59 protein-coding genes, 1 tRNA gene and 1 rRNA gene (1 of these 61 cut by a window edge) are annotated in these 56053 nt (G+C 57.8%); 31 read left to right on the top strand and 30 right to left on the bottom strand.

Features of this window, described 5'->3' with window-relative positions; genetic code table 11:
• From BM131_RS14525 to folK, 10 genes are all read right to left on the bottom strand, one after another.
• Positions 1-126, bottom strand: the 5' portion of a protein-coding gene (locus tag BM131_RS14525) for a DUF1491 family protein (protein ID WP_090190636.1). 210 nt of this gene lie to the left of the window's left edge; only the first 126 of its 336 coding nucleotides appear in the window; its start codon is at positions 124-126; its stop codon lies off the left edge, out of view.
• Positions 119-1033 (bottom strand): GTPase Era, encoded by a 915-nt coding sequence (gene era / locus BM131_RS14520; RefSeq protein WP_090190634.1) that lies wholly within the window; start codon positions 1031-1033, stop codon positions 119-121. Before era ends, BM131_RS14525 begins: the two co-directional genes overlap by 8 nt.
• A complete protein-coding gene (gene rnc / locus BM131_RS14515; RefSeq protein ID WP_090190633.1) occupies positions 1030-1710 on the bottom strand; it encodes a ribonuclease III in 681 nt (226 codons plus the stop codon). Before rnc ends, era begins: the two co-directional genes overlap by 4 nt.
• Positions 1707-2543, bottom strand: coding sequence for a signal peptidase I (gene lepB / locus BM131_RS14510; RefSeq protein WP_175499357.1), 837 nt, complete (start codon positions 2541-2543; stop codon positions 1707-1709). The genes rnc and lepB overlap by 4 nt, the downstream gene beginning before the upstream one ends.
• 108 nt (positions 2544-2651) lie before the next feature.
• Positions 2652-3056 (bottom strand): holo-ACP synthase, encoded by a 405-nt coding sequence (gene acpS / locus BM131_RS14505; RefSeq protein ID WP_090190631.1) that lies wholly within the window; start codon positions 3054-3056, stop codon positions 2652-2654.
• The gene (locus BM131_RS14500) at positions 3053-3796 is read right to left on the bottom strand and encodes a pyridoxine 5'-phosphate synthase (RefSeq protein WP_090190630.1); all 744 of its coding nucleotides are present in this window, start codon (positions 3794-3796) and stop codon (positions 3053-3055) included. Before BM131_RS14500 ends, acpS begins: the two co-directional genes overlap by 4 nt.
• A 26-nt stretch (positions 3797-3822) precedes the next feature.
• The gene (locus BM131_RS14495) at positions 3823-4470 is read right to left on the bottom strand and encodes a DUF2062 domain-containing protein (RefSeq protein ID WP_090190628.1); all 648 of its coding nucleotides are present in this window, start codon (positions 4468-4470) and stop codon (positions 3823-3825) included.
• A gap of 20 nt (positions 4471-4490) precedes the next feature.
• Positions 4491-6626, bottom strand: a complete 2136-nt coding sequence (locus BM131_RS14490) for a RelA/SpoT family protein (protein WP_090190627.1) — start codon at positions 6624-6626, stop codon at positions 4491-4493.
• A 40-nt stretch (positions 6627-6666) separates the two neighbouring features.
• Positions 6667-7020, bottom strand: coding sequence for a DNA-directed RNA polymerase subunit omega (gene rpoZ, locus BM131_RS14485; protein WP_090190625.1), 354 nt, complete (start codon positions 7018-7020; stop codon positions 6667-6669).
• A 118-nt stretch (positions 7021-7138) separates the two neighbouring features.
• Positions 7139-7744 (bottom strand): 2-amino-4-hydroxy-6-hydroxymethyldihydropteridine diphosphokinase, encoded by a 606-nt coding sequence (gene folK, locus BM131_RS14480; RefSeq protein ID WP_245754261.1) that lies wholly within the window; start codon positions 7742-7744, stop codon positions 7139-7141.
• An 89-nt stretch (positions 7745-7833) separates the two neighbouring features.
• On the opposite strand from folK, the gene BM131_RS14475 reads away from it, so the two are divergent.
• From BM131_RS14475 to BM131_RS14450, 6 genes are all read left to right on the top strand, one after another.
• On the top strand, positions 7834-8394 hold the full coding sequence (locus BM131_RS14475) for a LabA-like NYN domain-containing protein (RefSeq protein ID WP_090190624.1): 561 nt from the start codon (positions 7834-7836) through the stop codon (positions 8392-8394).
• A gap of 121 nt (positions 8395-8515) precedes the next feature.
• Entirely contained in the window at positions 8516-9466 is a 951-nt protein-coding gene (ispH, locus tag BM131_RS14470) for a 4-hydroxy-3-methylbut-2-enyl diphosphate reductase (RefSeq protein ID WP_090190622.1), read from the top strand.
• A gap of 89 nt (positions 9467-9555) precedes the next feature.
• Positions 9556-10002: a DUF3429 domain-containing protein gene (locus BM131_RS14465; protein ID WP_090190620.1), complete on the top strand. Its 447-nt coding sequence runs from the start codon at positions 9556-9558 to the stop codon at positions 10000-10002.
• Positions 9999-10595 carry a class I SAM-dependent DNA methyltransferase gene (locus tag BM131_RS14460; protein ID WP_090190619.1) on the top strand — a complete coding sequence of 199 codons (597 nt, stop codon included), beginning with the start codon at positions 9999-10001 and terminating at the stop codon, positions 10593-10595. Before BM131_RS14465 ends, BM131_RS14460 begins: the two co-directional genes overlap by 4 nt.
• Positions 10588-11040, top strand: coding sequence for a ribonuclease HI (gene rnhA / locus BM131_RS14455; RefSeq protein WP_090190617.1), 453 nt, complete (start codon positions 10588-10590; stop codon positions 11038-11040). The genes BM131_RS14460 and rnhA overlap by 8 nt, the downstream gene beginning before the upstream one ends.
• A 45-nt stretch (positions 11041-11085) precedes the next feature.
• Positions 11086-11709 carry a trimeric intracellular cation channel family protein gene (locus BM131_RS14450; protein ID WP_090190616.1) on the top strand — a complete coding sequence of 208 codons (624 nt, stop codon included), beginning with the start codon at positions 11086-11088 and terminating at the stop codon, positions 11707-11709.
• Between the two features lie 66 nt (positions 11710-11775).
• Here BM131_RS14450 and BM131_RS14445 read toward each other — a convergent pair whose 3' ends face one another.
• Together BM131_RS14445 and BM131_RS14440 are read right to left on the bottom strand one after the other, a co-directional pair.
• Positions 11776-12744 (bottom strand): NAD(P)H-quinone oxidoreductase, encoded by a 969-nt coding sequence (locus tag BM131_RS14445; protein ID WP_090190614.1) that lies wholly within the window; start codon positions 12742-12744, stop codon positions 11776-11778.
• A complete protein-coding gene (locus BM131_RS14440) occupies positions 12741-13445 on the bottom strand; it encodes a COQ9 family protein (protein WP_090190612.1) in 705 nt (234 codons plus the stop codon). Before BM131_RS14440 ends, BM131_RS14445 begins: the two co-directional genes overlap by 4 nt.
• A gap of 103 nt (positions 13446-13548) precedes the next feature.
• Here BM131_RS14440 and rpsU point away from each other — a divergent pair, with 103 nt between their 5' ends.
• Both rpsU and BM131_RS14430 read left to right on the top strand, forming a co-directional pair.
• On the top strand, positions 13549-13755 hold the full coding sequence (gene rpsU / locus BM131_RS14435; protein ID WP_072857096.1) for a 30S ribosomal protein S21: 207 nt from the start codon (positions 13549-13551) through the stop codon (positions 13753-13755).
• A 141-nt stretch (positions 13756-13896) separates the two neighbouring features.
• Positions 13897-14667 (top strand): EAL domain-containing protein, encoded by a 771-nt coding sequence (locus BM131_RS14430; RefSeq protein WP_090190611.1) that lies wholly within the window; start codon positions 13897-13899, stop codon positions 14665-14667.
• 7 nt (positions 14668-14674) lie between these two features.
• Here the strand turns inward: BM131_RS14430 and BM131_RS14425 are convergent, their stop codons facing one another.
• Positions 14675-15910 (bottom strand): DUF2254 domain-containing protein, encoded by a 1236-nt coding sequence (locus BM131_RS14425; protein ID WP_090190609.1) that lies wholly within the window; start codon positions 15908-15910, stop codon positions 14675-14677.
• Positions 15911-16269: 359 nt separating this feature from the next.
• Here BM131_RS14425 and BM131_RS14420 point away from each other — a divergent pair, with 359 nt between their 5' ends.
• On the top strand, positions 16270-16485 hold the full coding sequence (locus BM131_RS14420; protein WP_090190608.1) for a hypervirulence associated TUDOR domain-containing protein: 216 nt from the start codon (positions 16270-16272) through the stop codon (positions 16483-16485).
• Entirely contained in the window at positions 16485-17492 is a 1008-nt protein-coding gene (locus BM131_RS14415; protein WP_090190606.1) for a DNA topoisomerase IB, read from the top strand. The genes BM131_RS14420 and BM131_RS14415 overlap by 1 nt, the downstream gene beginning before the upstream one ends.
• Here BM131_RS14415 and BM131_RS14410 read toward each other — a convergent pair whose 3' ends face one another.
• On the bottom strand, positions 17493-18221 hold the full coding sequence (locus BM131_RS14410) for a Crp/Fnr family transcriptional regulator (RefSeq protein WP_090190604.1): 729 nt from the start codon (positions 18219-18221) through the stop codon (positions 17493-17495).
• Between the two features lie 114 nt (positions 18222-18335).
• Positions 18336-19151, bottom strand: coding sequence for a response regulator (locus BM131_RS14405; RefSeq protein ID WP_090190603.1), 816 nt, complete (start codon positions 19149-19151; stop codon positions 18336-18338).
• 103 nt (positions 19152-19254) lie between these two features.
• Between BM131_RS14405 and BM131_RS20000 the strand changes: the two genes are divergently transcribed.
• The 3 genes from BM131_RS20000 to BM131_RS14395 are packed head-to-tail and all read left to right on the top strand — an operon-like array spanning position 19255 to position 21703.
• Entirely contained in the window at positions 19255-19416 is a 162-nt protein-coding gene (locus tag BM131_RS20000) for a NepR family anti-sigma factor (protein ID WP_139222640.1), read from the top strand.
• On the top strand, positions 19413-19967 hold the full coding sequence (locus tag BM131_RS14400; RefSeq protein ID WP_090190602.1) for an RNA polymerase sigma factor: 555 nt from the start codon (positions 19413-19415) through the stop codon (positions 19965-19967). The genes BM131_RS20000 and BM131_RS14400 overlap by 4 nt, the downstream gene beginning before the upstream one ends.
• Complete coding sequence (locus BM131_RS14395; protein WP_090190600.1) at positions 19967-21703, top strand: sensor histidine kinase; 1737 nt, start codon at positions 19967-19969, stop codon at positions 21701-21703. Before BM131_RS14400 ends, BM131_RS14395 begins: the two co-directional genes overlap by 1 nt.
• A gap of 319 nt (positions 21704-22022) precedes the next feature.
• On the opposite strand, the gene mscL is transcribed toward BM131_RS14395, so the two are convergent.
• From mscL to BM131_RS14365, 6 genes are all read right to left on the bottom strand, one after another.
• Positions 22023-22451: a large conductance mechanosensitive channel protein MscL gene (mscL, locus tag BM131_RS14390; protein ID WP_090190598.1), complete on the bottom strand. Its 429-nt coding sequence runs from the start codon at positions 22449-22451 to the stop codon at positions 22023-22025.
• Positions 22452-22610: 159 nt separating this feature from the next.
• Positions 22611-25007 (bottom strand): phenylalanine--tRNA ligase subunit beta, encoded by a 2397-nt coding sequence (pheT, locus tag BM131_RS14385; RefSeq protein ID WP_090190597.1) that lies wholly within the window; start codon positions 25005-25007, stop codon positions 22611-22613.
• A gap of 132 nt (positions 25008-25139) precedes the next feature.
• A complete protein-coding gene (locus BM131_RS14380; protein ID WP_090190595.1) occupies positions 25140-26420 on the bottom strand; it encodes a TRAP transporter large permease in 1281 nt (426 codons plus the stop codon).
• A 2-nt stretch (positions 26421-26422) separates the two neighbouring features.
• The gene (locus BM131_RS14375; protein ID WP_245754260.1) at positions 26423-26953 is read right to left on the bottom strand and encodes a TRAP transporter small permease; all 531 of its coding nucleotides are present in this window, start codon (positions 26951-26953) and stop codon (positions 26423-26425) included.
• 79 nt (positions 26954-27032) lie between these two features.
• Entirely contained in the window at positions 27033-28025 is a 993-nt protein-coding gene (locus BM131_RS14370) for a TRAP transporter substrate-binding protein (RefSeq protein ID WP_090190594.1), read from the bottom strand.
• Between the two features lie 239 nt (positions 28026-28264).
• Positions 28265-28954, bottom strand: a complete 690-nt coding sequence (locus BM131_RS14365; protein WP_090190592.1) for a GntR family transcriptional regulator — start codon at positions 28952-28954, stop codon at positions 28265-28267.
• A gap of 213 nt (positions 28955-29167) precedes the next feature.
• On the opposite strand from BM131_RS14365, the gene BM131_RS14360 reads away from it, so the two are divergent.
• Positions 29168-29902, top strand: coding sequence for a ribonuclease activity regulator RraA (locus tag BM131_RS14360; RefSeq protein WP_090190591.1), 735 nt, complete (start codon positions 29168-29170; stop codon positions 29900-29902).
• Here the strand turns inward: BM131_RS14360 and BM131_RS14355 are convergent.
• The gene (locus tag BM131_RS14355; protein ID WP_090190589.1) at positions 29899-30498 is read right to left on the bottom strand and encodes a TetR/AcrR family transcriptional regulator; all 600 of its coding nucleotides are present in this window, start codon (positions 30496-30498) and stop codon (positions 29899-29901) included. The two genes, BM131_RS14360 and BM131_RS14355, sit on opposite strands and share 4 nt — an antisense overlap.
• A gap of 148 nt (positions 30499-30646) precedes the next feature.
• Between BM131_RS14355 and BM131_RS14350 the strand changes: the two genes are divergently transcribed.
• Positions 30647-31210, top strand: coding sequence for a carboxymuconolactone decarboxylase family protein (locus tag BM131_RS14350; RefSeq protein WP_090190587.1), 564 nt, complete (start codon positions 30647-30649; stop codon positions 31208-31210).
• A 40-nt stretch (positions 31211-31250) separates the two neighbouring features.
• Here the strand turns inward: BM131_RS14350 and BM131_RS14345 are convergent, their stop codons facing one another.
• From BM131_RS14345 to BM131_RS14325, 5 genes are all read right to left on the bottom strand, one after another.
• Entirely contained in the window at positions 31251-32381 is a 1131-nt protein-coding gene (locus BM131_RS14345; protein ID WP_090190586.1) for a patatin-like phospholipase family protein, read from the bottom strand.
• A 54-nt stretch (positions 32382-32435) separates the two neighbouring features.
• Positions 32436-32699: a hypothetical protein gene (locus tag BM131_RS14340; RefSeq protein ID WP_090190584.1), complete on the bottom strand. Its 264-nt coding sequence runs from the start codon at positions 32697-32699 to the stop codon at positions 32436-32438.
• 170 nt (positions 32700-32869) lie between these two features.
• Complete coding sequence (locus BM131_RS14335; RefSeq protein WP_090190583.1) at positions 32870-33544, bottom strand: response regulator; 675 nt, start codon at positions 33542-33544, stop codon at positions 32870-32872.
• Positions 33541-34986 (bottom strand): ATP-binding protein, encoded by a 1446-nt coding sequence (locus tag BM131_RS14330; RefSeq protein ID WP_175499355.1) that lies wholly within the window; start codon positions 34984-34986, stop codon positions 33541-33543. The genes BM131_RS14335 and BM131_RS14330 overlap by 4 nt, the downstream gene beginning before the upstream one ends.
• Before the next feature lie 95 nt (positions 34987-35081).
• Entirely contained in the window at positions 35082-36449 is a 1368-nt protein-coding gene (locus BM131_RS14325; protein ID WP_090190580.1) for an MATE family efflux transporter, read from the bottom strand.
• Between the two features lie 347 nt (positions 36450-36796).
• Between BM131_RS14325 and BM131_RS14320 the strand changes: the two genes are divergently transcribed.
• From BM131_RS14320 to BM131_RS14295, 6 genes are all read left to right on the top strand, one after another.
• On the top strand, positions 36797-37900 hold the full coding sequence (locus tag BM131_RS14320; RefSeq protein WP_090190678.1) for an ABC transporter ATP-binding protein: 1104 nt from the start codon (positions 36797-36799) through the stop codon (positions 37898-37900).
• A complete protein-coding gene (locus BM131_RS14315; protein WP_090190578.1) occupies positions 37897-38892 on the top strand; it encodes an ABC transporter permease in 996 nt (331 codons plus the stop codon). Before BM131_RS14320 ends, BM131_RS14315 begins: the two co-directional genes overlap by 4 nt.
• 12 nt (positions 38893-38904) lie before the next feature.
• Positions 38905-39786, top strand: a complete 882-nt coding sequence (locus BM131_RS14310; protein WP_090190576.1) for a carbohydrate ABC transporter permease — start codon at positions 38905-38907, stop codon at positions 39784-39786.
• 29 nt (positions 39787-39815) lie between these two features.
• Positions 39816-41381, top strand: a complete 1566-nt coding sequence (locus BM131_RS14305) for a type 2 periplasmic-binding domain-containing protein (RefSeq protein WP_245754259.1) — start codon at positions 39816-39818, stop codon at positions 41379-41381.
• Positions 41382-41461: 80 nt separating this feature from the next.
• Positions 41462-43795 (top strand): DUF4962 domain-containing protein, encoded by a 2334-nt coding sequence (locus BM131_RS14300; RefSeq protein ID WP_090190574.1) that lies wholly within the window; start codon positions 41462-41464, stop codon positions 43793-43795.
• A gap of 24 nt (positions 43796-43819) precedes the next feature.
• Positions 43820-44563 carry an SDR family NAD(P)-dependent oxidoreductase gene (locus BM131_RS14295; protein ID WP_090190573.1) on the top strand — a complete coding sequence of 248 codons (744 nt, stop codon included), beginning with the start codon at positions 43820-43822 and terminating at the stop codon, positions 44561-44563.
• A gap of 51 nt (positions 44564-44614) precedes the next feature.
• Here BM131_RS14295 and BM131_RS14290 read toward each other — a convergent pair whose 3' ends face one another.
• Positions 44615-44926: a cupin domain-containing protein gene (locus tag BM131_RS14290; RefSeq protein WP_090190571.1), complete on the bottom strand. Its 312-nt coding sequence runs from the start codon at positions 44924-44926 to the stop codon at positions 44615-44617.
• Positions 44927-45087: 161 nt separating this feature from the next.
• Between BM131_RS14290 and BM131_RS14285 the strand changes: the two genes are divergently transcribed.
• From BM131_RS14285 to BM131_RS14240, 10 genes are all read left to right on the top strand, one after another.
• Positions 45088-46032 carry a sugar kinase gene (locus BM131_RS14285; RefSeq protein WP_090190570.1) on the top strand — a complete coding sequence of 315 codons (945 nt, stop codon included), beginning with the start codon at positions 45088-45090 and terminating at the stop codon, positions 46030-46032.
• A 972-nt stretch (positions 46033-47004) separates the two neighbouring features.
• Positions 47005-47301 (top strand): hypothetical protein, encoded by a 297-nt coding sequence (locus tag BM131_RS14280; protein ID WP_090190568.1) that lies wholly within the window; start codon positions 47005-47007, stop codon positions 47299-47301.
• The gene (locus tag BM131_RS14275) at positions 47298-47879 is read left to right on the top strand and encodes a hypothetical protein (protein WP_090190567.1); all 582 of its coding nucleotides are present in this window, start codon (positions 47298-47300) and stop codon (positions 47877-47879) included. The genes BM131_RS14280 and BM131_RS14275 overlap by 4 nt, the downstream gene beginning before the upstream one ends.
• Positions 47880-48584: 705 nt before the next feature.
• Positions 48585-49772 (top strand): tyrosine-type recombinase/integrase, encoded by a 1188-nt coding sequence (locus BM131_RS14270; RefSeq protein WP_090190565.1) that lies wholly within the window; start codon positions 48585-48587, stop codon positions 49770-49772.
• On the top strand, positions 49744-50541 hold the full coding sequence (locus BM131_RS14265) for a hypothetical protein (RefSeq protein WP_090190564.1): 798 nt from the start codon (positions 49744-49746) through the stop codon (positions 50539-50541). The genes BM131_RS14270 and BM131_RS14265 overlap by 29 nt, the downstream gene beginning before the upstream one ends.
• A 136-nt stretch (positions 50542-50677) precedes the next feature.
• Complete coding sequence (locus BM131_RS14260) at positions 50678-50881, top strand: helix-turn-helix domain-containing protein (RefSeq protein WP_090190562.1); 204 nt, start codon at positions 50678-50680, stop codon at positions 50879-50881.
• Positions 50878-51189, top strand: a complete 312-nt coding sequence (locus BM131_RS14255; protein ID WP_217646870.1) for a hypothetical protein — start codon at positions 50878-50880, stop codon at positions 51187-51189. Before BM131_RS14260 ends, BM131_RS14255 begins: the two co-directional genes overlap by 4 nt.
• Positions 51189-53237 carry a hypothetical protein gene (locus BM131_RS20540; protein ID WP_090190561.1) on the top strand — a complete coding sequence of 683 codons (2049 nt, stop codon included), beginning with the start codon at positions 51189-51191 and terminating at the stop codon, positions 53235-53237. Before BM131_RS14255 ends, BM131_RS20540 begins: the two co-directional genes overlap by 1 nt.
• Before the next feature lie 238 nt (positions 53238-53475).
• A complete protein-coding gene (locus BM131_RS14245; protein WP_139222639.1) occupies positions 53476-54354 on the top strand; it encodes a retron St85 family effector protein in 879 nt (292 codons plus the stop codon).
• A gap of 174 nt (positions 54355-54528) precedes the next feature.
• Complete coding sequence (locus BM131_RS14240; protein WP_090190557.1) at positions 54529-55461, top strand: retron St85 family RNA-directed DNA polymerase; 933 nt, start codon at positions 54529-54531, stop codon at positions 55459-55461.
• A 265-nt stretch (positions 55462-55726) separates the two neighbouring features.
• On the opposite strand, the gene BM131_RS14235 is transcribed toward BM131_RS14240, so the two are convergent.
• A tRNA-Met gene (locus tag BM131_RS14235) sits at positions 55727-55803 on the bottom strand.
• 84 nt (positions 55804-55887) lie between these two features.
• Positions 55888-56002: ribosomal RNA gene (rrf, locus tag BM131_RS14230) — 5S ribosomal RNA — on the bottom strand.
• Positions 56003-56053 lie beyond the last annotated feature (51 nt).

Genomic DNA, 56053 nt, shown 5'->3' with positions numbered 1-56053 from the left:
CTTGACCAGCACCGCCCCCGCCGTGGAATCACCGCGCGCGACGACAAAGGCTGGAATATCCATCACCCGCAGCCGCGCCAGATAGGCGCTGACCCAGATGTCCGCCGTCAGGCGCGGTTCAGGCATCGCCGTCTTTAAAGTTCAGGCCCATTTCGTCGTAGCGCTCTTTGTCTTCTAGCCAATTAGCGCGGACCTTGACCTGCAAGAACAGGTGGACTTTGCGGCCCAGCAGCTCTTCCATCTCAATGCGGGCGGCCTGGCCGACAGCTTTGATCGTCTCGCCTTTATTGCCCAGCACGATGCCCTTGTGGCCGTCGCGGATCACATAAATCAACTGGTCGATCTTGGCAGATCCATCGGGACGTTCTTCCCAGTTTTCGGTCTCGACCGTTAGCTGATAGGGCAGTTCTTGATGCAGGCGCAGTGTCAGTTTCTCGCGCGTCATTTCGGCTGCAATGTTGCGCAGCGGCGAGTCAGAGATTTCGTCGTCCGGATACAGCCAAGGCCCCGCAGGGACCGCGCCTGCAAGCCAATGCTTCAGCGCGTCGCAACCGTGGCCGCGCTCTGCGCTGATCATAAAGGTTTCTTCAAAAGCATAGGTTTCGTTCATCTGCTGCGACAGCTGCAGCAGCGCTTCGGTTTTGACCCGGTCGATCTTGTTGATCGCCAGTGCGACTTTGGCTTTACCAACGCGGGTGGCAAGCACCTCTAGAATTGCTTTGACGCCCGCCGTCACACCGCGGTTTGCCTCGATCAGCAGCACGACCACATCCGCATCGCCAGCCCCGCCCCAAGCGGCGGCAACCATCGCGCGGTCAAGCCGGCGCTTTGGCGCGAACAGACCGGGCGTGTCGACGAAGACCAACTGGGATGCGCCATCCTGGGCGACCCCGCGAATACGGGCGCGCGTGGTCTGGACCTTGTGGGTCACGATGCTGACCTTCGCGCCGACCATACGGTTCAGCAGCGTCGATTTGCCTGCGTTCGGCTCTCCGATCAAGACTACAAAGCCTGCGCGTGTTTCGTCCGTCATTGTCCGACCCTTTCGAGCAGGGCTTGCGCCGCTGCTTGTTCCGCCTGCCGCTTGGCCCCGGCGGTCGCCTCGGCATGTTCGCCGGACTCTAGTGTAACACGAATTGTGAAAACCGGCTGATGATCCGGTCCTGTGCGCGCAACTTCGGTATAAACCGGCGGCGGCGCACCGCGCCCCTGCGCCCATTCTTGCAGCGCCGTCTTGGCGTCGCGCGCATCTGCGGCAACGCTGCCAACACGCGGCTGCCAGTGCTTTAGGATCACTTTGCGCGCGGCATCATAGCCGGCGTCGTAGTAAACCGCAGCAATCACCGCTTCCATCGCATCAGCCAGCAAAGCTTCTTTGCGGCGCCCGCCGGATTGCATTTCAGACCGGCCCAGCTTTAACACCTCGCCCAGCCCGATTTCCCGCGCTACATCGGCGCAGGTTTCGCGGCGCACCAAGGCGTTGTAGCGCGGAGCAAGCAGCCCTTCGGCAGCGCCCGGATCAGCCTGCAACAATGCTTCGGCAATCACGAGTCCAAGGACTCGGTCACCCAAAAACTCTAGTCGCTGGTTGTCGTCGCGGTGCACGCTCGACATGCTGGAATGCGTTACCGCGCGCACCAAAAGAGCTGGGTCGGCAAAGTCGTGACCCACGCGGGCGGCAAAGCCCGTCAATTGTACTGATAGCTTCACTCGATCCCCTTGAAGAAACGATCGCTGCGCCACGTCCAGAACGCCAGCATCGACGCCCCCGCAGAGGAAAAGATGACGCGATCCGCGCGGCCGACGATATCTTCGCGCGGCACAAAGCCCACGCCATTCAGCGACTGTGGTACGCGGCTGTCGGTCGAATTATCGCGGTTGTCGCCCATGAAAAAGAAGTTGTCTGCAGGCACGGTAAAGATGCCAGTGTTATCCAGCGACCGGTTTCCAATGTTCAAAATGTCATGGCTGACGCCGTTCGGTAACGTCTCGCGGCTGCTTTCCTTAATGCAATCGGCATCAAGACCAACAGGACCGTTGGCACAAGCAGGCATCGATCGTTCTGGCCCCTGCGGCGCATAGGTTTCGACAAAGATGCCGTTATCTTCGACTTTGACAGCCTCGCCATTGATATAAAGCAGGCCGTCTTTCATCTGGATTTTATCGCCCGGCAAACCAATCAGGCGCTTGATGAAATCGCGGCCGGTGACCGGGTGACGGAACACGACAACATCGCCGCGCTCTGGGTCAGAGCCGAACAGACGCTCTGTCTTGCCTTTGAAGGCACCGCAGAAATCATCCGCGCCAATGTCCACATTCAGCGCAGGGATCAGGATCGACGGGCAAGACGCGTAGGAATAACCGTAGGCCATCTTGTTCACGAACAAAAAGTCTCCGATCAGCAGCGTGTCTTTCATGGAACCCGACGGAATCCAAAAGGGCTGGAACAGAATTGTGCGGAACAGACCGGCAATCAGCAGCGCATATACCACTGTTTTGACCGTCTCGATCACCCCGGCCATCACACCCGTCTTTTCGGCCATTGCATTATTCCCATTCACAGCTTTGCACGGCTACATGATCGCACGCACCCCCCCTGTCAAGGTAGGGTGCCGAACCCCTGCCCCAACGGGGTTTTCGGTTAAAAACCGTCACTCCACGACGGGGCGCGCTTCGATCATGACAAAGGCCTGCGCCCAAGGGTGGTCATCTGTCAGGGTGACGTGGATGATTGCCTCGTGCCCCGGCGGCGTCATCTTGTCCAAGCGATCCTTGGCCCAGCCAGTGACCTCCATCACGGGCTGACCGGTATGCAGATTGCTGACGGCCATATCTTTCCACGAAATCCCCATGCGAAGGCCTGTGCCCAGCGCCTTGGAACACGCTTCTTTCGCAGCCCAGCGTTTGGCATAGGTGCCGGGGGTATCCTTGCGCCGCTCGGCCTTCGCCTGCTCGGTCGGCGTAAAGACGCGGTTGCGAAAACGGTCACCGAACCGGTCAAGCGTGCCTGCGATCCGGTCAATATTCGCCAGATCAGTGCCGATACCTAGGATCATCCCCGCGCCGCATCCATGCAGCGCCGCATCTCTGCGATGGCGTCCGGCAGGCCGCGAAAGATCGCCTCGCCAATAATGAAGTGCCCGATGTTTAGCTCTCGCACCTCGCGCAGGGCTGCGATGGGGCCAACGCTATCATAGGTCAGACCGTGGCCCACATGGATCTCAAGACCAAGGGAGTGGCCATAGGCAGCAGCCTCGGTCAGGCGCGCTAGTTCCCGGTCGCGATCATCCCAGCGTCCGGTCGCCCAAGCGTCGGCATAGGCACCCGCATGCAGTTCGATCACCGGCGCGCCAATGCGGTGCGCGGCCTCGACTTGGTCACGGTCGGCAGCAATGAACAGCGACACCCGGCAGCCCGCGTCGCGCAGAGGCGCGATGTAGTCAGCCAGCACATTGGCCTGCCGCGCAACCTCTAGCCCGCCTTCGGTCGTACGCTCTTCGCGCTTTTCCGGCACAAGGCAAACGGCATGCGGCTGGGTCGCCAGCGCAATGCGCTGCATTTCGGCCGTGGCGGCCATTTCAAAGTTCAGCGGCACACGCAGCGCAGCCTTTAGCCCCGCAACGTCATCATCGCGGATATGCCGGCGATCTTCGCGCAGGTGCGCCGTGATTCCGTCGGCACCGGCGTCCTGCGCCATCAGCGCGGCACGCACAGGGTCTGGATTGTCACCCCCGCGCGCATTCCGCACGGTGGCCACATGATCGATGTTCACACCCAGTCGCAGCTTTTCGGTCATCACATCACTCCTTCTTTGCGTCGCATCTAGCGTCCCGCAGGTCCCTTGCCACTGGTATCTTTGGGCTGGCCCAGCGATTCCAACTTGGCACGCAGAATATTCCGTCGCCGTTTCTGATAGGCCTGCAGCACCGGCACCGACAGATAATAGGCAGCGGTTGCCGTGATAATACCCGGCAAAATGCCCCCAATCATATAGGGATAGAAAATATCAAAATAGAAGATCGACAAGCCCTGCCAGTCCATTTGCTCGGGCGTAAAGATCGCAATGACGTTATGCCACAGGTCAGCACCCGCATCGGCAAACTTCTCGCCCAGCGAAATCGGCGGTCCGTGCGGCTTGCTGCCCAGCAACCAATGTCCGGTCTGGAGCGATACCGCGGCAATCGGGACATAGGTCAGCGGATTGCCAAAGAACGTCGCCATCAGGGCGGCCAGTATATTGCCGCGCATCACCCGGGCAATCAGCGCCGCAACGATGAAATGCAGTCCGTAAAACGGGGTAAACGTCGTGAACACGCCAGCCCAAATGCCGCGACCGATCTTTTCCGGCGTATCCGGCAAGCGGCGCACCCGGTGCTTGACGTAGGAAAAGGCCCGGCCCCACCCGCCACGCGGATAGACAGCAGCGGTCACGACCTTCCAGATCGGCCGCCTATCCCTGCGCTTGAACACCGCGTGTCCTTCCTCGAGCCTTAGCCCGCGTGATGTGACCCGGACTGGCCGGGGTCCCGGTGCCGACTGACGCCAGAGACGTTGCTGTCCGCCTCGACCGCCGTCATGACCCGGTGCAGATGTTCTGCGTCACTCAGATCGATATCGACCAAAAGCCGATAGTAATCCGGCTTGCGGTCAATGAATTTCAGGTCAGAGATATTGGCCTTCTGTTCACCGATCAATGTGCAAATCCGGCCCAGAACACCAGCGTCATTGGTGATCGAGATGTCAAAGGTCACCGTATTCACCGCCCGGTGTTGCCCGTCTTGCCAGCGCAGGTCGATCCAGCGATCCGGTTGGTCCTCAAAGTCCGCGAGGGCGGCGCAATCGATTGCATGCACGACAACACCTTGGCCGCGATAAATAATTCCGACGATCCGCTCGCCCGGCACGGGCTGACAGCACCGGGCGCGACGGTGCGATTGATCCACAGCCAAACCGACGACGGCGCGGTTCGCTTCAATTTCATCGCCAGTGGTCTGGGCCAGATCGGGGTAGATCGCACGCACGATATCGCGTGCGCTGATGTCGGCGCTGCCAAGGCTGGCCAACATGTCATCGACACCTTCCAACGCCAGCGCCTTGGCGGCTGTGCGCAGCGCCTTTTCCGTCAGCTTTTTGCCGACGTTTTCAAACGCCACCCGCACCAATTCCCGGCCAAGCCGGATAAAGCGTTCGCGGTCCGCCTCGCGCAGGCTGCGCCGGATTGCGGTTTTCGCCCGGCCCGTGGTCGCGATGTCGACCCAAGTCGCCTGCGGCTTTTGACCTTCGGCGGTGATGATTTCGACGCTTTGGCCATTCTTCAGCCGCGTCCATAGCGGGACGCGGATGCCGTCCACTTTTGCCCCGACACAGGCCATGCCGATGCGCGTATGGATCGCAAAAGCAAAGTCGATGGGCGTAGCCCCGCGCGGCAGCTTGATCACGTCACCCTTGGGCGTAAAGCAGAACACCTGATCAGTGAACATCTCGAGCTTGACCGCTTCAAGGAAGTCATCGTGATCGCCGTCTTCGTCCAGCCGTTCCGTTAGCTTAGAAATCCAGTGCACCGGATCGACGGCAAAGCGGTTTTCGACCCGTTCACCATTACGATAGGACCAATGCGCCGCAACGCCGGTTTCGGCGACTTCGTGCATTTCGCGGGTGCGGATCTGGACCTCGACCCGCTTGCCATCGCGGCCTGACACCGTCGTATGGATCGAACGGTAACCGTTGGTTTTGGGCTGACTGATGTAATCTTTGAACCGCCCCGGCACAGCCCGCCAGCGCTGGTGGATCGCACCCAGCACGCGGTAGCAGTCCGCCTCTGTCGCAGTAATAATGCGGAAACCATAGATGTCGGACAGGCGCGAAAAGCCCATGTCCTTTTCCTGCATCTTGCGCCAAATCGAATAAGGCTTTTTCGCGCGGCCCATGACTTCGGCCTGAATGCCTGCTTTTTCCAGCTCGACCCGCATGTCAGCGGTGATCCGGGCGACGACATCGCCAGCCTCGCGCTGTAGGGTGATAAAGCGGCGAATGATGCTGTTGCGCGCTTCAGGGTTCAGCACGCGAAAGGCCAGATCCTCCAGCTCTTCGCGCATCCATTGCATACCCATGCGGCCTGCCAGCGGCGCGTAGATATCCATCGTCTCATGCGCTTTTTGCGCCTGCTTTTCCGGCTTCATCGACTTGATGGTGCGCATGTTATGCAGGCGGTCAGCAAGCTTGACCAACGTGACCCGCAAATCCTTGCTGGTCGCCATGAACAACTTGCGAAAGTTCTCGGCTTCTTTCGATTCGCGGCTGGTCAGCTGTAGATTCGTTAGCTTCGTGACGCCGTCCACAAGCTCTGCGATTTCGCGGCTAAAGCGGTCATGGACCATTTTGAAAGAGGCAGGGGTGTCTTCGATCGTATCGTGCAGCAAGGCGGTGATGATTGTTGCATCATCCATCTGCATGTCAGCCAAGATCTGGGCGACGGCGATCGGGTGGGTAAAATAGGCCTCGCCAGAATGGCGAAACTGCCCCTCGTGCATCTCTTCGCCAAAGGCAAAGGCGTCGCGCAACAGCGCTTCGTTCGTGCGGGGGTTATATGTGCGGACCAGCGCGATCAGGTCATCTGCTGTGTTCATGCTGGTCCGGCACTTCTTTCACTTGGGCCGGTGTGGGCCCTTAACGCTGTCCTTGCGCTTCCATCAGGGCGCGCAGCAGCTTTTCTTCGCTCATGTCGTCTTCGACAGGCTTGTCAGCCTCTGCGCCCATCAGCAGCGCCATCGAGTCTTCTTCAGGCTCGTCGACTTCAATCTGCGTCTGGTTCGCTTCGATCATACGCTCGCGCAGATCATCGGCTTGCTGTGTTTCTTCTGCGATTTCGCGCAGGGAAACGACGGGGTTCTTGTCGTTGTCGCGGCTAACGGTGACGGGCGAGCCGGCAGCGATTTCACGGGCGCGATGCGCGGCGAGCATGACAAGCTCAAACCGGTTCGGGACCTTGTCGACACAGTCTTCGACGGTAACGCGGGCCATCGGCACACTCCAATTCTGTCCAGGCGTGGATGCAAGCCCTGCACTTAGCCCGGCAAATCTGAAATGACAAGCCAGTTTTGCCATCTGTCAAGTCTGATTTAAGGGCGGCGCGCAGATGTCACCCAGACATCGGCCTGATCGCGGCTACGTCAGACGCAGGCAAGGCATCGCGCATCTGGACAACGCTGCGACCTAGGACGGGATGCACCCAGTCCGGGGCCACCTGCACCAGTGGCACAAGGACGAACGCGCGATCTTGCAGACGGGGGTGTGGAAGGATCAATTCGCCGGGCATTTCTATTTTTTGTCGCTCTGCGGGCAAATCGCGCCAAAGTGTTTGAACTTTGACGTTAGGAAATACTGCGCTACCGAAAGCAACTAAATCCAGATCAAGCGTGCGGGGCCCCCAGCGCACATCGCGCGTCCGGTCCGCCTCTGCCTCAACTTTATGCATCAATCCAAGCAAATCATCTGGCGGCATCGTGGTCCGTATCGCCATGGCAGCATTCACAAAATCAGGCCCGATCCCGGCCGGAAAAGCGGGGGACCCATACAGACCGCTGAATTTATCGGCATCAAGATTCAGCAATTCTATTAGACGCAGCCTGCCATTTAGTACAAAATTCGCAGGTAAAATATCGCGGGATGAGGTATTGCTACCCAACAAAATAAGCGCGATGTCGCCGTCCTTGTTCATTCCGTCAACTTGCATGGTTGTTTTCATAGTAACATACACCAAAAACTCCGTGTCACGATCCATCACCATCGACACGTCACAACTAACACCGACCGACGCGTCGGAAAGGAACTTTCATGTTTTATCGGGACGAGCGCCTGGCGCTCTTCATCGATGGTGCGAACCTTTACGCTGCCGCTAAAGCGCTAGGGTTCGATATCGACTATAAACTGCTGCGCCAAGAATTTATGCGCCGCGGTAAGCTGCTGCGCGCTTTCTACTATACCGCGCTACTCGAAAACGAAGAATATTCACCCATACGCCCACTGGTGGATTGGTTGAATTACAACGGCTTCGCGATGGTGACAAAGCCTGCCAAAGAATACACGGATTCCATGGGCCGCCGTAAGGTCAAAGGGAACATGGACATCGAACTGACCGTCGATGCGATGGAACTGGCCCCGCACGTCGATCACATCGTGCTGTTCTCAGGCGACGGCGACTTTCGCCCGCTGGTGGAATCATTGCAGCGCAAAGGCGTGCGCGTGTCGGTTGTGTCGACCATTCGCAGCCAGCCGCCCATGATCTCGGACGAGCTGCGTCGCCAGTGCGACAACTTCATCGAACTAGATGAATTGCGTGACGTTGTGGGCCGCCCGGCGCGCGAAAACGCCGATCAGGACGAAAACGTCAACTGAACGTGACCAACCCGCAGTCCGCCACGTTGGCGTTCTGCGGGTGTCATGCTTTGTGTACGCCCAGCCTTTACGCTTGCCCCATGCGCGACTACCTATGACCCATCCTAGGAGCGACGCGCAGATGACCCTTCCCCCCCTGACCCTTTATCTTGCAGCCCCTCGCGGTTTTTGCGCAGGCGTGGACCGCGCGATCAAGATCGTTGAAATGGCGCTGGAAAAATGGGGTGCCCCTGTATTTGTCCGGCACGAGATCGTGCACAATAAATTCGTCGTTGACGGGTTGCGCGACAAAGGTGCGGTGTTCGTTGAAACGCTGGATGAATGTCCCGATGATCGCCCGGTGATTTTCTCTGCCCACGGCGTGCCAAAGGCGGTGCCTGCGGCCGCCGCCAAGCGGCAGATGGTCTACGTCGACGCCACCTGCCCCCTTGTCAGCAAAGTTCATATCGAGGCCCAGCGCCACGCTGACAACGGCCTGCAAATGGTGATGATCGGTCACGCGGGCCATCCCGAGACCGTCGGCACCATGGGCCAACTTCCCGATGGCGAAGTGCTACTGGTCGAAACTGTCGCCGATGTGGCCAATGTCACGCCGCGCGACGCGGAACGTCTGGCTTTTGTGACGCAGACAACTTTGTCCGTCGACGATACCATCGACATCGTCACCGCGCTGAAACAGCGTTTTCCAGCGATCATCGGCCCCCACAAAGAAGACATCTGCTACGCAACGACGAACCGCCAGGAAGCAGTCAAAGCCATGGCCCCGAAATGCGACGCAATGCTAGTTGTCGGCGCGCCAAACTCCAGCAACTCCAAACGCTTGGTCGAGGTCGGCACAAAGGCTGGCTGCGGGTATAGCCAACTGGTGCAACGCGCTGCCGACATCGACTGGCGCGCGCTAGAAGGCATTACCTCAATGGGCATCACCGCAGGTGCCTCTGCCCCAGAGGTGCTGATCAACGAGGTAATCGACGCCTTCAAGGACCGTTACGACGTCACAGTCGAGATGGTTGAGACCGCAATCGAGAACGTCGAATTCAAGGTGCCCCGCGTCCTGCGCGAAACGGCCTGACCTCAAGCAGCTTCACCCCCCGCGATTGTTGCGCCGCACCCACGGCGCAGCCTAGACTGCAGCACACTTGCCCCGCCAAAGGACCGCTGATGTTCAAAGCCATCCCTCGCGCCCCCCTACTCCTTGGCCTTGCTGGCTTGCTGCCGTTTTTCTGGGGCCTCGCGACCTACCTGAACCAGCCTTTGGGCGAATGGGCATTGTTGACGCTTGGCGGCCGGTTCACGGCACCTTTTGTGCAACTCTCCTATGGCACTGTCATCTTATCCTTCATGTCCGGCGTGCTCTGGGGCTTTGCCACCAAAGACACAGACTGGACCGGCTACGCGCTATCGACCATCCCCGCGCTTTGGGCGTTCTTCATGGTCGGCGGCGGCCCGGCCTCCGCAGCGTTGAACCTGTGCATCGGCTTTATCGGCCTACTCTTGCTGGATCTTCATTTCTGGCAACGCCGCGCGACACCGCCGTGGTGGATGTCTCTTCGGCTCTTGCTCACTGGACTTGTCGTTCTGTCCCTCTTGCCCCTCGCCTTCGGATGACCGACGCCCGCACGATTGCCGTCTATAATGCGCGCGCTGAAGCTTATGCTGCGATGGGGCCAGACAAGCCACAGCGGGACCTAGCCCAGTTTATCGACGGCTTGCCCGCGCAGGGCAGCGTCTTGGACGTCGGCTGCGGGCCAGGCACTGCCGCGGTGCAAATGGTGGCTGCTGGCCTGCGCGTTGATGCCATCGACGCCTCTGCCGCGATGGTCCAGCTTGCGCAATCCAAAGGCGTTGCAGCCCGCATCGCAACCTTTGACGATATCACTGGGGCTGACATCTATGACGGCGTATGGGCTAGCTTCAGCCTGCTGCACGCCCGGGCTACCGACTTGCCCCGCTATATCGCCGCCATCGCCCGCGCCCTGCGCCCCGGCGGCCTGTTCCACATCGCGATGAAAACAGGCGAAGGAGAGCAGCGCGACAGTATCGATAGGCTTTATAACTTTGTGACCAAGCCGCAGCTGAACGCGCTGCTGACAGACGCGGGCCTTGCGCCTGTTTTCACGCGAACGGGGGTGGACAAGGGCCTCGCGGGCACCGATGACGCCTATCTCGTGATCCAAGCCCGGAAAGACGCCGATGCCTGAACTTTTTGCCTACACCGACGGTGCCTGCTCTGGAAATCCCGGTCCGGGCGGTTGGGGCTGCCTGATGATTGCTCGCGAAGGCGGCAGCGTCATCAAGCAAAAAGACCTCAGCGGCGGCGCGGCCCAGACTACGAACAACCAGATGGAGCTTTTGGCCGCCATCTCGGCCCTCGAAAGCCTGACAAAGCCTAGTAAAATTACGATCATCACCGACTCGGTCTATGTCAAAGATGGTATCACTAGCTGGATCCACGGCTGGAAAAAACGCGGCTGGAAAACTGCCGCCAACAAGCCCGTCAAGAACGAGGAGTTGTGGAAGCGCCTTGATGCCGCGACCAAATCTCATGATGTGACGTGGCAGTGGGTCAAAGGGCACGCCGGCCACCCGGAAAACGAACGCGCCGACGAGCTTGCCCGCGCCGGCATGGCCCCGTTCAAGCCTTAGACCCCTCGCTTTTTCTGAAATACTTCCGCCGGAGGCACCGCCCACATGCCCCTACTCACAGCGCTCGAATATGCCTCCGTCTTTGTTTTCGCACTGACAGGTGCGCTTGTTGCAAGCCGGGCGCAACTTGACCTGATCGGCTTCGTCTTTATCGGCGCGCTGACGGCTGTGGGCGGCGGAACTGTGCGCGATGTCATCCTGAACCGCGACACGGTCTTTTGGGTCGCGAATCCCGGCCTGATCGGCGTCGCTGCTGTCGCGGCAATTTTGGTCTTTTTCACCGCGCACCTTCTCGAAAGCCGCTATCGCGGCATCGTCTGGCTCGACGCGCTTGCGCTGGCCGTCGCCGTCCCTTCTGGCGTGGGCGTTGCCTTGGCGATGGGCATGAGCTGGCCCGTGATCATCATCATGGGCATCACGACAGGCTGCTTTGGCGGCCTGATGCGCGACGTTGTCTGCAACGAGGTGCCGCTGGTCCTGAAACAAGGTGAGCTTTACGTCACCTGCGCCCTTGCCGGGGCGACGACAACCGTCATCGCCCTCGCACTGGGCCTGCCCGAAAATATCGCGCTACTGGCCTGCGCGGGGGCGACATTTGCCTTGCGTTCAGGGTCGATCGCCTTCGGCTGGTGCCTGCCGGTCTACAAAAGCTTTCCGCCGCGCCAGTAACTTGGCCGGGGATGGCGGGCGGGGCGTCGTGGCACCGCCAAAGGCGATGACACGCGCGCCGTTTCGTCAGACCTTTAGGACAATCTTGCCGATGTGATCCCCGGCTTCCATGCGGGCATGGGCTTTTGCGGCATCTTCTAGCGCAAATTCCAAGTCCATCACCGGACTAACACGCCCCGCCGCCAGCAGCGGCCAGACCTTTGCGCGTAGCTGATCCGCAATATGTGCCTTAGCCAGATCGCTTTGCGGGCGCAGCGTGCTGCCCGTCAGGGTCAGGCGCCTCGTCATCATCTGGACCATGTTCAGCTCGGCCTTCATGCCTTGCAGGAACGCGATCTGCACCAACCGGCCATCATCGGCCAGCGCATTGATATTGCGCTGCATATAACTGCCGCCAACCATATCAAGTATCAGATCAGCGCCGCCTTCGGCCTTCACGACCTCGACGAAATCAGCCTGTTTGTAGTTGATCGCGATTTCGGCCCCCAGCTTGCGGCATGCCTCCAGCTTGTCCTCTGACCCGGCGGTCACAAAGACCCGCGCGCCCAAGACATGCGCCAGCTGGATCGCGGTTGTGCCGATCCCGCTTGACCCACCATGCACAAGGAACCTCTCCCCGGCCTGCAACCCGCCGCGCATAAAGACGTTGGACCAGACGGTAAAATAGGTCTCTGGCAAGCAGGCCGCCTGCTTCATATCCATGCCGTCCGGCACTGGCAGACAATGCGCGGCAGGGGTTGCGACGTATTCCGCGTAACCGCCGCCCGGCAACAACGCGCAAACTGCGTCGCCGACTTTCAGATCAGTGACCTGTGATCCAACCGCCGACACCTCTCCCGAACATTCCAGCCCCGGTAGGTCAGAGGCCCCCTTGGGCGGCGCATACATACCTGCCCGCTGCAACGCGTCAGGCCGGTTCACGCCAGCATAGGCGACCTTGATCACGACCTGATCCGGACCCGGCTGCGGCATCGCGCGTTCGCACAGCGTCAGAACCTCTGGCCCGCCCGGCTTGCTGATTTCTACGGCCTTCATTGATCGTCTCCTGTCCGCCACATTCCGGGCACCTTCACATCTTGCATCCGTGTCGGGGCCTTCACCATGCCCAAAAGCTGACCCAGCGGTCCCGTCAGCGGTTTTAGGAAACGGTTGCCGTTGACCTGCGCCTTGATCTTCTCGATCTGCATGACCTCGTCGATCCGGCGATCGATAAAGGCATCGGTATCGGCGTAATCCTCGCTTTGATCGCCCAGCCAATACAGCACCACGGACGCCCAGACCGCCGACAAGGTCGCGCGCTTCGTGTACCAATTCACATCATCCGACGTATCGCCAAGCGCGTTCCAAATCGCATCCGCTGTGCCCCAGATCAGCTTGGCCCCGTCGGCCGCCAAATGCGGCAGCGCAAATAGCGCCGTGCCCCGGCGCACCGCTTCTTTGTCGTCGATCACGTCCAGACGGATGCGAATCGCACGGGCCACACGGTCGCGAAAGCGCAGCTCGCTTAGGTTTTCGCGGCCCAATTGCTGGACCATGGCGCGGTCGCCTTCGGTATGAAACAGCACGGCCATATCCGTCGCGCCGCGCGGGAATAGATGACGCGCACGATCTATACTGATGTCCGTTGCGGCCACCGCTGCGGTAAACGTGGCAGGCGACCAGCCGTCAAACGCAACATTCGGCAAGGCTGCATCAAGCAGCTGCAATTTGGTGAGATCGGGGGCGGAAAGGGGCATAATCGGTCCTTTTGTTCGACACTGGACAACGTAGCGCGATGTTGCTATGTGCCCACTTCCTGCAATTTTTGCAAATTTAACTTAGAGAGGTGGTGAAAACCACATGCAGGTTAGTGTTCGTGATAACAACGTCGATCAGGCGTTGCGTGCTCTGAAGAAGAAACTTCAGCGTGAAGGCGTGTTCCGTGAAATGAAGCTTAAGCAACATTTCGAGAAGCCCTCCGTCCGCAAGGCGCGCGAGAAAGCCGAAGCCATCCGCCGTCAGCGTAAGCTGGCGCGTAAGAAGGCCCAACGCGAAGGTTTGCTGTAAGGCAACCCGCCTCTCTGGCGACGACATGAATGAACCCCCGCACTGGCAACAGGCGGGGGTTTTTTCGTAGCTTTTTTCGGCAGATTTTACGGATCTGAAAGATTCTGGTCGCAAAGTCGGATCAGAGTTGAAGGATTCATCATGCCATATCCACCCCAAAGCCTGCCTGGCGGCGCAAATTTCGACCGTCAAAATTTCGCCAACCGCTTCACCATGGCTTTTCAGCCGATCTATGACCTGCGCACCGGTGCGATCTTCGCACACGAGGCTTTGGCCCGCGGCGGTGTGAACGGTACGGCGGCAGAGGTGATCAAATCGGTCACCGCCCGAACACGCTATAGCTTTGACCGCAAGTGCCGGGTCAAAGCGATCGCAATGGCATCGGCTCTTGGCCTGCAGGCCAAGCTCAGCGTCAACTGCATGCCGAATGCTGTGTTGGACCCCGACACCTGTATCAGCGCCACACTGATGGCCGCTGACCATTATGGGTTCAACGTCGCGAATCTGATCTTTGAATTTACCGAATCGGAATACTTACGTGACCCGCAACACATGCGCGCCATCATCAGCAGCTATCGCAAACGCGGATTGCTGACGGCAATCGATAACTTCGGGGCCTGCTTTGCTGGGCTTGGCGCACTTTGTGACATGCAAACGGACCTGATCAAACTGGATATGCGCATCGTGCGCGGCATCGAAACGGACGAACGGCGGCAACGCATGGTCAGATCGGTCGTCGGCATGTGCAAAGAGCTTGGAACAGGTGTCATCGCCGAAGGTGTTGAAACGCAGGCCGAATTTGACGTGCTACGCGACGCGGGGATTACCCAGTTTCAAGGATTCTACTTGGGCCAGCCCCTGCTAGAAGGGTTGCGCACTGCCTCACTCATTCCCCTCCCCGTGGCAGCATAGCTTTGCATCACAAAGCGCGCTCTCGCGGCCCCGTACGCAAGGCAGGTACCAACGCAGCGATCACATCACGATTTCGCCCTGTGGCGCGAGTCAGCAACTCTTGCGTCAACGCCAGATGACGCGCGCGGCACATCCGATCAGTAACGGTATAAGGCAACGCCGCGCCAAAGCTGACAGCGAACAACGCTGGAAAATCAAGGTGGGGATATCGGACACGCTGAGTTGTCAGCGGCCTCAAACCGCCATTGTGCAACAAGGCATCCTGCAATCCGGCATGTAGCCAGTTCAGACAGTTCATCGCGGTGAACGGATCATTAAACCCCGGCGACAGGGCCCGAGCGATCATCTCGACCAATTGGTCTGCGAAATACGCCGTGGATTGCACCTCTGTCCGGTCATTTCCGGTCGCAAAGGCGCTTTGCAACACCTTGATCTGTTTGTCGGTCAAAGGGGATACGGTCAGAACTGTCAGCACGTCCGTGTGGGGTGTGATGAATTCCCCGGCAGACCGTTCGACCTGAATAACCCAGTCACTGTCACAAGCGCAATTGTGCAAAGCATCCGTATCTAGCTGCTGAATGTAGCCACACGCAGCCAAAGTGACGCCAATCTCTTGGGCCTTCAGGGCGGGCCTCACGTCCTCGACCTCGATCTTTGCCCGCTCTGCGATCAACTCCCTAATGCTGGCACTAAACTGATGTCCCAGATCAGAGCTGATGTTGGACACATTGATCGTCTCTGGCACGTGGTGAATATAATAGATAATCGTAAAGACCGAGATGAGGGCGAGAAACAGCGCCATCGTTAACCCGGCGTAGGGGACGAACTCCGCATCGCCGCCTTGCACCGAACGCAACATCACGATGTTAAAAGCAAAGGTGCCCAGCAGCAGACCAAAGCTGAACTGCGTGCCGCGATCCCGCATGAAGTTGCCGATCAGACGCGGACCAAAGGTATCGGCGGCAAAAGATACCGCAACCAGCGTCATGGAAAACATGACGCCAGCCACCCCAATGACGGCCGTCGCAAGGGTCGAAAGCGTATCGCGCGCACCATCTGGATCGATGGCGGTCAACCAATCTGGCAGAACATCCCGCATCAAACCGGGCTGCGTATCGATCCATTCGACCAGCGCCGCTAAACACAGGGCACCCAGAACGAGCGTCGACGGCCAGAACCAATAGCTTGTACGCACCTGGCGCAAGATTTTGCGGCCAATTGCCCGGGACTTCAAAATCGCCATTCGGTGCCTGTCCTGTCAGATGCCAACATGACTAAGCAACATGATCTGCCCCGCCTATTTTTCAACGTAGACCCGTCCCAACAGGGGCAGTTTTAGTCGCGATCATGGCATTCTGCAGTATCCGGCGAATGACCTAAACTTTTCGTCCTACAGTTCAAAAAGCGTGGAACCAAATCGGCGCAGGTGGCGTTTCTATTGTACAAACGCACTTGTCCCCGTGCTTTGCGCGACTGGCCAGATCCCATGTTTCCCCGGCATTCCAATCGGCCAGTCGCACCCTACCTCCTCAATCCACCGTCATATCGTAAATGGAACCGAACCTGCGGCGGCTGGTTATGCCTGCAAAGCAGGAGGCAGTTATGAGTGACTTTAAAGAAGGCGACAGCGTGAAATGGAACTGGGGCAATGGCACCGGTACAGGCGAAGTCGTGAAACGCTATACGCGCAAGACGACGCTGACGATCAAAGGCAGCGACGTGACCCGAGACGCGTCTGACGACGAGCCCGCGTTTCGCATCAAACAGGATGACGGCGACGAGGTCTTGAAATCCATCACGGAAATCGAGGCGGCCTGATGTCCTTTGCCGATATCGCGCAGATTGCGGGGCTTGTTTACTATCCGGACACTGAACCGGGCATCAAGCGTCGCCGCGCGGGGCGTGGCTTCAGCTATACCGCGCCCGACGGCACACGGATCGATAATAAGGATGAACGCGCCCGCATCGCGGCGATCGCTGTGCCCCCCGCCTACGGCGACGTCTGGATTTCCCCCATGCTGCGCGGGCACCTACAGGCGACGGGTCTGGATGACCGCGAGCGGAAACAATACCGCTATCACGCCGACTGGACAGAGCATCACGCCCAGCTGAAGTTTGAAAAGCTGGTGGCGTTTGCGCAGACTTTGCCAAAGCTGCGTCGCTGGATCGGCACCCATCTGCGCGGCGCGGCGGGCGAGCGTGAAACGGCGATTGCGGCGACCCTTGCGCTGATCGATCGCGCATCGCTGCGGGTCGGACATAGTGTCTATACAGCCGAAAACGGCAGTTATGGGGCCACGACGATGCTGCGTGAACACGGTGATTTTCAAGGCGGCCGCGTGCGACTGTCGTATATCGGCAAGGGCAATGCGCAGATCAACAAAGACTTTTTCGCGCCGCGTTTGTCCGCCGTGCTAGAGGCGTGTCAGGATCTGCCCGGCGCGGAAATCATCACTTGGCAGGGCGACGCAGGCACGCCCCACGCGGTTCGGTCAGAGCAGATCAACGAAACCCTGCATGAGATCTGCGGCGAGTTCGCGACAGCCAAGACGATGCGCACATGGAATGGCACCCTCGCCGCCTTTAACGTTGCCCTCGCCCCCGGTGACCTGACGATCAAAGCGATGACAGAGGCAGCATCAGACACCCTGCACAACACGCCGACTGTCGCGCGAAATAGCTACATTCATCCTGCGGTTATCGAATTGGCAGAACTTCATACCACGCAGCGCGCCGCCATGCTGGACCGTATCCGCGGCGTGCAATCTGAACCGGGGTTGCGGTCAGGCGAGGCACCGCTGACTGCATTCCTGCGCGGCGATTGATCACATCAGCGGGCGCTGCGGGATGGACTCCAGCTCAACCTTCGCAATGACAGCAAGCTTGGCTAAGTCATTAATCGTCAGCTGCCCGTCCGACCAATTAGCCAATTGTCGCTCACGCAGTTTGGACAGCGTTTTGTTAGTATGGACCAGCGATAAGCCCATCGCATCCGCCAAATCCTGCTGCCGAAACGGCAGTTCCATGCTGCGATTATGCACCAACCCCATCTGTTCGCCGCGCAGAAATATCCGCAGCAATGCCCAAGACAGCGCCTCTAGGGCAGAACGACGCCCAACGGCGGTCAGGGCTTCACCAAGGAAATGCTCTTCGACGGCGGCAAGCCATGTGATGTCAAAGCCGCGCTCTGGGTGCGTTTTGTAAAAATTCCAAAACTCTGAGCGGTTGAAGACGCATAGGGTCATTTTGGATGACGCTTCGACCGAATGGGCCATCTCGCCCATCACGCCAGCTTGCAGTCCAATAAAATCACCGGGAAAGATAAAGTTGACGATCTGCCGCCCACCATCCAGCGTCGTTTTATAGCGCAGCCCCATACCGCGCAGCGCTGTGAATAATTGCGGGCTGTTGGATCCCTCAATCAGCAATGGCGTACCAGCCTCAATGATCAGCTCGCCGACCTTGAACTTTTGCATCGCTTTGACGTCCTGTTCGGACATCGGTTTGAAAATGGGGTGACGGCGCAATGGACATTGGCTGCAGGGGGTCGCCATGGGATGTCCTTGTCAGACTAACCTATAAAAAGCCGCGCCCACGTGTGGCGCGCGGCACATCTGTAATTTCACAAAATGGCTGGCGGGACACATATGCCCCGCCGGCCGTTATCGTTAGACGCTTAGCGTTTCTGTCGACGAAAAGAACATTGCCTGCGCCACAGCAGAGCGGACCTGCTCTTCGGTATAAGGCTTGGCGATCAGGAACGCTGGCTCTGGCTTGTTGCCCGTCAGCAGACGTTCTGGAAAGGCGGTGATAAAGATCACCGGCATGTCGCCAAATTCGCCAAGCAGCTCGTTCACGGCATCAATACCAGACGAGTTATCGGCTAACTGAATGTCCGCAAGGATCATGTCAGGACGCTCAGATTTACCCAAAGCGATCGCGCCAGAATGCGTACGTGCAATGCCTGTAACCTTGTGGCCCATATCGGACACCAAGGATTCCAAGTCCATCGCGATGATGGCTTCGTCTTCAATGATCAGGATACGTCCAGCGACGCTATCGGCCATCTCGCGGTGCGCGACGTCGATCAGGTGAACGACTTCGGACTCCTCGATCGACATGATGTCGGCGATTTCCGCATGGCTGAATTCTTCGATCGTGTGCAGCAAAAGCGCCTCGCGCGTGTTCGCGGTCAGCTTTGCCAGATGGCGCTGCGCAGCGCCTTCAATGCCGACAGCGGTCTCGCCAGGGGCAGAGGTGTCTGTGCTGGCCCACAACATGTGCAGGGTCTTGAAAAGTGCGGACTTCGCCGAGATTTGCGTATCGAAAATGCTACGATCTTCTAAGATCGCTTCGAGAGTGGCAGCAGCATATGCATCACCGCTAGACTGCGTTCCGGTCAAGGCCCGCGCGTAGCGACGCAGATACGGCAGGTAAGTGCCGATCGCTGTGGTGATATCCTGCTGTGCGGTGCCGTTTGACATAATGTTTTTCTTCCTGTCTTACCCTTACACGGGAACCAAACGCCGTTATCGGCGTTTAAGTTCCTCAAGGCATCTATAATTTCAGATAACAGCAGGCGGGCGAATGTCCAACGATACTCCAAGTGAAAGGGCGCGCCAGCAGATCGACGCCAACCTTAAACGTGTTTTTCGCGAACAGGAACAGGCCGAGTTGCCTGATCGGCTAAAAGATCTGTTGGCCCAACTTAAGGCCTCTGAACCATCCGAACAGGATGGAAAGTCATGACCGGCGATCCGCGCGACGAGTTGGTTGTCCACCTGCCGGCGCTGCGTGCGTTTGCAATTTCGCTGACGCGCAACGGGTCTGTTGCCGATGACATGGTGCAAGACACCGTCGTCAAGGCGTGGACAAATATCGAAAAGTTCGAGCCCGGCACAAACATGCGGGCTTGGCTCTTTACGATTTTGCGCAACACCTTTTATTCCAGCCGCCGCAAGGCAAAGCGCGAAGTCGCCGACGTTGACGGTATCTTTACCGAAAACATGGCAGAAAAGCCGGCCCATGACGGCCATCTTCAAATGACAGACTTCCGCACAGCCTTTGCAAAACTCCCCGACGAACAGCGCGAGACGCTGATCTTGGTGGGCGCGTCTGGCTTTTCTTATGAAGAGGCCGCCGACATGTGCGGCGTTGCTGTGGGTACGATCAAAAGTCGCGCAAACCGCGGACGCAAGCGGCTGGCCGAACTAATGCATCTTGATGCAGACGGCCCGGTCGAACTGACCGACAAGGTAACCATCGCTGTCGTGGCGAATAACGGTAACTCGGCCTTCTGATGACGTCCGGGTCGGAAGTGCAAGCGGAACGCTGGCCGTTCCTGCAAAGCCTGCCGTTCCGGGTCGTGGCTTTTCTATCGCTTGCGTTGCTGCCCATTGGCCTGCTGGCGATCTGGCAGACCCAAAACCTAGACGAGACACTGCGCGCGCGCACACGCCTGTCACTGGTCGCGCTGACGGAAATCGCCGTATCTGGCGAACGGCAGGTTCTACAACGCGCGGTCGGTGCGGCGTCAGGTCAGGCCGTGACGTATGGCCTAACGGCCGACGATCCCATCGCCTGCAGCGAGTCGTTCAAAGCCTTTCAAGATGCGGATCCAGCAATCAGTTTTGCTGGTTTTTTACCGGAAAGCGGCCGCGTTGATTGTTCTTCCGAGCCCGCACCATTCACCATTGGCCCGGCAGAGCGAGTCGCAGAAATCGCGACCTCGCCGCGGAACGCCCTCATTCCACGACTGCGCGCGGACGCCCCCGGCGGCCGGACCGCCGTGCTAACCCAGCCTGTCGTCCGCGATGAAGAGGTGATCGGCCAAATCGTCCTAACTATTCTGACCGACTCCATGTCCGAAATGCCGGATTTGAACGACCAAAATCAGCCGCTTTCGCTAGCAATCTTCAACCGCGACGGCGCTGTGATCAACGTTCAAGGCGAACGCCCCGTCGCCGAAGAAGAGGCGATGGCAGAGGACATCGTGCGCCGCCTGAGCACCGAACCGACGGCGTTCGCCGGGCAGAATGCGGCCGGTGAACGGCGCATCTTTGTTGTCCTTACGCTTGTGCCAGATCTGGCCTATGCCGTCGCGGGCTGGGCCCCGACGGATGGCGTTCTATCCTCAACCGCGTACACGCTGCCTTCTTTCTTTTTGCCCGCGCTGATGTGGCTGGCCAGCCTGCTGGTTGCTTATTTTGCAGTCCACCGCTTAGTTGTCAGCCCCGTTCAGGATCTGGGCATTCGGATGCGCCGCTTTGCCTCTGACCGTGCCCTGCCGCAGCCTAAGAATACGGAAATGCTGCCGCAGGAACTGTTCGATCTGGAACAGACCTTCATCAACATGGCCTACGACCTAATTGATGACGAGGCGCGGATGGAAAACAGCCTGCGCGAAAAGAATGTGCTGCTGAAAGAAGTCCATCACCGGGTTAAGAATAACCTGCAGATGATTTCGTCGATCATGAACATGCAAATCCGCGCGGCCAAGACCGACGAAAGCCGGCATGCACTGCGCCGTTTGCAAGACCGCGTGCTTGGCCTGGCGACTGTGCATCGCGTTCTATACCAATCCAAAGAGCTCGCCCGCGCCGACGCCGCCCCATTGATGACCGACATTTGCGCCAGCGTTTTCCACGACCTCACAGAGGCGCGTCCCCACGCGGTTCATGCACTAGAAGTCGACAACTTTACCCTCGTTCCGGATCAGGCCGTACCCTTGGCTCTGCTGGTCAGCGAAGTTGGATCGAACGCGATCAAAAACCTGCCGGACACAAAGTCCCCTGCCCCGTTCCTAAACTTTAGCCTGCGGATCGTATCGCCGGGTATGGCGCAATTCCGGTGCCGCAACTCCGGTGGCTCTTTGCCAGAAAAAGTAGCGCCCGATGGCGGCGTTGGTCGGCAGTTAATTCGCGCCTTTGCGATGCAGCTTGGTGGCACGGTAGAGGTGCAGGACCACGACGGCATTCACACGATCAGCGTTGAATTCCCGATCACTGCGGCCATTCCAGACGCGTTAGATTACTAAAGCCGTGCCACACATTGATGTATTTTCCGCACCGCAGCGATGAATCGTCTGCGGCATGGAACCGAAGTCCGTTCGGCTGGTTATCCCGGCAGCGAAGGATGGATCTACTATGACGTTAAGCGTATTTCTAGCGAGCATGACTGCAATCGGCATTGCTGCCCTTGTGATCTATGCTTTGACGTCCAGGCGGGAGCCACCGCAATCGCAGCAGCGCGCTGTTCATAACAGATCAGAACAGCGCCGCAGCAATCACCAATCACGCCACTAAACGAAAAAAGGCCCGCACTTGGCGGGCCTTTTCGATCGTAATGAATAACGCTTAACGGCGCAGTTGGTCGCGGATTTCCAGCAGAACGTCCAGTTCGGACGGGCCGGTCTCGACCTCTGGTGCAATGTCATCGGGCTTTTCTGCTTGGGCCTTCAGCTTGTTGACGGACCGAACCAGCATGAACACAACGAATGCGATGATCAAAAAGTTGATGCAGGCGGTGATGAACGCGCCATAGGCGAAGACGGCAGCGCCAGCGTCGCGTGCGACCTGCAGGCCAGAGTTGGCAGGAACTTCACCGGACAGCACAACGTACATGTTGCTGAAGTCCACGCCGCCCAGCACAAGGCCGATCAGCGGGTTGATCAGGTCGCCAACCAGCGATGTGACGATAGCCGTGAAGGCAGCACCGATGATGATACCGACCGCCAGGTCCATTACATTGCCCTTGGCGATAAAGTCTTTGAATTCGTTTAACATTAGTCGTCCCCACACTGGATTTATTGTGCGGCACAATGCCGCAAGTTTGTTCCCAGCCGTCATATAAAAGAATTATATTAAACCAATAGGGTTTTTATCGGCAATTTTCCCCCTTCGGGGTTGATTTGACACCAAACCAACCCACCGGGGTAAAATCTATCAACCGCGAAGCGTGCCGCCCGTGGCCTTTTCAACCTTGGCGACGATCTGCTTCGCGACGCCATCGATCTGCGCCTCAGTCAGGGTCGCATCTGTCGGCTGAAGGCGCACAGTAATCGCAAGGGACTTGCGCCCCTCGCCCACGGCACCGCCAATAAATTCGTCAAAGACCCGCACGTCAGCGATCAACGCTTTGTCAGCGCCAGCGGCAGCATTGACCAGCGTCAGCGCCTCGACCTGCGCATCAACGACAAAGGCAAAGTCACGCTCTACCGCTTGCAAGTCGGTCGCCAGCAACGCGGGGCGCGTGTTGACCTTGTTGCGCGGCAGTGGAATTTCCGACGGGAAGATCGTGAAACCGACGGCGGTGCCCTTAATATCAAGCGCACGCAGCACCTTAGGGTGCAATTCGCCGAACACACCGAGCACCTTTTTTGGGCCAAGACAGATCTGACCGTGGCGACCGGGGTGCCACCAACCTTCACCGCCGCGCAGGATCTGCACTTTGGCGGGTGCGCCCATCGCAGCAAGGATCGCCTCGGCGTCGGCCTTCGCGTCAAACACATCGACAGCGCGCATATCGCCATGCACCGATTTCGGGCCGGTGCGGCCAATCAGGATGCCGCTGACGCAGGGGCGCTGTTCGCCCGGCTCGCCACCGGTAAAAATATCGCCGACTTCGAACAGGGCCACGTCATTGAAACCGCGCGCTTGGTTGCGGGCGGCGGCCTGCAGTAGGCCGGGCAGCAAAGCGGGGCGCATATGTGACATCTCGGAAGAGATGGGGTTTTCCAAACGCGTCACATCTGTGCCGCCCCCGAACAGCGCCGCAGCGGCCTGATCGATGAACGTGTAAGTGACACATTCGTTATACCCAAGCGATGCCGCCGTCCGCCGCGCCGCGCCGGCACGGACCTGCGCGGGTGTCAGCACAGGCTTTGGCACGCCTGGCTGGGTGCGCGGCATCGGCACGCCAACCAGCTTCGTCAACGATGCGATGCGTGCGACCTCTTCAACCAAGTCAGCCTCGCCCTGAACATCACCGCGCCAGCTGGGGACATGCGCCATGTCACCATCCAGCACAAAGCCCAGCGCCGTCAGCGTCGCGCGCTGCGTTTCAGCAGGAATATCCATACCAACAAGGCTGATGACGCGGTCGGTATCCAGCTTATAAGCGCGGTCCGTATTCGGCACAGCGCCCGCCATGACAACGTCAGAGGCTTCGCCCCCGACGACCGCAAGGATCACTGCGACGGCGTGATCCAGCCCCTCGGGCGTAAAGGCGGGGTCGATGCCGCGCTCGAACCGGTAACGCGCATCAGAGTTAATTTTCAAAGCGCGGCCCGTGTATGCGATCTGCACCGGGTCCCAATAGGCGCTTTCGACGAAAACGTTGACCGTTTCAGCCGTACAGCCCGTCGCCGCCCCGCCCATGACGCCAGCAATGCTTTGCACGCCAGCATCGTCAGAAATCACCATCTGGCCAGCGGACAGGGTGTAGGTCTTGTCGTCCAGCGCCACGATCTCCTCGCCGCCCTTGGCGCGGTGCACGCGCAGATTGCCCTGAACCTTATCCGCGTCAAAGACGTGCAGCGGGCGGTTCAGATCGTAGGTCAGATAGTTCGTCACATCGACCAGGAAGGAAATCGGACGCAGCCCGATGGCGCGCAGCCGGGTCTGCAACCAGTCCGGGCTGGCACCGTTTGTCACGCCTTTGATCAGGCGACCGGTAAAAACGGGGCAGCCGTCCAGCGTGTCATCGTCAATGCTGACCGCGATGCCCGATGCGCCCTTGCCCGCAATCTGCGGTGCCTCCAGCGGCTTAAGCGTCCCCAGACCGCGGGCGGCCAGATCGCGGGCCACGCCGCGCACGCCCAGCGCATCGGCGCGGTTCGGGGTGATTGCAATCTCGATGACAGGATCAACGCGGGCCGGGTCATGTTCGGCCAGCCAATCGGCAAAGCTTTCGCCGACGGCGCCTTCGGCAAGCTCGATGATGCCGTCATGCTCCTCTGACAGCTCAAGCTCGCGCTCTGATGCCATCATGCCAAAGCTTTCGATGCCGCGGATTTTGCCCACACCGATGGTCGTGTCGATACCGGGGACATAGACACCGGGGCTGGCGACGACGACGGTGATGCCTTGCCGCGCGTTGGGCGCGCCGCAGATGATCTGCTCAACACCTTTGCCGGTGCGCACTTGGCACACGCGCAGCTTGTCGGCGTCGGGATGCTTTTCCGCGCTTTCGACGTAACCGATGGTGAAGGGGCGCAGCAATTCCGCGGGATTTTCAATCCCTTCGACCTCTAGCCCAAGGTCGGTCAGGGCCTCGGCGATTTCATCAACCGAGGCTTCTGTTTCAAGGTGAGTTTTCAGCCAAGACAGGGTGAATTTCATCGCGCGCACTTTCGCCAGATCAACGTTTGCGCGTTCTTAGCGCATCACCATGCTGGGTGAAAGCACTGCTCGCCCTTGTTTGCTGATCGAAGCGCGCTGCCCCCGGCATTAAACCGGGGGCAGTGCATTAGATCACTCGTACAGCGACGGCAGCCACAGCGACACGGCAGGAACGTAGGTCACCAGCATCAGCGCCACGAAGATCGCCAGATAGAACGGCCAGATCGTTTTCAGCGCTTCTTCGATCTTGATCCGCCCCACAGCGCAACCGACGAACAGGCAGGTGCCGACAGGCGGCGTACACAGGCCAAGGCCAAGGTTGATCAGCAGCATGATACCGAACTGGGTCGGGTCCATGCCAAGCCCCTTGGCGATCGGCAAAAAGATCGGCGTACAGATCAGGATCAGCGCGGCCATGTCCATGATCATGCCAAGCAGCAGCAGGATCACGTTGATCATCAGCAAAATAATGATCGGGTTGTCAGAGATCGACACCAGCAGATCGCTCAACTTTGCAGGCACCTGATACAGCGCCAGCAGATAGGCAAAGGAACTGGCAAAGGCGATCAGGATCATCACCATAGCAGTCGTGCGCACGGCACCCGTGACGGACATGACGAACTGCTGCCAGCTGAGGCTGCGATAATAGAACCGAGTCAACAGCACGGCATAGATTGCACCAAAAGCGCCTGATTCAGTGACTGTAAACACGCCCGACAGCGTGCCGCCAACGATGATGACCGCGGTGAAAAAACCGGGGATTGCGTCAGCAGCGGTCCGGCCAACAGTGCTCCAACCCGGGAACGGCTCTGACGGGTAATTATGCTTGATCGAGATGATATAGGCTGCGACGGCAAGGCTGACGCACATCAGGATGCCGGGGATCACACCCGCAAGGAACAGCTTAGACACTGAAATGCCGCCGCCTGCCGCCACGGCAAAAATGATCATGTTGTGGCTGGGCGGGATGACGATACCTGCGATGGACGACGTCACCGTCACGTTGACCGCAAAGTCAGGCCGATAACCGCGTTCTTTCATCACCGGCACCAGCAAAGAGCCCAGCGCCGAAATGTCTGCAACTGCAGAGCCAGAGATGCCGCCAAACAGCATCGACGAGAAGATGTTCACCATCGCAAGGCCGCCCTTAAAGTGGCCAACAAGGGCAGAGGCAAGGCCGACCAGCCGCTTGGCGATCCCGCCATGCAGCATGATTTCGCCCGCGAAAACAAAGAACGGGATCGCAAGCAGGGAAAAAACAGACACGCCCGCGGTGGCCCGCTGAAAGGTGATCAGCATCGGAAAACCTTCGTACCAAAAGGCCGAAGCGGCGGCGATGCCCATGGCAAAGGCGACCGGAATCCCGATGACAACGCCCGCGCTAAACGCGAGTAGTAGAATAGCTAGACCCACGGTCAGACTTCCTTGAATTCGGCGTCTGGATCCCAAGATCCAAAACGCATGATGCGGATAAGGCCGCGCACGGCGGCGAACAGCATGACCAAAGCGCCGCAGGACGTAATGGCGAGGGTGCGAAAGCTTTCGGGGATATCCAGCATGGGCAGCATCGTATCCCAACCGAACCGCATCAGGGTGATCCCGGCAAACAGCATAATCGCGCCAAAGGCGGCCAGCAGGCCGTCGATCACAATCAGCGTGACATTTTGTGCAGTGGTAGGCAGCATATCCCGAAACAGCGTGACGCCGATGTGGGTATCTTCGCCAACGCCAACAGCGGCCCCTAGAAATGCGACATAACAGATCAGCAGCAAGGCAAGCTGTTCAACCCATGTGGGCGTGACGTTCATCACGTAACGGCCAAACACCAGCCAGCCGAAAGTTGCGATCAAAACGACCAGCGCAATAGAGGCGATCAACATGCAGATCGCACGCAGCACTGCCATCACTCGCTCTGCCGCACGGATCATGGGCGTATCTTGCGTCATCGCAACCTCTGATAAATGGGGGATTTAGAATGGATTGGGGCCCGCCCGATGTCGGACGAGCCCCGGATCCCGGTGCCGATTACTCAGCGTTGCGGATCAAGTTCACAAGGTCAGTCAGGTCTGGATTGTCAGCCAGAAAGGACTCGTAAACAGGGGCCATCGCATCTTGGAACGGCTGCTTGTCATCAATGGCGTTCACTTCGGTGCCGCCAGCCGTGATGACTTCCATGCTGGCCGCTTCACGCTCTGCCCACAACTCGCGCTGCAGGTTTGCACTGTTGCGACCGGCGGTCATAACAATATCCTGCTGCTCTGGGGTCAGCTTTTCCCAGGTCTTCAGGCTCATGCACAGGCATTCTGGGATGATCAGGTGCTCTGTCAGCGAATAGTACTTGGCGACCTCGTAGTGGTTGGTCGACTCGTAGGACGGCGGGTTGTTTTCCGCGCCGTCGACAACGCCAGTTTTGATCGACTGATACACTTCGCCAAAGGCCATCGGGGTGGCGTTACCATCCATCGATTCGACCATCTGCACGAACAGGTCGTTGCTCATCACGCGGATCTTTAGGCCAGCGACGTCGGCAGGTGTGTTGATAGGCTGCACAGAGTTATAGAACGACCGCGCGCCAGCGTCATACCAGCCCAGCGGCACGATGCCCTTAGCTTTCATGCCCTCGCCGATCGCCTCGCCAGCAGCGCCATCCATCAAAGCATACATGTCGGGGATGCTTTTAAAGATGAAGGGCAGCGACACGACGTTTGTTTCAGGAATGGCCTGACCCATTGGCCCAAGGCTGAATTCACCGAAATCGATCACGCCAAGGCGAACCTGTTCGATTGCGTCAGGCTGGTCGCCCAGAACGCCGTTGTGGAATGTCTTTGCGGTCAGCTCTCCGCCGGTCTTGTCAGCGACTTCAGCGGCGAACGATTCCATTGCGATAGACACAGGATAATCTTCGACGTGGATGTTCCAGCCGCGCAGTTCCTCTGCGCCAGCGGATGTCGCCATACCGATTGTCGCGCACAGCAGCGCGCCCGACGTCATCAATGTGGTCTTTGAAAAAATAGTCATGCGATCCTCCCCGATCGTTATTGACTGCTAAGCGCTCTGGTCGAAACCTCCCCCAACCAAGTGCGCACTGCAGTAAATCTGGAATACTAGTAAACAATAACCTGTGTCAATTAATATCCGCGGATCGCCATCAAACCGCTAGTTTGTTGGGCATATCTTCTATCACGCATAAAAATGCCGCCCCGCGCCGGGACGGCATATTTAGATAAATCGGTGCTTTGGTCGGCTCCTAACCCGGATCAGCTTTCGTCTTCGAAGTAGTCCGGGTTGCGCACTTTGATCGTGTCGATTGTGATATCAAGCCGGGACAAATGCATCGCGCCCGCCTCTGCTGCCTTTTCGGCCTGCCCCGTCTTCACCATCGTAGCAATCAGCAGGTGATCCTCGATCAGCTCTGGCATACGCGCCTCTTTTGACAGGCTTAGCAGGCACAGACGGTCCACTTTCGCCTTTTCCTCTGAGATGATGTCAAACGCAAATGGCACACCCGCGATTTCGCACAGCGTTTTGTGAAAGTCATAGTCGTGCTTGCCAAAGGTCGCGTAATCGCCAGCATCGCAAGCGATCTGCTGCTTGGCGATACAGGCGTCCAGTCGGTCGCCCCCCGCCTTATCACATAGGCTCGCGGCGCGGCGCAGCACGTCTAGATCAACGGCCCGGCGCAGATAACGCGACTTTTCAATCGCGGCGCTGGAAAAGCGGCGCACTTCTGTTGCGCGCTGCGGACGAATTAATAGCAGGTCCATGTTCGCCAAACGGCTAAAGGCATCGCGGACCGGTTGGCGTGACACCCCAAATTGCGCGGCGACATCCGCCTCTGATATCTTGGCCCCGGGCAAAAGCCGCAGGGTCGAAATTTCGTCGAACAGAAAATCAGCCACTGTATCAACAGCGGTCCGACCATAGCTCATCTGTGCGGCTTGCTTCATGTTTATGCCTCCCGGTCGCGTCCCATTAAAGCCTTTGTATGCGAAAATCCATATGTCGGCACCGTGGCGCGTTATCTTCGTCCAAGGCACCTTCTTACGATACTAGTATACCAGAACGAGTCTTGCTATTGTTTTATCACGGCAGCGTTGCTGACCAGTAAATTGCCACACGCCAGGCATCGCCGTGGTTCATTGCAAACAAGGGAATACCCGATGGCCAATCCAACACCCGCTGACCAGATCACGCTGAACGACGATACCCTTGACCTGCTCAAGGGTATTAGCACTGCGACCATCGCGACGCTGCTTTATAAAAAGGGGTTTCGCACCTGTTATATCCAAGGCGTCGCACCCTTGGGCGCGGGCCAGGACCGCATGGTCGGCCCGGCGTTCACCCTGCGTTATATCGTGGCGCGCGAAGACACCGATCCGCTGACAGCCTTTCGCGAACGCGACCACCCGCAGCGCGTTGCGATTGAAACTTGCCCCGAGGGCCATGTCTTGGTGATGGATTGCCGCGGCGATGCGACTGCGGCCTCGGCCGGGTCGATCCTTTTGACGCGCCTGCAAGTGCGCGGCGGCGCAGGCGTTGTGTCTGATGGCGGCATCCGCGACGCAGCGGGCGCAGCAGCGCTGACGATGCCTGTCTTTGCTGCCAAACCGTCAGCCCCGACCAACCTGACCCGCCACCACGCCGTCGACATCAACGTGCCTATCAGCTGCGGGAACGCCGCCGTCTATCCCGGCGACATCGTCGTTGGGGACGCTGACGGCGTCATGGTCATCCCGCGCCATTTGGCCGCCGAGATCGCGATCGAAGGCGCGCCGATGGAGGTGTTCGAGGATTTCGTCCTAGAGGAAGTGCTGAACGGCCGCCCAATTATCGGGCTTTACCCGCCAACCGACGAAGACACGCTGACCCGCTTTGAGGCGTGGAAAAAACGTTAAGCGGCGCGCGCCAACCCGGCGATCTCTTGCGAGAGGTCGTCGGCCAGCCGCTGCATTGCGACAGGATCAGTTTCGCGCTGCGCCTGAATTTTCAGACCAAAGACATAGGTCTGCATCCGCTGCGCCAACCGATCTGGATCGGCATCTGCGGGAATTTCACCCGCTGCCTGCGCGTTTACGAATGCCTGCGTCAGATGCTGTCGCACCTTTTCCAAATGCGCCAGCACAGCACCGCGCAAGACGGGGTTGTCAGTCTGAATTTCCAACAAAGACTTCACCAGCATGCAGGCCGTCGACGGCTTTTCACACGGCTCTAGCCCGCCAAGCGACACCAGATAACCGCGCAGTGCACCCAAAGGCGACGCCGCATTGGCGATCGTGGCAGCCAACTCAGCCTCCATCCGGCCTGCGTACAAATCAAGCGCTTCGTGGAATAGCGCCTCTTTGCTTTGGAACGCCGCATAGATCGAACCGGGGCGCATCTTAAGCGCGGCTTCAAGATCTTTAAGGGATGTCGCGTTGTATCCCTTCACCCAAAACAGGTTCATCGCGGACTGCAAAGCCGCTTCGCGATCATATGATGGGTCACGGGGCATGCGGGTTAGATACACGTTTAGGTCGATTATTTAAAGGCCCCAGCTATATTTGAGTGATCACTCTTTTATTACTTGAGTGATCGCTCAAATATATCCATACCGCCCTTCAGAAGCGGCACACTCCGGTGCTGCATGATAGGAGCTTCACATGTCCACTCTTGACCGCCTTGACGAAACCAACGCCCCCGAAAAATCCATCCCGCTGATCGAAAAGTCCAAAGCTGCCTTTGGTCGCCTGCCCGGCCTGCACAGCGTTCTGGCCGGCTCTCCTGCCGCATTCGAAGGCTATCAGGTTCTGCACCGCCTGTTCGCAGAAGAAACCGCCTTTGACGCCGACGAAAAGACCGTTGTCTGGCAGGCCATCAACGTCGAACACGCGTGCCACTACTGCGTGCCCGCCCACACTGGCATCGCCAAGATGATGAAGGTCGACGACGCGATCTCTGACGCGCTGCGCGACGAAACGGCTCTGCCGACGGCCAAGCTGGAAGCACTGCGCACCTTCACCCTCGCCATGGTGCGCGAGCGGGGCAATGTCAGCGACGAAACGCTGCAGGCCTTTTACGACGCAGGTTACGAGCAGCGCCACGTGCTGGAAGTCATCCTTGGCCTCGCGCAGAAAGTGATGAGCAACTACACCAACCACATCGCCAACACGCCGGTTGATCCGATCATGGAAAAGTTTGCCTGGACCCCTGTGTCCGAGCGCTAAGACCTGCGGCCCGGCGCGCTATTTGTGCGCCGGGCCGTCATCACATGACGTGCCAAAGTGCACCGTCAATTGCGCGATCATACCCATGGCGATACATCGCGTTCATATACGCAGTCGAAAAACGATCCGACGGATCAAAGACAATCCCCGAATCCGGACGAACCGCCGCCACTGAAAGTGACAGACCATTTGCATGCGCAAACAGCGTCGTCGCATCCACCGCAGCATCCGCAATCGCACGCGTATTGGTCGTCAGCGCCGCTTGCGAAATCGCAAGGGCGGATCGCGATACGATATTTGGCGCAGGATCGAGCGTATTGTTGATCAACACATAGACGCTGCCCCTGCCCAGCTTTGAATGCACCTGTGTCAGCGCAAATTCCGGGATCGCCAAAAACTGCATATGGATGCCGCCATCCATATGGGATTCCGCATAGCGCACGCCGCCGACCTCGAACTGCAAATCAACCGGCGAAAACAGGCCCGGCAGCGCGGACGATGCCCGCATGACGCCGCGAAACAAATCATAGCGTCCGGCCTGCGCAATCGCGCCCATGTTCCAGATATGAGCCCGCGCACTGTCCAGCTCTGATGTGACCACGAACATCCGTGCCCCAGCAGCATGGCGGACGGCAACAGCGTCAATCACCTCTGGCGGCGTGAAATGCGCGATTAAGTCTGCCAAGGGCGCGGTGTCATAAAGTGCATCGCTGAAAACGGCATTCAACGGGCGCATTTTCATGATGTCATTCGCCCCGTATTCCGTAAAAATGCGGCGCAGCATGTCGTCTTGTTCAGTCCCTAAAAAGGCAAAAGGCGCAATCAAAGCCCCGGTCGATACGCCTGTGACGATATCAAACTTCGGCCGTGTTCCGGTCTGCGACCACCCCACCAAAGCCCCCGCACCAAATGCACCGTCTTCGCCGCCGCCAGATACCGCAAGCGTACAGGGCGCGTCAGCCACGGTCGCCGTCGGCAAATGCTGCGCCCAGATGTCCGGCCCAGCGCTGGCCAGCAACCGGAACGCAGCCAGCGGATCCGGCACATCGATGGATTGCGTGGACACCGTAGGCCCGTTCGTGCCCGCACAGGCCGTCAGACCCGTAGCCGCTAGGCCAGCCAGAAACCGGCGGCGCCCCAACACCGGGGCCGCTTCATTCAGAATATTCACGCAAAAGTCCTAGCTGAGGTTTGTAAGGGGAACGGCAGATCGCGCGCGGTGCGCTTACAGCGGCAAGCTGCACACATCCTCTGGCGCAGCTTCGCCGCAAGGGGTGGCAGTTTCCAACGGCAAGGCTTCAACCATGATGGCAGCGGGAACGGATAACGCAGCCTCTGCGCGGGCGGACGACAGGCCCAAATCAACGGCCAACAACGCGGCCAACAGGGCCGCGGCGGCAAGCATACAGGACGGCCGCCACCGGACGACTGTCGAATAGAACTTTTGTGATGCGCCTGATCGCTTGGGGTTCAGAGGTGTCTGCGTCATGATCGTATGGCTCCTGTGATGGCATTATTCGCCTTGTGCAAAAGCTGTTTGCCACACCGCGAAGGAGCCATGATGAAGCGAATATGCAACCAGCGTGCAGGCCGCGAAAAAACGCAATTAGGTGTTTTTCCGACAGTCCGCCCGCAAGGCATAAGCCCAGACGTCAGGTTCTAGCCATCGAAGGCATAGCCGACACCGTAAACCGACCGGATCGGATCGTTCGGGGTGACCGCTGCAATCTTGCGACGAATATTCCGAATGTGACTGTCGATCGTCCGGTCGAAGACATCCGTGTCACCGGGAAAGGCGTGTTCCAGCAAGGCATTGCGGGAAAACACGCGGCCCGGGCGGTTCGTCAGACACTGCACAATCATAAATTCACGCCGCGTCAGGTCCAAGGGTTGCCCGTCCAGTGTCGCGCTCCAACGATCCGCATCCATCGTGATCCGGTCCTTTGGCGCATCTGTACCGGACACGCGCCCAGCGCTGCGCCGCAAAATCGCTTGCACACGGGCAACCAATTCGCGCGGCGAATAGGGTTTGCACAGATAATCGTCCGCGCCCATGCCCAGCCCCAAAAGGCGGTCAATCTCCTCGACCTTGGCGGTCGTCATGATGATTGGCACGTCACTGCTGCGCCGCACCTCTTGGCAGATGACAAGTCCGTCGACGCCGGGCAGCATCAGGTCAAGCACCAGCAAATCATAGGCACCGGTCAGCGCCGCTTCGGCCGCGCCGGTCCCTTCGGCAAGGGTATCAACCTGCATGCCAGCGGCGATCAGGTAATCGCGCACGACCTCGGCCAGTGCGATTTCGTCTTCAATGATCAGGATACGGGTCGTCATAAGGGTGCCTTTGGTAGAACGATTGCAACACATAGCCCGCCAAGCTCCGATAGGCTGGCTGAAATCGTGCCGCCGTGACTTTCGACGATGGCTTGGCACACCGACAATCCCAACCCAGACCCGCCATAGGCGCGAGAGCGCGAGGATTCAGCGCGAAAGAACCTCTCGAACAGGCGCGGAATATCTTCAGGGCGCGGCCCCGGCGGGGTGTCGTCAACGGTCAGATGAAACGCCGTTTCCACGTCGAAAATGCACAGCCGCACGGTGCCCGGCGCATTGGTATAGCGCGCTGCATTCTGCATCAAATTGTCGATCACTTGCCCAATCCGTATCCGGTCGCAGATCAGCGGTGCGGTGCTTGGCATATCCAGCGACAACGTCAGGCCTTTATCTGCCAGATGCGGCTTCACCACTTCGGTGACGTCCAAAACGATATGGCACAAATCCTCTGGCCGCATGGTGGCGGTCATGCCCCCTTCACGGGCATGGGACAGCGTCTTTATATCCTGCACCAACCGCGACAATCGCAGCACGGCAGAGTGCATGGCCGACATGGTCAGCGCATTCGGAACGCGGATGCCGTCCTGCACCGCCTCGATCTGTGCGCGCAGGGTGGCCAACGGGGTCTGCAATTCATGGCTGGTGTTCGACATCCACTCTCGCTCTGCCTTGTCGGTCTGTTCCAGCGTCGCGGCCAGCGCGTTGTAGTGTCCAACCAACTGCCCCAACTCGTCCGTGCGATCCTGCGGAATACGCGCGGTATAGTTGCCAGCGGCCATGGTTTTGGCCCCCGCGGCCAGATGCCGGATCGGGATTAAAATCTGACGCGACACAAACCACGCCGCGAGTGCAGAGACGGCAATCGCAATCAGCGCGGCAAGGCCAAGCGAGGCATATTGCCCACGCAAAAAGAACTGATCGCCGCCGCTGACATCCGCCAGCGGCGCACGCAACGCCAGATAACCAAGGACAGCGCCGCTGGCACAATCACCGCCAGCGCAAATCGCGCGTCGCTCTATCACGCCGGACTGACCGGGGGCGCCTGCGATACGCTCTCCCGCAGGGCCAAGCAGGATGAGCCGTTCTAGTATCGACATCCCGCCCATCCCTGGCGGTCCAGCAGGCGGCGGGCCGCCGGGCTGATCACCTTCAGCAGGGCGCTGCGGCCGCACGGGCGGCGTGTCCTTTTGCCGAACCAATTCCCCCCACGCTTCGGGGCTTGCCGCCAAAGAGGCCCAGCCAGATGGCGCAGCTGGGTAATCTTGCGCCAAAGCCAAGGTCAGATCGTCAAAGCGCGACAACTCTCCACGCAGCAAATAGCGGGCAAAGCCGTCGCGCATCGACAGCGCGACAAGCAACGCCATGATGGCAACGACGACAACGGCAGTGGCCGCAATCGCGACAAACAAACGCACGGCGAGTGAAGACTGGATTCGGGTCATGCCGTCCACTTTCACACAAATATGCAAGAATGATGCACGCAAGTCCTGCATCGGCATAAATATAAAGCGGAACGTTTACCTTTGTGCAGGCGCGCCTAAGCGCCGCCAGCCTGTCCGGTTTTCCATTTCCCCTTGAACAGACGCATGTGAAAGGCCGGAAACTTGACCAGTTCCTCGACCAGAAGCAGGGTGAACACCCATGTCACCGACAAATCGAAATACAGGATCATGATTGCCGTTAGCGGGATGCGGACCAGCCACTGCCCGCCAACAAAGATATTCATGACATAAATCGTGTCGCCCCCTGCCCGCAGCGTATTGCCGCAAATCGCGTTCGACCCCTTGGGAAACGGCAAGATCAGAAGGACGGGCAGAAAGCTCATCAATGCAAACTTCGTCTCGTCCTGCAGGCCTTGATAGATCCAGCCAGAGGCAAGACACACAAACAGATAGGTCACTGATACCAGCGCCGCCGCGACGAAGGCGATCCGCCACGCGCGCCGCAAAAAGACATCAAGCGCGGCACTGCTATACGCCTTGCCCAGCAACTGCGCGACAATGATCCCCGTCGCCTGCGCCCACGTAATCCCCAGCGTGCCAGCGATCTGCACCCACGGCATCATCAGCGTCATGGCGGCGAACTGGTTCACGCTCATCTTGGCATAGATCAGCGCGGCAGCACTATTCGCGACGGTGCTGCTGCCAAAGGTGGCGGCGATCGGCAGCGCAAAGAAAAGGTGCCGCTTGGTCGCGATCCAGAATGATCCCTGCCGCCACCCCGAAACATCGCGGTACCAACGGTTCTGGCGGTAAAATACCGCGCCTAAGAACCCTGCCCGCAAAATCGACGATACCGCGCTGCCCACCGCCGCGCCGGTCAGCCCCATTTGCGGCAGGCCAAACAAGCCATAGATCAGGACAACGCTGCACGCGACGTTCGCGGGCACCGCGATCAGATAGCTGTAGAACGGCACTTTGGTCTGGCCGCTGCCGTCAAAATGCCCTGACAGGCATTGGCCGACCGCCTCGCTGAGCACGACAAACATGAACACGCCCAAATAGCGTTGCGCTTGCGCGGCGATGTCCGGGGTATGCGCCAGCGATTGCACGATGCCGCCAGCGAACAGCCAGACGCCGACGATACCGATGAGGGCGACGCAGAGGTTGATTGCCAGCCCGCAGTAGAACCCGGATTTCAGATCGACGGGATGGTTCGCGCCAAATGCCACCGCGACGCGGATCTGTGTTGCATTGGAAAACGCGAGCAGAATGCCCAAAAGCAGCGTCCCGATGGCAGCTGCAAGTCCCATAGCGGCCAGCGATTCTTCGCCCAGCGCCGCGATCAGCAGCGAATCCGTCACCACGATGCCATGCAGCATCATCGCCTTCAGCGTAAGCGGCCAAGCGAGTTGAAAGATGTTCCATGTGGTCGGAATCGGCGCGGTGCTGGCGGTTTCGCTCATATTCAGCAATCTTTACAAACGATTAAAATAACCCGTCCGCAGCACAACCATGACCTGTGCAATCTAACGAAGCCGCAACTATGCCGCAGCGCGCATTCGGGTCTCATATTTGGTCTTTCGCAATCTTCCATTGCAGAGCAACAAAAGTTAACCGCGATAAAACAAGCAGTTACATCGGCGGCTCGACGCTGATGACCGTAAATTCCGGCCATCCCCCCTCAAATTAAATCTAGTATGCCAGATCGTTTACTAGTATACCAGATGGACTGGTAGGAATTTATGGATTCGTGCTGCCAGGGACGAAGCGGTGCGTCGCGCCGTGGATTGCTTTTGTGGGGGGAGAGTTCATGTCAGGCGTGCAGTTAAAAGGCATCGTGAAAACGTATGGCGCGGTCGAGGTCGTCCATGGGATCGATCTTGATGTCGCTGAAAAGGAATTTGTGGTGCTGGTCGGCCCGTCGGGTTGCGGCAAGTCCACGACCCTGCGGATGATCGCCGGGCTAGAGGAAATCTCTGGCGGCGAGCTGACGATCGACGGGCGCATCATGAACCGCACCGCCCCCAAAGATCGCGACGTGGCGATGGTGTTCCAAAACTACGCGCTTTACCCGCACTTGAACGTTGCCGACAACATCGCCTTTGGCCTGAAAATCCGCAAGGAAAGCAAGGAACACATCGCGTCCGCGGTGAAAGAAGTCAGCGGCATCCTTGGCCTGACCGATTATCTGGAACGCCGCCCCGCCGACCTGTCCGGGGGCCAGCGCCAGCGCGTCGCCATGGGCCGCGCGATTGTGCGCCGCCCCAAAGTGTTCCTGTTTGACGAACCGCTGTCCAACCTTGACGCAAAACTGCGCACCCAAATGCGCGCCGAGATTAAGCGCCTGCACAAACGCCTTGGCGTCACCAGCATCTACGTCACCCACGACCAGGTCGAGGCGATGACGCTGGCCGACAAGATCGTCGTCATGCACGACGGCCGCATCGAACAGATCGGCACCCCGATGGAACTGTTCCTGAACCCCGCCAACGCCTTTGTTGCGGGCTTTCTTGGCGCGCCGCCGATGAACCAGATTAAGGCGACCATTGCCGCTGGCGACACCGGTCCGGTTGCTATGTTCGGCGACCAGACCCTTGCGCTGGCCCCGCTGGCCGACCTGCAAAACGCCGTTGGCCGCGAAGTAATCGTCGGCGTGCGTCCCGAATACGCCGCTATCGTGACGGAAAATCAGCCCGGCGCTGTCCGCTGCGGGTTGGAGCTGGTGGAAACACTCGGGTCAGAGGCGCTGTTGCACATGACGCTAGGCGATGCGCCTTTTGTGATCCGCACCGAAACGCTTGGTAATTTGGACCGCCTGAATGCGGTCAACGGCTTTACCGTCGCGCCAGAGCTGATCAAGATTTTCGACGGCAAAACCGGGTTGGCCCTATCCGGCCAGACGCGTGCCGCATGAGCATGCAAGAGGATCATACTGGCGGATCGACCGAGAAACTGGTCGCCGAAGCCAAAGAAGCCCTGCGTTATCGCCACCCGAGCCGCATCCAAAAGGTCGGCGATCACATGCGCCGCGAATGGCAGCTTTACCTGCTGCTGGCCCCGACGATCATTTGGCTTTTGGTGTTCCTTTACACGCCAATGTACGGCCTGCAGATCGCGTTCAAGGATTACAGCATCTTTCGCGGCGTAGCGAACAGCCCTTGGATCGGGCTTGAGCATTTCCACACTCTTTTCGGCAGCGATCAGTTCATTCGCGCGCTGAAAAACACGATTTACATCAGCCTTCTTAGCCTCGCCTTCGGCTTTCCCGTGCCGATCCTTCTGGCGCTGATGTTTAACGAAGTGCTGAACCAGACCTTCAAGAAGACCGCGCAGACCATCGTCTATCTGCCGCACTTCATCTCTTCGGTGATCATCGCCGGTATCGTCATCACGGCGTTTTCGCCCTCTGCCGGTATCGTGAACACCATTCTGGAATGGTTCGGCGTTGATCCGATCTACTTCCTGACCAAGGCCGAATGGTTCCGCCCGATTTTCGTCGGCACCACGATCTGGCAAGAGGCCGGTTTCCAATCCATCGTCTATCTGGCCGCCATCGCTGGCGTGTCGCCAACGCTGTACGAAAGCGCGGTCGTCGACGGCGCTTCGCGCTGGCAGATGATGTGGAAGATCACCGTGCCGTCGATCATGCCGACGATCATCATCATGTTGATTATCCGCATCGGCAACATGCTCGAAGTGTCGTTCGAGATGATCATCCTGCTGTACCAGCCGGCCACGTATTCCACCGCCGATGTCGTGAACACATTCATCTATCGGCAAGGTTTGCAGGGCGGACAGTACGATCTTGCCGCCGCAGCGGGCCTGTTCAACGCTGTCGTCGCCTTCGTCCTCGTGATGACTGCGAACACTGTGTCCAAGCGCTATTCGCGCACATCGCTTTGGTAGGGGACTGAAATCATGGCTAAAATGAACCTCTATTCACGCGGCGACAAAGCCTTCGTAATCCTGAACATGGTGCTGATTGGCATGTTCACGATCTCGGCCCTGTATCCGTTCATCTACATCGCGTCCCTGTCCATGAGCTCTGGCTTCGAGGCGCGCGCTGGCAACGTGCTTCTGACGCCAGTGGGCTTCACGCTAGAGGCTTACAGCCGCGTGCTGTCAGAGCCGATGTTCTGGATTTCGTACAAAAACACCTTCATCTACACCATCGGCGGCACCCTGATGAGCCTCGCGTTCATCATCCCCGGTGCCTACGCCCTGTCCCGGCCCCAACTGTACGGGCGCCGGTTCTGGAACCTGATGGTGGCCTTCACCATGTGGTTCCACGCAGGCATGATCCCGTTTTTCCTGAACATGCGCGACCTGAACCTGCTGGACAGCTATTTCGGCATCATCATCGGCTTTGCGGTCAGCGGCTTTAACATCATCCTGCTGCGCAACTTTTTCGAAGGCATCCCGCAGTCTTTCGAAGAAGCAGCCCGAATGGACGGCGCTAACGAGTTTCAGGTGCTGTGGAAGGTCTACATGCCCCTGTCGAAACCGGCCATCGCGACCGTTGCGCTGTTCTGCATCGTGTCACGCTGGAACGGGTTCTTCTGGGCGATGATCCTGCTGCAGGACGAAGGCAAAATCCCACTGCAGGTCTATCTGCGCCACGTCATCATGGAACTGTCTGACGACGAAGAATTCGCCAGCACCCTAATCAACGCGGCCTACTCGTTCGAAACGGTCAGCGCGGCGATCATCGTCTGCTCGATCATTCCGATCCTGCTGATCTACCCGTTCCTGCAGAAATACTTCAACAAAGGCATCCTTCTGGGAGGGGTGAAAGAATAACTGACGACCGCATCTAGGGAGGAAACCAAATGCGACATCTTACACTGACTTCGGCGATCCTGATGACCACGGCGATGACTTCGCCCGCCTTCGCAGAAAGCCACCTGCAAATCGTTGACGAACCGCTTGAGCTGACGATCCACATGCACTGGCCTCGCGCCCAAGGCTACGGCGTTGGCGGCGATGCGTCCAAGATCTATCCGGTCGAAGAAGCGGCGCGCGCGATGACCAACATCTTTCTTAAGGATGCAACGGCCGGTGCAAACTCGACCGATAGCGCCGAGGCGATGAACCTGATGCTGGCCCAAGGCAAACTGCCCGACATCGTCGGCGGTCACCTGATCCAACAGCCTGTGAACGAATACGGTCCAGAGGGCGCATTTGTGCCGCTGAACGATCTGGTCAAAGAACACGCGCCTAACATCCAAAAGTTCTGGGACGAACACCCAGAGCTGCAAGAAGCGATCTCTGCCTACGACGGCAACTATTACTACATCCCATACCTGCCCGATGGCGAATTCGCCCGCGCTTGGTACATCCGTCAGGACTGGCTGGACGTGCTGGGACTGGAACAGCCGCAAACAGTTGAGGAATACCACGACGTCCTCGTCGCGTTCCGTGACGGCGACCCGAACGGCAACGGCAAGAAGGACGAAATCCCCTTCTTCTCGCGCCAGTGGGAAGAAGTGAACCGCCTGCTGACCCTGTTCGACGCCCGCTCTTCCGGCTCTGACACCTATCACGACTTCTATGTCGATGACGCTGGCGCCATCGTGCACCCCTATGCGCAAGACGCCTACCGCGACGGTTTGGCCAATATCGCGCAGTGGTATGCCGAAGGCCTGATCGACCCGGAAATCTTTACCCGTGGTTCGTCCTCGCGCGATTACCTGCTGTCAGAAAACCTTGGCGGCTCGACCCACGACTGGTTCGCGTCCACCTCTGGCTACAACGCAGCACTGGCTGACAAGGTCGAAGGCTTTAACTTCATCCCCTTCCTGCCGCCCGCATCCACGTCCGGCGTGCGCATGGAAGAGCATCGCCGCATCCCGATCAAACCCGATGGCTGGGCAATCAGCTACATGAACGAACACCCCGTCGAGACGATCAAATACTTCGACTTCTACTTCACCGAAGAAGGCCGCAATCTGGCGAACTTCGGCGTTGAAGGTAAGACATGGGATATGGTCGACGGTGAGCCAACCTTTAAGCCAGAAGTGCTCAGCAGCGACGTCGCCGTGAACAGCCAGATGTATCTGGAAGGCGCACAAATCCAGCGCGGCTTCTTTCAGGACTACCGCTACGAGCTGCAGTGGACATCCCCAGAAGCACTGGAAGGCATCGCGCTGTACGAAGCCAACGATCTGCTGATCCCGCAATTCCTGGGCGTCGCGTTCAACCAAGAAGAGCAGGCCACCTTTGACAAGTACTGGCCGTCGATCCGCACCTACATGCTGGAACGCCAGCAGGCTTGGATCCTTGGCGCAGGCGACGTGCAGGCCGAATGGGATGACTACGCCGCGACCCTCGACAAGATGGGCTACCCACAGGTCATCGAAGTCATGAACGCCGCCTACGCGCGTCAGTACCAGTAACAGTTCCTCCCGAGCAGAGGTGCGGCCGCCTAGGTGGCCGCACCTCACCCTCTCCTTTGATCCGATCAGAAAGCACTCCGATGCCTCCTCGCACAACTCCCATGCTGGACGAGCCCAAGACTGGACGTCTGACCATTCAATACGGGCCAGCTGACGGCTTTGCCGTGGCTGAAAACCCGCCGCGTTTCACATGGCTTCCGGTGATCGAGGACGAGGCGCACTACGTGCTGCGTATGTCGACCGACCCGTCCTATCCCGCCAAATCGACCCACACATTTTCCGGCATTGCGCTGAACTTTTTCACGCCTGATACCGTGCTGCCTGCTGGCAACTACGTCTGGTCCTACGCCGTCTGCGACGACGCTGGCCAACCCGTTACCGCATGGAGCAGCGATCGCAGCTTTACCGTCGCAGACGGTTTGCCCGAAACGCCCCTTGCCAGCCGCAAGACCCGCTTTGCCACCGCAGACCGCAGCCACCCGCGCCTGTGGCTGACGCCAGACCGGCTGGATCAATTCCGCAGCGATATCGCGGCCGACGCAGACCATTGCACATGGTCCACCTTCTTTGACAAATCCGTGCTGCCGTGGATGGACCGGGACATCATGCCCGAACCAGCTGGCTATCCGGATCACAAGCGCACCGCGCCGATCTGGCGTCAGACCTATATCGACTGCCAAGAGCTGCTTTACGCGATCCGCCATCTGGCCATCGGCGGCCAAGTCACCCGCGACGCCGATATGCTGGCCCGCGCCAAAGACTGGCTGCTGTCCGCCGCCGCGTGGAATCCTGCGGGCACAACCTCGCGCAGCTATACTGACGAATGGGCGTTCCGCGTGAACGTGGCCCTCGCGTGGGGCTATGACTGGCTTTACGACCAGCTGACCGAAGAAGAGCGTACGACCGTCCGCACCGCCCTGCTTGCCCGCACCCGCGAAACCGCAGACCACATCATCAAGCACGCGAACATTCATCTGTTCCCCTTTGACAGCCACGCCGTGCGCGCCGTGTCTGCCGTGCTGATCCCCGCATCAATCGCCCTGCTGGACGACACACCAGAGGCAGAGGGCTGGCTGAACTATTCCATCGAATTCCTGTTCACCGTCTATTCGCCTTGGGGCGACAAAGACGGCGGCTGGGCCGAAGGTCCGCACTATTGGATGACCGGCATGGCCTATCTGATCGACGCGGCGAACCTGCTGAAAAGCTATACTGGCATCAACCTGTATGACCGCCCGTTCTTTCAGCGCACCGGTGATTTCCCGCTCTATACCAAAGCCCCCGACACCCGCCGCGCCACCTTTGGCGACGACAGCACCATGGGCGATCTGCCCGCGGTCAAGATCGGCTATAACCTGCGCCAATACGCCGGCGTCACCGGCAACGGGGCCTATCAGTGGTATTACGACGAAATTAAGCGCACCAATCCCGGCACGGAACAGATGTTCTATAACTGGGGCTGGTGGGACTTTAACTTTGACGAGCTTGCCTACCGCACCGATTTCCCGATTATTGACGCCGTCCCCCCTGCGGATGACGACCAGTTCCGTTGGTTCAAAGGCATCGGCTGGGTCGCGATCCAGCACCGGATGCAAGACCCGGAAAACCACATCCAGTTCGTGATGAAATCCTCGCCCTATGGCTCGATCAGTCACAGCCACGGCGATCAGAATGCCTTTTGTCTGGCAGGGTTTGGCGAAGATCTTGCGATCCAGTCCGGCTATTACGTGGCCTTTAACAGCACCATGCACCAGAACTGGCGCCGCCAAACGGTGTCCAAGAACGCGATCCTGATCAACGGTAAGGGTCAGTATGCGGGCAAGGACAAGTCGCTCGCGATGCAGTCCACAGGCAAGATCAACATCGCCGAAGATCGCGGCGATCACATCTACATGCAGGGCGATGCCACAGCGGCCTATCAAACGCTGTCGCCTGAAATCACCTCTGTGCTGCGCGACGTCTATTTCGTGAATAACGAATACTTCGTCATCGTCGATTCCATCGACGCCGATGAACCGGTCGAGGTCAATTTCCTGCTGCACGCAAATGCGCCCATGACACTGGGCGACACAACATTCCGCTACACTGGCGAGAATGCTGGCTTTTACGGCCAGTTCCTGTGGTCAGAGGCCGGCGTGCCGACCCTGACCCAGCAAACCGGCTTTCCCGATGTCGACCCATCAGAGATCGAGGGGCTGCCCGTCAGCACCTGTCTGAAGGCGACATTCCCGAAAGCTATTCGTCACCGCATCGCAACCTTGCTGGTGCCCTATCCCACAGCCGCACCGCGCCGGATCTTCAGCTTTTTGGATGATCAAGGCTACGACTGCGACCTGTACTTCACCGATGCCGACGACCGCTCTTTCCGCGTCATCGTCCCCAAGACATTCGATGTCGGCACAACGCCGGCCTGATAAAATAAACTGGAAGGAAGACACATGAAACTTCAAGGCAAAACAGCAATCATCACAGGTGGCGGCCGCGACATTGGCCGCGCTTGCGCAATTCGACTGGCAGAAGAAGGCGCAAACGTCGCCATCAACTACTTTTCCAGCAGCGAAGGTGCAGACAGCGCCGTGGCTGAAATCACCGCCGCTGGCGGCAAGGCATTCGCGCTGCAGGGTGATCTGAACACCCAAGAAGGCGTCGATGCACTGGTCGGCAAAGCTGTCGCAGATTTCGGCAGCGTCGACATTCTGGTGAACAACACCGGCGGCCTGATCGCACGCAAGAAAATCTCCGAGATGTCATTGGAGCATTGGAACGCGGTCATGGACCTGAACCTGACCAGCACGTTCCTGATGGTTAAGGCGTGCCTAGAGCACATGACAACCGGCACGATCGTCAACCTTGCCAGCCAAGCTGGCCGTGACGGCGGTGGCCCCGGTTCGGTTGCTTATGCGACGTCCAAAGGCGCTGTTATGACCATGACACGCGGCTTGGCGAAAGAGCTTGGCCCGAACATCCGCGTCAACGCTCTTTGCCCCGGTATGATCGACACGGACTTCCACAACGTCCACACTAAGCCAGAGGTCCGCACCTTTGTCGAAAACGCATCCCCGGTGAAACGTCAGGGCCTGCCCGTCGATATCGCCAATCTGGTGCTGTTCTTGGCTTGCGACGACAGCGCGTTCATCACGGGCGCAAACGTCGACATCAACGGCGGCATGCTGTTCAGCTAAGCGCGGTGACAATGCAAAGGCGGGCCAATCACTGGCCCGCCTTTTTCGTGCTTACAAAAAGTCGTCGCGCCGCGGCGTAAAGCAATCCACCAGCAACCCCGGCTCCAGACAGACACAGCCATGCACGACATTTGACGCCACGACAAAGCTATCGCCAGGTCCGACTTCGGTCACTTCGCCGTCCACCGTAAAGCGAAAGCGACCCTCTTTGACGAACGTCGATTGCACATGCGGATGATTGTGCAGCGCGCCCTCTGCCCCCGTCGCACCGAACCGAAAGGCGACAACCATCAGATCGGGGTGATCTGCTAGCACTTGCCGCGTGACATGCTCGCCTGTGCTGACGACCGGAAATTCACTCATATCATTTGCCTCCTGTGATATGCCCGCCCTTGCCCGCACCCATATGCGCCTTGCAGATCCACGATCTGGCGCTGAAAGTGAGGGGCAAGAATTATCGTTAATCTTGCAATCATATCGCCTGGTTGCAATGGTATACTAGTCTAACACCTGAAGGCCGCAACATGACCTCCTCCCCGATCTTATCCCCCACCGCCCCGGCAACCGCGCTGCGTTTTTTATCGATCGGCGAATGTATGGTCGAAATGGCCCCCGGCGACGCACCGGGCGCGTTTCAGATGGGTTTTGCCGGCGATACCTTCAACACGGCGTGGTACATGCGCGCCCTGCGGCCTGACATCACGACGCAATATTTCACCAAAGTCGGCACCGACGCGGTGTCTGATGCTATGCTGACAAAGATGACGGACGCTGGCATCGACATCGCCCACGTCGCCCGCTCTGCCAACAGCACCGTCGGCCTTTACATGATCTCGTTGAATGATGGAGAGCGCAGCTTTTCCTATTGGCGGTCCCAATCCGCGGCAAAGCAGCTGGCCAGCGATAGCCAAGCCTTGGCGCAGGCCATGGGATCGACCGATCTGATCTATCTGTCGGGCATCACTGTTGCGATCCTTGACCCCGCCGGCCGCGACGCCCTGCTGGACGCCGTCCAATCCGCGCGCCGACACGGCAAGACCGTCGCCTTCGATTCCAACCTGCGACCCCGTCTATGGGCCAACGAAAAACAGATGACCGAAACCATTATGCGCTTCGCACAGGCCTGCGATATCGTCCTGCCGTCCTTCGACGACGAAGCCGCACATTTTGGCGACGCCACCATTCAAGACACGCTGGACCGCTATCGCAACGCCGGGGCCACCACAGTGGTGGTCAAAAACGGCGGCGGCGATATCCTTTACGCACACGCAGGCGAAACCACGACCGTCACCCCGCCCCCTGTCAGCAAAATCGTAGACACGACCTCTGCCGGGGACAGCTTTAACGCCGGTTTCTTTGCCGGGCTAGATAAGGCGCTCTGTATGGAAGACCGCATTTTGGCGGCCTCCCGTATCGCAGCACAAGTCATCGCCGCCAAGGGCGCATTGGTTCAGCTCAAGAACATCTAAGTCCCTCGATAGGCCATAAACTACGACCTACTCCCGGCATCATAGCGCGCTTGGGCGGGTTTCGATTTGTTGTTCCATCAAATGCGATACTTGCATGTCCGGATCGGACCGAAAGGGTCAATAGGCGGACGAGCGCAAGATCACCAAAACCAATCAGGCCATCAGGCGGCTCTTAATCTCTTTAAGGACCCAATCGAGAACGCGTCGTTCTTATAGCCGATCGCGTCCGCTTGCAGCGAGCGCTAAGGTAGTTCAGCAAATCCTTGAAACAGGTTGTCCGACAGCGGCTGACCTCATAACATGCGAAGACGCCCATGTTGTTAGGCTCAAGACGCTGCTGTCTGCGTACCCAAGTGATTGTCAGTCGAGCGTCTTTGACGTCGCTGCGAACTGTCAGTGACAATACGATTTTAGCAAAGCTGACATCGGTGGGCAGCGAAGCAAACGTCCGGTCCGAACCCACGTAGCAAGATTGCAGCTTCGCAACGATTGCCAGCTATTCAGAGACATTCAAAAACCGTCAACGACGGCACGGGTTTGGAACAAGGAGGCCGCCGAGCCCCAATTTATTTCCGGATGATGCCATTGCCTGGCGGGCCCGACATCCCTCGCTTCAAAATCGTGGGACAGCCCACCGTCGGCTTCGACATGATCGAGAAAGCGGACGCTTGTATCTGATCCAATGAAAACATTATTTTTGTGCAGAACCAGTATGCAGGGATGGCGAGGACGTGATCGCCGTGGTCGACTTCTTTCCGCATGAGATGCTGTCGATACTCGCCACTGGAAGAGCCACCTGATAAGCTAAAAAAATTACGCCCCGCGGGCGTAAGCTCGCGGGGCGCTGGTGCTACAAAATAATTTTTTTCTGCTAATGCAGTCCCAATTTGAGACTTGCCCTCACAGATGTCAATTCCTATCGTTGAAGGCCTGACGGGTCTGACAAATTTATCGTCGCGTAGAAAGGTTGCTATGAAAAGGCTCGCTTCAATCGCTCATCTTAAGGAGCTGCTCCTCGGGATGGAGCGGGATCTTGGGATCGATGATTTAGGGTCGATTCAAAAGGACATTGTCTATGCCGCTACCATCTTGTCCGAGACCAATGGCACAACCGTTGAGACGGACGAAATCCGCAAGCACGCATTGCTTGCTGGCGTGCCACGCAGTAGCTTCTTCCGAGCTATGAAGGACGTCGTAGATGCCGGCTATCTTGTCCATAGCAATGAAAAAAAGCGATCAACCTATTCATTATCAAAGAAGTTGACGTGACCATTTCAGAATCCGGTCGAAATCTTGGCAGCCTACTTATCGCGTTCGCTCTTATATCTATCGCATATTTAGCGGCTTTTAGCCTCTCGATGGATGTGCTTTTGCCGTGGCAACAGCAATACACCCCTGAGATGGCAGCCTATGCAAGCCTCCTGTTCCTACCTCATGGGGTTCGGGTGCTATCAGCTTGGCTGATGGGGTGGAAGGCGATCCCTCTCCTGCTACCGGCCGCAGCATTTACCCACTGGCTCAACTTCGGCTTCTCCGGGTTCACACCGCTTCAGATCATCGGACTGATGTCAGGTGTCGTCTGTGCCGTTGTTACATTTTGGGCACTGGCACGCGCTGGCATGGATTTTCGCATCACCTCAGGCACCCGTGCGAACTGGCGAGACATCCTGATTGCTGGTTGTATCGCATCCGTCATCAATACCGGCGGCATGTTGCTAGCCTTCCAGCAAGCCGCTTCAACATCCGCTGGATATCTCGTCGGTGATGTTTCTGGGATGTTTGCCTGTATGCTAATACTGATGCTTGCCTTTAAGGTGTTGCGCAGATTTGAAACCGTGAGCGATTAGGTCCCACAGAAATTAGTCGCTCAACAAAAGAAGCGCGTCGCCAGCACTACGAAGTTGTTGATGTCAGACTCGCGCCATTTGTCATTGGCTTTTCGTAGTTACCGACACAAGCTTTGTTAAACTTGTCCGCCCAGCCGATATTCATCGCAAATTTTCGATTTTAAAGATCAAACCATCCGCTCCGCGCTTTCGGTCATTGATCCGGAAGTAGGGCCTTGAGATCGTCAGATCCCCGGACTTCTTAGATTTACTCAAAATTCAATTTATGCAGATATAAGAATACGCTGCTGCCTTCGAATGCGTCGTGACTTGCACAATCCGGCCTATCCAGGAGACTCGCAGATCAGTGTTGACGGACGCGATTGGTTGTCCTCCTCGGGTGTCCCTATCGCCACAGCAGCGCGTTGACGCTGTGTGCTTCCACGGTGCTTCCACGGCAAAACGCGAACGCAGAAAGCCACCCGAAGGTGGCTGGTAACATAATGATATTATAAGGAAGATTTGGTTGCGGGAGTAGGATTTGAACCTACGACCTTCAGGTTATGAGTCTAACGGTCCATTGTTTGCGCTGCATTGCTGAACATCTTTTAACCTATCTAAAACAGCAATTTAAGTCCATATTTGCTTTGCTCAAGACAACTGCTGATTGTCCATTTTTGCGCTCTAGTGTAGCACCATTGTAGCACCGCATCTGAGGACAGGCATATGGCAAGCTTTGAGATCAACTTCACCAAAGCGGCCCTTTCGGCAGCCAAGGCAGCTGAAAAGGGCAAGCGGGATTACTATTACGACGGCAAGGAAAAGGGTCTGGTCTTGGCGGTCACGGCGGCAGGCAGCAAAACCTTTTACCTCTACAAGCGGATCGACGGACGGCCTGAACGGCTGCTGCTGGGTAAGTTCCCAGACCTGACGGTAGAGAACGCCCGCAAGCTGGCGGCGAGCGCCAAGGGCGAGATCGCGATGGGTGAGAACCCGCAAAAGGCCAAGCGGGCGATCCGCGATGAAATGACCTTTCAGGCGCTGTTCACCGAATACCTGGAAAAGCATTCCAAGGTGCATAAGCGCTCCTGGGCCTATGACGAGCGGGAGGTGAACAAGTTCCTGCGGCATTGGTTCAAGCGCAGAATCTCCAGCATTGAAAAGCCGGAGGTGGAGCGGCTTCACGCCAAGGTCGGCAAAGACAGCGGACTGTATCAGGCCAATCGGCTTTTGGAGCGTATTCGCTCAATCTTTAACAAGGCGGCGGATTGGGGCTGGCAGGGCGTGAACCCGGCGACAGGCATTAAGAAATTCCGCGAACAAAGCCGGGATCGGTTTTTGCAGCCTGACGAATTGCCCCGCTTCTTTGCGGCCTTGGCGAATGAGCCCAATGAGGCCGCGCGGGATTTCTTTATGATCTCGCTTTTGGCGGGGGCGCGCAAATCCAACACGCTTGCGATGCGCTGGGAAGAGATCAACTTCCACGCAGCCACCTGGCGGATTGCGCTAACGAAGAATAGCGACCCGCAAATCGCGCATCTGTCGCCTCAGGCCATGACGATCCTGCAAGAGCGCAAGCTGCACTCGCTCAGCCCTTGGGTCTTTCCAGGCAACGGCGCAAAGGGCCACCTAGCGGACCCGAAAAAAGCCTGGGCGCGTATCTTGAATGAGGCAGGTATTGCCGATCTGCGCATTCACGACCTACGCCGCACCCTGGGCAGCTGGCAAGCCGCCACCGGGGCCAACAGCTATATCATCGGCAAAACCCTAGGCCACCGCAGCCAGCAATCCACGGCAGTCTATGCCCGCCTGAACCTTGATCCTGTCCGGCACTCTGTCAACAAGGCCACCGATGCAATGTTTGGATATGTAGGAGCGCCAGCAGATGAGCCGGACACCGAAGAGAGACCCTGAGCCTTGGCAGCGCCTGCTGACGAGTGCCGACACCTACCACGATCTTTGCGAAATCTATCCCGCCGCATTCTTTGAGAGCTTTGCCACCCGCTTTAATCGCGAGCCACATCCGATGGCGCTGTTCAAAGGCGTGATCGACACAGGCCATGCCTATGTGCGCGGCAAATGGTTAAAGCAGGCCGAGAAGAGCAAATTGTTGCAGTATTCCGGCGTTCACATGATGAGCGCAGGCGTCTCAGCGCGGCAGCTGTCCAAGGCGTTGCAACAACTCAGCAAGAGCGACCTTGCGAACCAGATGGTCAGCGCAACGCTGGCGAAAGTCCTGGCAGCTGACACCAGCCGCCCGTTGGCTTCGAAAGCCTATATCTGTCCCGCTGCCCCCAGCGGCCCACAATCACGGCTCGACGTGGTAAAGGAACTGGCCTCCGCCCTGGAAGCGGCGATTGATCAGATCATCACTCTACCCCTGGACGATGACGATGCGGCAGAGGCCCGCGAGCGGGCTTTCACCTTCGTCGCGGACGCCAACCGCACCAAGGTCAAAGTGCTGCCGAAGAACTTCGCGCTGGAAGAGGCCGCGCGGACCTTCCAGCCGCTTTGGGAGGAGTTCTCTACAGTCGCTTACATCCGGGGCCGCTACAAACAGGAGATCAGCCGCTATGACAGCGAGCCTGGCAGAGCCCTACACCAGATCATCCGTAAACTTGATTCCACCGTGGCGGAAAGCTTGGCCGGAACCGCCATCGAAAAAATCAGAGCACAGCTTTAAGTTGTCTTATGTAGCGATTGGCGCATCACTTTTTCCTATGTAAGGGATTTGACGCCGGGCGACAGCAATAGCGGATAGCCCTACATATCTGCGACTTTCTCAGCATCGATAACTTAAGCTGAGAAAGCCTTATAATATGAACTATCCACTGCAAAAACCGAACCTCCTGACGCCGCAAGACGTGGCAGAACGGCTTGGCGTGTCCACGACAACGCTGGCGACCTGGCGCTGCACCAAACGCTACGCCCTGACCTACATCAAGGTCGGACGCCTTGTGCGGTATCGCCTAGCCGACCTAGAAGCCTTTGAAGCGTCCCGCGAACATGAGGTGGGGCTATGAGCGCTCAAACCAAATGGCGCAGCGTATCCTTCGTTGTGGTCAATATGGCCTGCTTGAACCGCTTCCCTGACCTCTTGGCAGCCTGGTTGCCCGATGGGCGGCGCTGCGGCCAAGAATGGGTGGCCCGCAATCCGACCAGGGCAGACCGCCGCGCCGGATCATTCAAGGTAAACACCGTGACGGGACGCTGGGCAGACTTCGCCACAGGTGACGCAGGCGGCGATCCTGTCAGCCTTTACGCTTACATAAACGGGCTGACGCAAACCGACGCGGCCCGCACTCTGGGCAACGAATGGGGGCTGAAATAATGCGCGACAATCTCAAGGCATTACGCCATCCGAAAGCAGGCGCACCAACAACGCAGCACTTCTACTGTGACGACCAGGGCAACACCGTTTTGATCGCCAATCGCTTTGAGCGCGGCGGCGGCGATAAGTTCTTTATCCCCTATGACGTGACAGCCGAAACCTGGACAGCCTTGGACAGCCGCCCACTATATCGCTTGCCCGAACTTCAGGCCGCAAACCTAGATCGCCCGATCATCGTGACCGAAGGCGAGAAATGCGCCGATGCTTTGGCGACACTTGGCTTTATTGCGACGACGACCTTTGGCGGATCGAACGCGGCTCGCAAAACCGACCTTGCACCCCTTACAGGGCGGCGCGTTATCGTATGGCCCGACCACGACGAGCCAGGGCAGAAATACGCAACGCAAATCGCTGATACCTTACATAGGGAATTTAAGACCGCGGCGAAGGTGATCCCGATCTCTGACGCGCTCCTATGTAAGGTAATGGTACAGAGTTCAGCCGATCCGGCAGCACAGCCTGTTACCTTACATAAGGGATGGGACGCCGCTGACGCCATCGCGAGCGGCTGGGGCGTGACTGAGATCAATCGGCTTATCGCCCTTACGTTAGATGATGGCCCGCCACCGCCTGAAGCTGACGACGCTAGCGTTGACGTCCCACTCTTTGAGGACGCCGACCTGTGGCACAGTCCGGACAAGACGCCCTTCGCTACGATCCGACGCGGCGATCACTTTGAAACCTTCGCCCTAGGCAGCGGCGGCTTCAAACGGCTGCTGGCGTATGAGTACTTCCAGGCCAAGGGCAAGACGCCCGCCGCTGCCAAGCTGGACGACCTGTCGCGGCAGTACATCGGCCAGGCCTTGTTTGAAGGCGAAACTCATCCGGTATTCTTCAGGATGGGCCAAACCGAAGATGGATTTGCCTTGGACCTGGGCGGGGCTGATTGGTCGGTGATCGATATTGACGCCGAGGGCTGGCGCGAGAGGCCTATGGGCAGCCCGCGTTTCCGCCGCTCGCCTGGTATGGCGGCCCTGCCCCGCCCTGTGCGTCATGGGGCCGATCTCGAATGCTTGCGGCCATTCGTGAACGTGCGCAACGATGATGACTTCAAGCTCATCGTTGGCTGGCTCCTAGGCGCGTTACGACCTGAAGGACCCTACCCGCTGCTTATCCTGACAGGGGAGCAAGGCAGCGCCAAAAGTACGACGGCCAAAGTCCTGCGCCGCCTGATCGATCCGGCAGAACTGGATAGCCGTAGCTTCCCAGGTGATGAGCGGGATTTAATGATCGCGGCACAGAATGGGCATGTGTTGGCCTTCGACAATCTCTCGCGGATCAAGCCCGCGATGGCTGACGCGCTGTGTCGCCTGGCGACAGGTGGCGGCTTCGCCACCCGTAAGCTGCACAGCGATGCCGATGAGGTGCTCTTCAAGGCGACACGGCCGATCATCCTGAACGGCATTCCGGAACTGGCAGAGCGGCCTGACCTGGCCGACAGGGCCATTAGCCTCAATCTACCCGTGATCTCTGAAACCCGCCGTGAATATGAGGCCGACTTCTGGCAGCGCTTTGAGGCGGCCCGCCCTGCGATCCTGGGAGCATTGCTGAACGCCGTATCAGGGGCGATGGCCGCCCTGCCCTCTGTGCGACTCTCAGAGCGCCCCAGGATGGCCGACTTTGCAAAATGGGTCACTTCTGCCGAACAAACGCTTGGATGGCCTCAAGGGAGCTTTCTGAGCGCCTACAGCGCCAATCGCAAAGAGGCAGAGGAAGCGGCGCTCGAATGCAACGCGGTCGCCAGCGCCATCCTGACGATGATCCAGGCGCAGAGCCATTGGGAAGGCACAACTGCCGATCTCATTACGTATCTACGTAAGCGCTATCCGGCGATCACTGAAGGCAGCGACGCCTTTCCGCGCCAGCCCGCAGCCTTTGGCACCGAACTGCGCCGCATCGCACCCCTGCTCCGGTCGCGGGGCGTGATCGTTACGCACACCCGCACCGGGAAGGAACGCCGCCGCATTATCGAAGTGACGCTGACCTAAACAGCCGTCCGCCCTGTCCGCCCCCGTCCGCCATCATAATCAACAGGGCTTGGCGGCGGACAGCGGCGGACAGGGCGGACGGCAGAATGGGTTAGTGGCGAATTCACTATAGCAGAACCGAGCAGGCATTTGCCTTCAATATCAATTCTTAAACCTAGGCGTCAAAGAACCACTACTGGTGCCCTAAAGAACACTATTTTCACTGAGCCCGACGAATGCTGACAAACCAAGCTTGAGTATGAAACAGGCTTACAGCTACTGTACGAGTATGTTGATCCAACCCACCCTCCTCAACGATAAAGCACAAAAAGTGCAATCGAAGATTTTCGTTTGCGGCCCAGGCCTCACCTCAGGTCGCGTAGACATCCGGAATCTGGCTCGAACTGAGTTAGAGAAGATGCAGAATGTCACCGTCGTTTATGGTGAAGAGATCGAGAGTGAATTCTCATATTCTAGAAAAGGGATGGACCTACAGACCTTGGAAGCGCGGTTTGCTCATGATGTTGACTTCACGCTTCTAATACTGGAATCAGCTGGATCGATAGCCGAACTTGGAACCTTCACGCAACTTCCGCATCTACAGGACCGATTGGTAGTCTTGGTACCTAATAATTTTTTTCGGGCGGAAAGTTATATAGCTCGCGGCCCACTAAGCTTGCTTTCAAAAAGAAACCCGCAAAACGTAATTTACTTTAATAGCTCTCACCAGTCTGAAATGATTGATCGAGTCCTATACCCGCTTACTTTTTATAAATATGCGCACCATGTGTTAGGAGGAGAGTATATCAACAATACTCGAATCTCACGAATGAGACGCCGACGCATTATCCCATACAGCGACTACATCAGCGACGTTCGAAATTCATTCCACAAAGCAATAACCTTGATCGGAATACTTGTCGGCGATCATCCTAGTTATTCTGAGTTATTAGTCCTCACCGGACTGGGGCCAAGCCAGCTAAATGCAAGCCTAAGAGACCTCTTCTTGGAGGAAAAAATCGCTAAAATTCCAGCAGCAAAATATCACTCAATTAATGGCTTTGATGATCCGATCCTAAAGCCCTTCAGCACTACCGCGATCAGTCTGGCGCGCGCAAAGTTACTAGCTACTACTTGACGTTTACCGCTCACTATGGTGGCATGCCTCATATCCTAGCAATTCCCTAGCGGGAGACACAACGCTATCGTTGTGTGCACGAAAAGTACGTAGAAGCCTTCATTCCAATCGAAGTCATAGGCTCTTCGCCTAAGAAATCGATTGAAATGAATCTAGACAGTGAAGAAGTAGGGTATGAATGCTGCGGAGGATAGCTTGAACCTGAGGGATATATCCTCATTTCTAGGCTTTGCTCCGCAGCATATTTTTTATTTGGTCGAAAATCCGGATAAGTTCTACACAACCATCAGGATACCAAAAAATTCAAAGCCCCACTCCTTTAGGACACTAGATATTCCGTACACCGAACTAAAGGGTGTCCAACGAGCGATGAACCGTAAAATTCTTCAAAAGCAGCCGCTAAGTGAATGTGCTTATTCATATGTTAGCGGGAAATCCATTTTTAGCGCGGCTCGAGAATTTTGCGGTGGCAAGGCAATCCTGAAAATGGATATTCAAGACTTTTTCCCCAGCATAACGGGACCACGCGTCGTCGGACTATACAAAAGCCTGGGATTCACCGACAGCGTCGCATACATTTTATCCCAATTATCTCTAAGAAATAATAGTATAGCTCAAGGGGCCCCGACCAGCCCGGCAATATCGAATTTAATCATGAGGCGCTTCGACCGCCACATGGAGAATCTCGCGACATCTTGGGAAATGGATTATTTACGATATAGCGATGACATCTTTTTTTACAAAGACCGGAATTTTAATCATCCTAAACTAGAAGAACTAGCGACCCAAATTATTGAACATAGCGGATTTACTGTAAATGTCGCGAAAACCCGATATCATCCTCGGGGAGTTCCCAGAATAACACTTGGATTATTGACCCACGGGGACCGACCTCGGATTCCTGGCCCAGCACGCAAACAGTATCGAGCCGCTTTCTATAGAGCCTCACGCGATTTTGAATGGGCTTACGCCAATAAATCGCGACTGAAAGGTATTCTTGAATGGTATAAGAGCATTCATGGGAAAGACGACGTTTTCAATCAATACAGCGCGATTTATAGGAATATAAATACCTTAAAGATCCATACGTCTTACCGTAGTCAATAGATTGAAGTGCATACCTGAGATTGTAGCAATTTATTTGATCTGAGGTTTGACCTGGTACAACTGCCGCCGCTGGCTTTAAGCCGCTATTTAATCAGTACTAAGTTATAGCGCTTAAACTACGATTTCGTGCAGCTCGGCGATTTAACGGTACGCCTCTTACTTAAGTAGAGGTGAAAACGTAGCACCAGCGTAGCACCGTTCAAAACGGCAACGCAGAAAGCCACCCAAGGGTGGCTGTTATGTCTTTGTAATTGTTATGTAATTTTGGTTGCGGGAGTAGGATTTGAACCTACGACCTTCAGGTTATGAGCCTGACGAGCTACCGGGCTGCTCCATCCCGCGCCATTATTGGACGTTATTTTTGTCCATATGTCGCTGTATTTGTTTGTTTTATATCGTTGAGAGATACGTGTCTGTGTTTATTAGGTGTGGCAATGACTTACTCTCCCACGTCTTAAGACGCAGTACCATCAGCGCGGTGGCACTTAACTGCCGAGTTCGGGATGGGATCGGGTGTTTTGCTCACGCTATGATCACCACACCAAAAAAACACAGACCGCGGGGGATTTTATCCCCCGCGTTTTCACATCAG

The sequence above is a fragment of the Loktanella salsilacus genome (assembly GCF_900114485.1).
In the GTDB taxonomy this organism is placed as follows: domain Bacteria; phylum Pseudomonadota; class Alphaproteobacteria; order Rhodobacterales; family Rhodobacteraceae; genus Loktanella; species Loktanella salsilacus.
Note: the sequence above shows the minus strand (reverse complement) of the source record. Positions and strands in the feature narration are given on the sequence as shown.

What these genes read in the sequence shown, in the direction of transcription:
- acpS (WP_090190631.1), bottom strand. Translation starts at nt 3,056, where the DNA reads ATGATCCTAGGTATCGGCACTGATCTGGCGAATATTGACCGGATCGCA.
- BM131_RS14420 (WP_090190608.1), top strand. Translation starts at nt 16,270, where the DNA reads ATGAGTGACTTTAAAGAAGGCGACAGCGTGAAATGGAACTGGGGCAAT.
- BM131_RS14410 (WP_090190604.1), bottom strand. Translation starts at nt 18,221, where the DNA reads ATGGCGACCCCCTGCAGCCAATGTCCATTGCGCCGTCACCCCATTTTC.
- rpsU (WP_072857096.1), top strand. Translation starts at nt 13,549, where the DNA reads ATGCAGGTTAGTGTTCGTGATAACAACGTCGATCAGGCGTTGCGTGCT.
- BM131_RS14440 (WP_090190612.1), bottom strand. Translation starts at nt 13,445, where the DNA reads ATGCCCCTTTCCGCCCCCGATCTCACCAAATTGCAGCTGCTTGATGCA.
- era (WP_090190634.1), bottom strand. Translation starts at nt 1,033, where the DNA reads ATGACGGACGAAACACGCGCAGGCTTTGTAGTCTTGATCGGAGAGCCG.
- ispH (WP_090190622.1), top strand. Translation starts at nt 8,516, where the DNA reads ATGACCCTTCCCCCCCTGACCCTTTATCTTGCAGCCCCTCGCGGTTTT.
- BM131_RS14430 (WP_090190611.1), top strand. Translation starts at nt 13,897, where the DNA reads ATGCCATATCCACCCCAAAGCCTGCCTGGCGGCGCAAATTTCGACCGT.
- BM131_RS14320 (WP_090190678.1), top strand. Translation starts at nt 36,797, where the DNA reads ATGTCAGGCGTGCAGTTAAAAGGCATCGTGAAAACGTATGGCGCGGTC.
- BM131_RS14255 (WP_217646870.1), top strand. Translation starts at nt 50,878, where the DNA reads ATGAGCGCTCAAACCAAATGGCGCAGCGTATCCTTCGTTGTGGTCAAT.
- BM131_RS14365 (WP_090190592.1), bottom strand. Translation starts at nt 28,954, where the DNA reads ATGAAGCAAGCCGCACAGATGAGCTATGGTCGGACCGCTGTTGATACA.
- BM131_RS14395 (WP_090190600.1), top strand. Translation starts at nt 19,967, where the DNA reads ATGACGTCCGGGTCGGAAGTGCAAGCGGAACGCTGGCCGTTCCTGCAA.
- lepB (WP_175499357.1), bottom strand. Translation starts at nt 2,543, where the DNA reads ATGGCCGAAAAGACGGGTGTGATGGCCGGGGTGATCGAGACGGTCAAA.
- BM131_RS14340 (WP_090190584.1), bottom strand. Translation starts at nt 32,699, where the DNA reads ATGACGCAGACACCTCTGAACCCCAAGCGATCAGGCGCATCACAAAAG.
- BM131_RS14265 (WP_090190564.1), top strand. Translation starts at nt 49,744, where the DNA reads ATGAGCCGGACACCGAAGAGAGACCCTGAGCCTTGGCAGCGCCTGCTG.
- BM131_RS14310 (WP_090190576.1), top strand. Translation starts at nt 38,905, where the DNA reads ATGGCTAAAATGAACCTCTATTCACGCGGCGACAAAGCCTTCGTAATC.
- BM131_RS14260 (WP_090190562.1), top strand. Translation starts at nt 50,678, where the DNA reads ATGAACTATCCACTGCAAAAACCGAACCTCCTGACGCCGCAAGACGTG.
- BM131_RS14280 (WP_090190568.1), top strand. Translation starts at nt 47,005, where the DNA reads ATGAAAAGGCTCGCTTCAATCGCTCATCTTAAGGAGCTGCTCCTCGGG.
- BM131_RS14370 (WP_090190594.1), bottom strand. Translation starts at nt 28,025, where the DNA reads ATGACTATTTTTTCAAAGACCACATTGATGACGTCGGGCGCGCTGCTG.
- BM131_RS14415 (WP_090190606.1), top strand. Translation starts at nt 16,485, where the DNA reads ATGTCCTTTGCCGATATCGCGCAGATTGCGGGGCTTGTTTACTATCCG.
- BM131_RS20000 (WP_139222640.1), top strand. Translation starts at nt 19,255, where the DNA reads ATGTCCAACGATACTCCAAGTGAAAGGGCGCGCCAGCAGATCGACGCC.
- BM131_RS14405 (WP_090190603.1), bottom strand. Translation starts at nt 19,151, where the DNA reads ATGTCAAACGGCACCGCACAGCAGGATATCACCACAGCGATCGGCACT.
- pheT (WP_090190597.1), bottom strand. Translation starts at nt 25,007, where the DNA reads ATGAAATTCACCCTGTCTTGGCTGAAAACTCACCTTGAAACAGAAGCC.
- BM131_RS14355 (WP_090190589.1), bottom strand. Translation starts at nt 30,498, where the DNA reads ATGCCCCGTGACCCATCATATGATCGCGAAGCGGCTTTGCAGTCCGCG.
- BM131_RS14500 (WP_090190630.1), bottom strand. Translation starts at nt 3,796, where the DNA reads ATGACCGAAAAGCTGCGACTGGGTGTGAACATCGATCATGTGGCCACC.
- BM131_RS14460 (WP_090190619.1), top strand. Translation starts at nt 9,999, where the DNA reads ATGACCGACGCCCGCACGATTGCCGTCTATAATGCGCGCGCTGAAGCT.
- BM131_RS14465 (WP_090190620.1), top strand. Translation starts at nt 9,556, where the DNA reads ATGTTCAAAGCCATCCCTCGCGCCCCCCTACTCCTTGGCCTTGCTGGC.
- BM131_RS14290 (WP_090190571.1), bottom strand. Translation starts at nt 44,926, where the DNA reads ATGAGTGAATTTCCGGTCGTCAGCACAGGCGAGCATGTCACGCGGCAA.
- BM131_RS14400 (WP_090190602.1), top strand. Translation starts at nt 19,413, where the DNA reads ATGACCGGCGATCCGCGCGACGAGTTGGTTGTCCACCTGCCGGCGCTG.
- BM131_RS14245 (WP_139222639.1), top strand. Translation starts at nt 53,476, where the DNA reads ATGAAACAGGCTTACAGCTACTGTACGAGTATGTTGATCCAACCCACC.
- BM131_RS20540 (WP_090190561.1), top strand. Translation starts at nt 51,189, where the DNA reads ATGCGCGACAATCTCAAGGCATTACGCCATCCGAAAGCAGGCGCACCA.
- BM131_RS14445 (WP_090190614.1), bottom strand. Translation starts at nt 12,744, where the DNA reads ATGAAGGCCGTAGAAATCAGCAAGCCGGGCGGGCCAGAGGTTCTGACG.
- BM131_RS14330 (WP_175499355.1), bottom strand. Translation starts at nt 34,986, where the DNA reads ATGACCCGAATCCAGTCTTCACTCGCCGTGCGTTTGTTTGTCGCGATT.
- BM131_RS14490 (WP_090190627.1), bottom strand. Translation starts at nt 6,626, where the DNA reads ATGAACACAGCAGATGACCTGATCGCGCTGGTCCGCACATATAACCCC.
- BM131_RS14315 (WP_090190578.1), top strand. Translation starts at nt 37,897, where the DNA reads ATGAGCATGCAAGAGGATCATACTGGCGGATCGACCGAGAAACTGGTC.
- rpoZ (WP_090190625.1), bottom strand. Translation starts at nt 7,020, where the DNA reads ATGGCCCGCGTTACCGTCGAAGACTGTGTCGACAAGGTCCCGAACCGG.
- BM131_RS14300 (WP_090190574.1), top strand. Translation starts at nt 41,462, where the DNA reads ATGCCTCCTCGCACAACTCCCATGCTGGACGAGCCCAAGACTGGACGT.
- rnhA (WP_090190617.1), top strand. Translation starts at nt 10,588, where the DNA reads ATGCCTGAACTTTTTGCCTACACCGACGGTGCCTGCTCTGGAAATCCC.
- BM131_RS14325 (WP_090190580.1), bottom strand. Translation starts at nt 36,449, where the DNA reads ATGAGCGAAACCGCCAGCACCGCGCCGATTCCGACCACATGGAACATC.
- BM131_RS14240 (WP_090190557.1), top strand. Translation starts at nt 54,529, where the DNA reads ATGAATGCTGCGGAGGATAGCTTGAACCTGAGGGATATATCCTCATTT.
- BM131_RS14295 (WP_090190573.1), top strand. Translation starts at nt 43,820, where the DNA reads ATGAAACTTCAAGGCAAAACAGCAATCATCACAGGTGGCGGCCGCGAC.
- BM131_RS14305 (WP_245754259.1), top strand. Translation starts at nt 39,816, where the DNA reads ATGCGACATCTTACACTGACTTCGGCGATCCTGATGACCACGGCGATG.
- BM131_RS14425 (WP_090190609.1), bottom strand. Translation starts at nt 15,910, where the DNA reads ATGGCGATTTTGAAGTCCCGGGCAATTGGCCGCAAAATCTTGCGCCAG.
- BM131_RS14285 (WP_090190570.1), top strand. Translation starts at nt 45,088, where the DNA reads ATGACCTCCTCCCCGATCTTATCCCCCACCGCCCCGGCAACCGCGCTG.
- BM131_RS14270 (WP_090190565.1), top strand. Translation starts at nt 48,585, where the DNA reads ATGGCAAGCTTTGAGATCAACTTCACCAAAGCGGCCCTTTCGGCAGCC.
- BM131_RS14375 (WP_245754260.1), bottom strand. Translation starts at nt 26,953, where the DNA reads ATGACGCAAGATACGCCCATGATCCGTGCGGCAGAGCGAGTGATGGCA.
- BM131_RS14450 (WP_090190616.1), top strand. Translation starts at nt 11,086, where the DNA reads ATGCCCCTACTCACAGCGCTCGAATATGCCTCCGTCTTTGTTTTCGCA.
- BM131_RS14475 (WP_090190624.1), top strand. Translation starts at nt 7,834, where the DNA reads ATGTTTTATCGGGACGAGCGCCTGGCGCTCTTCATCGATGGTGCGAAC.
- BM131_RS14360 (WP_090190591.1), top strand. Translation starts at nt 29,168, where the DNA reads ATGGCCAATCCAACACCCGCTGACCAGATCACGCTGAACGACGATACC.
- BM131_RS14335 (WP_090190583.1), bottom strand. Translation starts at nt 33,544, where the DNA reads ATGACGACCCGTATCCTGATCATTGAAGACGAAATCGCACTGGCCGAG.
- BM131_RS14350 (WP_090190587.1), top strand. Translation starts at nt 30,647, where the DNA reads ATGTCCACTCTTGACCGCCTTGACGAAACCAACGCCCCCGAAAAATCC.
- folK (WP_245754261.1), bottom strand. Translation starts at nt 7,744, where the DNA reads ATGAAAACAACCATGCAAGTTGACGGAATGAACAAGGACGGCGACATC.
- mscL (WP_090190598.1), bottom strand. Translation starts at nt 22,451, where the DNA reads ATGTTAAACGAATTCAAAGACTTTATCGCCAAGGGCAATGTAATGGAC.